General features: G+C 69.0%; 50 protein-coding genes and 1 rRNA gene (1 of these 51 running past the window's edge). 23 read left to right on the forward strand and 28 right to left on the reverse strand.

The window, feature by feature from the left end; genetic code table 11:
- The 4 genes from EV138_RS00005 to EV138_RS00020 all read right to left on the reverse strand — a co-directional run.
- Nucleotides 1-86, reverse strand: a 16S ribosomal RNA gene (locus EV138_RS00005); the annotation flags it as partial.
- Nucleotides 87-701: 615 nt separating this feature from the next.
- A complete protein-coding gene (locus EV138_RS00010) occupies nt 702-2603 on the reverse strand; it encodes an ABC transporter ATP-binding protein (RefSeq protein WP_238157857.1) in 1902 nt (633 codons plus the stop codon).
- Between the two features lie 81 nt (nt 2604-2684).
- The gene (locus tag EV138_RS00015) at nt 2685-3455 is read right to left on the reverse strand and encodes an enoyl-CoA hydratase/isomerase family protein (protein ID WP_238157858.1); all 771 of its coding nucleotides are present in this window, start codon (nt 3453-3455) and stop codon (nt 2685-2687) included.
- A gap of 86 nt (nt 3456-3541) precedes the next feature.
- A complete protein-coding gene (locus EV138_RS00020) occupies nt 3542-5140 on the reverse strand; it encodes an ABC-F family ATP-binding cassette domain-containing protein (protein WP_112236604.1) in 1599 nt (532 codons plus the stop codon).
- A gap of 209 nt (nt 5141-5349) precedes the next feature.
- On the opposite strand from EV138_RS00020, the gene ypfJ reads away from it, so the two are divergent.
- Nucleotides 5350-6261: a KPN_02809 family neutral zinc metallopeptidase gene (gene ypfJ / locus EV138_RS00025; protein ID WP_133976440.1), complete on the forward strand. Its 912-nt coding sequence runs from the start codon at nt 5350-5352 to the stop codon at nt 6259-6261.
- 89 nt (nt 6262-6350) lie between these two features.
- Here ypfJ and EV138_RS00030 read toward each other — a convergent pair whose 3' ends face one another.
- The 12 genes from EV138_RS00030 to EV138_RS00085 all read right to left on the reverse strand — a co-directional run bounded on the left by EV138_RS00030 (nt 6351) and on the right by EV138_RS00085 (nt 17839).
- The gene (locus EV138_RS00030; RefSeq protein ID WP_133976441.1) at nt 6351-9362 is read right to left on the reverse strand and encodes an AfsR/SARP family transcriptional regulator; all 3012 of its coding nucleotides are present in this window, start codon (nt 9360-9362) and stop codon (nt 6351-6353) included.
- A gap of 24 nt (nt 9363-9386) precedes the next feature.
- Nucleotides 9387-10316 (reverse strand): hypothetical protein, encoded by a 930-nt coding sequence (locus EV138_RS00035; RefSeq protein ID WP_133976442.1) that lies wholly within the window; start codon nt 10314-10316, stop codon nt 9387-9389.
- Between the two features lie 100 nt (nt 10317-10416).
- A complete protein-coding gene (locus EV138_RS00040; protein ID WP_238157859.1) occupies nt 10417-11052 on the reverse strand; it encodes a hypothetical protein in 636 nt (211 codons plus the stop codon).
- Nucleotides 11053-11114: 62 nt separating this feature from the next.
- Nucleotides 11115-11948, reverse strand: a complete 834-nt coding sequence (locus tag EV138_RS00045) for a TadE/TadG family type IV pilus assembly protein (RefSeq protein WP_133976444.1) — start codon at nt 11946-11948, stop codon at nt 11115-11117.
- A complete protein-coding gene (locus EV138_RS00050; protein ID WP_133976445.1) occupies nt 11938-12399 on the reverse strand; it encodes a TadE/TadG family type IV pilus assembly protein in 462 nt (153 codons plus the stop codon). Before EV138_RS00050 ends, EV138_RS00045 begins: the two co-directional genes overlap by 11 nt.
- A gap of 5 nt (nt 12400-12404) precedes the next feature.
- The gene (locus EV138_RS00055; RefSeq protein ID WP_112236611.1) at nt 12405-12821 is read right to left on the reverse strand and encodes a TadE/TadG family type IV pilus assembly protein; all 417 of its coding nucleotides are present in this window, start codon (nt 12819-12821) and stop codon (nt 12405-12407) included.
- A 5-nt stretch (nt 12822-12826) separates the two neighbouring features.
- Entirely contained in the window at nt 12827-13045 is a 219-nt protein-coding gene (locus tag EV138_RS00060; protein WP_133976446.1) for a hypothetical protein, read from the reverse strand.
- 96 nt (nt 13046-13141) lie between these two features.
- On the reverse strand, nt 13142-14062 hold the full coding sequence (locus EV138_RS00065; RefSeq protein WP_133976447.1) for a type II secretion system F family protein: 921 nt from the start codon (nt 14060-14062) through the stop codon (nt 13142-13144).
- On the reverse strand, nt 14059-14964 hold the full coding sequence (locus EV138_RS00070; protein WP_133976448.1) for a type II secretion system F family protein: 906 nt from the start codon (nt 14962-14964) through the stop codon (nt 14059-14061). Before EV138_RS00070 ends, EV138_RS00065 begins: the two co-directional genes overlap by 4 nt.
- Before the next feature lie 9 nt (nt 14965-14973).
- Nucleotides 14974-16284, reverse strand: coding sequence for a TadA family conjugal transfer-associated ATPase (locus tag EV138_RS00075; RefSeq protein WP_133976449.1), 1311 nt, complete (start codon nt 16282-16284; stop codon nt 14974-14976).
- Nucleotides 16281-17117 (reverse strand): CpaE/TadZ family protein, encoded by an 837-nt coding sequence (locus EV138_RS00080; protein ID WP_133976450.1) that lies wholly within the window; start codon nt 17115-17117, stop codon nt 16281-16283. Before EV138_RS00080 ends, EV138_RS00075 begins: the two co-directional genes overlap by 4 nt.
- The gene (locus EV138_RS00085) at nt 17117-17839 is read right to left on the reverse strand and encodes a hypothetical protein (protein ID WP_133976451.1); all 723 of its coding nucleotides are present in this window, start codon (nt 17837-17839) and stop codon (nt 17117-17119) included. The genes EV138_RS00080 and EV138_RS00085 overlap by 1 nt, the downstream gene beginning before the upstream one ends.
- Nucleotides 17840-18139: 300 nt before the next feature.
- Between EV138_RS00085 and EV138_RS00090 the strand changes: the two genes are divergently transcribed.
- From EV138_RS00090 to EV138_RS00100, 3 genes are read left to right on the forward strand one after another with little or no spacing between them, the layout of a single operon-like run.
- Nucleotides 18140-25138, forward strand: a complete 6999-nt coding sequence (locus tag EV138_RS00090; RefSeq protein ID WP_133976452.1) for a hypothetical protein — start codon at nt 18140-18142, stop codon at nt 25136-25138.
- Between the two features lie 10 nt (nt 25139-25148).
- The gene (locus EV138_RS00095) at nt 25149-25664 is read left to right on the forward strand and encodes a hypothetical protein (RefSeq protein WP_133976453.1); all 516 of its coding nucleotides are present in this window, start codon (nt 25149-25151) and stop codon (nt 25662-25664) included.
- Complete coding sequence (locus EV138_RS00100) at nt 25664-26215, forward strand: hypothetical protein (RefSeq protein ID WP_133976454.1); 552 nt, start codon at nt 25664-25666, stop codon at nt 26213-26215. The genes EV138_RS00095 and EV138_RS00100 overlap by 1 nt, the downstream gene beginning before the upstream one ends.
- A gap of 84 nt (nt 26216-26299) precedes the next feature.
- Here EV138_RS00100 and EV138_RS00105 read toward each other — a convergent pair whose 3' ends face one another.
- Together EV138_RS00105 and EV138_RS00110 are read right to left on the reverse strand one after the other, a co-directional pair.
- Nucleotides 26300-26836, reverse strand: a complete 537-nt coding sequence (locus EV138_RS00105) for an NfeD family protein (protein WP_133976455.1) — start codon at nt 26834-26836, stop codon at nt 26300-26302.
- A 110-nt stretch (nt 26837-26946) separates the two neighbouring features.
- A complete protein-coding gene (locus EV138_RS00110) occupies nt 26947-27729 on the reverse strand; it encodes an ABC transporter ATP-binding protein (RefSeq protein ID WP_133976456.1) in 783 nt (260 codons plus the stop codon).
- Nucleotides 27730-27817: 88 nt separating this feature from the next.
- Here EV138_RS00110 and EV138_RS00115 point away from each other — a divergent pair, with 88 nt between their 5' ends.
- The 3 genes from EV138_RS00115 to EV138_RS00125 are packed head-to-tail and all read left to right on the forward strand — an operon-like array spanning nt 27818 to nt 30760.
- Complete coding sequence (locus tag EV138_RS00115; RefSeq protein ID WP_202866580.1) at nt 27818-28552, forward strand: Rv1486c family protein; 735 nt, start codon at nt 27818-27820, stop codon at nt 28550-28552.
- Between the two features lie 27 nt (nt 28553-28579).
- On the forward strand, nt 28580-29800 hold the full coding sequence (gene serB / locus EV138_RS00120) for a phosphoserine phosphatase SerB (RefSeq protein ID WP_133976457.1): 1221 nt from the start codon (nt 28580-28582) through the stop codon (nt 29798-29800).
- 42 nt (nt 29801-29842) lie between these two features.
- Nucleotides 29843-30760: a GNAT family N-acetyltransferase gene (locus EV138_RS00125; RefSeq protein WP_133976458.1), complete on the forward strand. Its 918-nt coding sequence runs from the start codon at nt 29843-29845 to the stop codon at nt 30758-30760.
- A 42-nt stretch (nt 30761-30802) separates the two neighbouring features.
- Here EV138_RS00125 and EV138_RS00130 read toward each other — a convergent pair whose 3' ends face one another.
- On the reverse strand, nt 30803-32314 hold the full coding sequence (locus EV138_RS00130) for a hypothetical protein (protein ID WP_166678455.1): 1512 nt from the start codon (nt 32312-32314) through the stop codon (nt 30803-30805).
- A 265-nt stretch (nt 32315-32579) separates the two neighbouring features.
- Between EV138_RS00130 and EV138_RS00135 the strand changes: the two genes are divergently transcribed.
- Nucleotides 32580-33362: a hypothetical protein gene (locus EV138_RS00135; RefSeq protein ID WP_133976460.1), complete on the forward strand. Its 783-nt coding sequence runs from the start codon at nt 32580-32582 to the stop codon at nt 33360-33362.
- A 29-nt stretch (nt 33363-33391) separates the two neighbouring features.
- Here EV138_RS00135 and EV138_RS00140 read toward each other — a convergent pair whose 3' ends face one another.
- Nucleotides 33392-34150 (reverse strand): SCO4651 family lipoprotein, encoded by a 759-nt coding sequence (locus EV138_RS00140; RefSeq protein ID WP_133976461.1) that lies wholly within the window; start codon nt 34148-34150, stop codon nt 33392-33394.
- Nucleotides 34151-34251: 101 nt separating this feature from the next.
- On the opposite strand from EV138_RS00140, the gene EV138_RS00145 reads away from it, so the two are divergent.
- From EV138_RS00145 to EV138_RS00165, 5 genes are read left to right on the forward strand one after another with little or no spacing between them, the layout of a single operon-like run.
- Nucleotides 34252-35382, forward strand: a complete 1131-nt coding sequence (locus tag EV138_RS00145; RefSeq protein WP_133976462.1) for a cyanophycinase — start codon at nt 34252-34254, stop codon at nt 35380-35382.
- Nucleotides 35379-38255 carry a cyanophycin synthetase gene (gene cphA / locus EV138_RS00150; RefSeq protein WP_238157860.1) on the forward strand — a complete coding sequence of 959 codons (2877 nt, stop codon included), beginning with the start codon at nt 35379-35381 and terminating at the stop codon, nt 38253-38255. The genes EV138_RS00145 and cphA overlap by 4 nt, the downstream gene beginning before the upstream one ends.
- Nucleotides 38256-38288: 33 nt before the next feature.
- Nucleotides 38289-39416, forward strand: a complete 1128-nt coding sequence (locus EV138_RS00155) for a glycoside hydrolase family 99-like domain-containing protein (RefSeq protein WP_133976463.1) — start codon at nt 38289-38291, stop codon at nt 39414-39416.
- A 44-nt stretch (nt 39417-39460) separates the two neighbouring features.
- Nucleotides 39461-39994, forward strand: coding sequence for a copper chaperone PCu(A)C (locus tag EV138_RS00160; RefSeq protein ID WP_238157861.1), 534 nt, complete (start codon nt 39461-39463; stop codon nt 39992-39994).
- Nucleotides 39991-41187, forward strand: a complete 1197-nt coding sequence (locus EV138_RS00165) for a Dyp-type peroxidase (RefSeq protein WP_133976464.1) — start codon at nt 39991-39993, stop codon at nt 41185-41187. The genes EV138_RS00160 and EV138_RS00165 overlap by 4 nt, the downstream gene beginning before the upstream one ends.
- A gap of 1 nt (nt 41188) precedes the next feature.
- Here the strand turns inward: EV138_RS00165 and EV138_RS00170 are convergent, their stop codons facing one another.
- A complete protein-coding gene (locus tag EV138_RS00170; RefSeq protein ID WP_133976465.1) occupies nt 41189-41926 on the reverse strand; it encodes a polysaccharide deacetylase family protein in 738 nt (245 codons plus the stop codon).
- Nucleotides 41927-42069: 143 nt separating this feature from the next.
- Here EV138_RS00170 and EV138_RS00175 point away from each other — a divergent pair, with 143 nt between their 5' ends.
- The 3 genes from EV138_RS00175 to EV138_RS00185 all read left to right on the forward strand — a co-directional run bounded on the left by EV138_RS00175 (nt 42070) and on the right by EV138_RS00185 (nt 44431).
- Nucleotides 42070-42579 carry a SigE family RNA polymerase sigma factor gene (locus EV138_RS00175; protein ID WP_202866581.1) on the forward strand — a complete coding sequence of 170 codons (510 nt, stop codon included), beginning with the start codon at nt 42070-42072 and terminating at the stop codon, nt 42577-42579.
- Nucleotides 42576-43445, forward strand: coding sequence for a hypothetical protein (locus EV138_RS00180; RefSeq protein ID WP_133976467.1), 870 nt, complete (start codon nt 42576-42578; stop codon nt 43443-43445). The genes EV138_RS00175 and EV138_RS00180 overlap by 4 nt, the downstream gene beginning before the upstream one ends.
- A 125-nt stretch (nt 43446-43570) precedes the next feature.
- Entirely contained in the window at nt 43571-44431 is an 861-nt protein-coding gene (locus EV138_RS00185; RefSeq protein ID WP_166678456.1) for an ACT domain-containing protein, read from the forward strand.
- Here the strand turns inward: EV138_RS00185 and EV138_RS00190 are convergent.
- The 5 genes from EV138_RS00190 to EV138_RS00210 all read right to left on the reverse strand — a co-directional run bounded on the left by EV138_RS00190 (nt 44414) and on the right by EV138_RS00210 (nt 48772).
- Entirely contained in the window at nt 44414-45253 is an 840-nt protein-coding gene (locus tag EV138_RS00190) for a hypothetical protein (protein WP_133976468.1), read from the reverse strand. The genes EV138_RS00185 and EV138_RS00190 overlap by 18 nt on opposite strands.
- 34 nt (nt 45254-45287) lie before the next feature.
- Entirely contained in the window at nt 45288-46973 is a 1686-nt protein-coding gene (locus tag EV138_RS00195) for a Mur ligase family protein (RefSeq protein WP_133976469.1), read from the reverse strand.
- Between the two features lie 5 nt (nt 46974-46978).
- A complete protein-coding gene (fabI, locus tag EV138_RS00200) occupies nt 46979-47749 on the reverse strand; it encodes an enoyl-ACP reductase FabI (protein ID WP_238158384.1) in 771 nt (256 codons plus the stop codon).
- A gap of 31 nt (nt 47750-47780) precedes the next feature.
- Complete coding sequence (fabG, locus tag EV138_RS00205; protein WP_133976471.1) at nt 47781-48485, reverse strand: 3-oxoacyl-[acyl-carrier-protein] reductase; 705 nt, start codon at nt 48483-48485, stop codon at nt 47781-47783.
- Between the two features lie 74 nt (nt 48486-48559).
- Nucleotides 48560-48772, reverse strand: a complete 213-nt coding sequence (locus EV138_RS00210; RefSeq protein ID WP_112236635.1) for a dodecin — start codon at nt 48770-48772, stop codon at nt 48560-48562.
- A 74-nt stretch (nt 48773-48846) separates the two neighbouring features.
- On the opposite strand from EV138_RS00210, the gene EV138_RS00215 reads away from it, so the two are divergent.
- Nucleotides 48847-49218, forward strand: coding sequence for a DUF3099 domain-containing protein (locus EV138_RS00215; RefSeq protein ID WP_133976472.1), 372 nt, complete (start codon nt 48847-48849; stop codon nt 49216-49218).
- 175 nt (nt 49219-49393) lie between these two features.
- Nucleotides 49394-49597 (forward strand): hypothetical protein, encoded by a 204-nt coding sequence (locus tag EV138_RS00220; protein WP_112236637.1) that lies wholly within the window; start codon nt 49394-49396, stop codon nt 49595-49597.
- Between the two features lie 86 nt (nt 49598-49683).
- Here EV138_RS00220 and moaA read toward each other — a convergent pair whose 3' ends face one another.
- Nucleotides 49684-50700, reverse strand: a complete 1017-nt coding sequence (moaA, locus tag EV138_RS00225; RefSeq protein ID WP_133976473.1) for a GTP 3',8-cyclase MoaA — start codon at nt 50698-50700, stop codon at nt 49684-49686.
- Between the two features lie 59 nt (nt 50701-50759).
- Here moaA and EV138_RS37790 point away from each other — a divergent pair, with 59 nt between their 5' ends.
- From EV138_RS37790 to EV138_RS00240, 3 genes are all read left to right on the forward strand, one after another.
- Nucleotides 50760-51662 (forward strand): SURF1 family cytochrome oxidase biogenesis protein, encoded by a 903-nt coding sequence (locus EV138_RS37790; protein ID WP_238157862.1) that lies wholly within the window; start codon nt 50760-50762, stop codon nt 51660-51662.
- Nucleotides 51556-53385, forward strand: coding sequence for a glycoside hydrolase family 15 protein (locus EV138_RS00235; RefSeq protein ID WP_238158385.1), 1830 nt, complete (start codon nt 51556-51558; stop codon nt 53383-53385). The genes EV138_RS37790 and EV138_RS00235 overlap by 107 nt, the downstream gene beginning before the upstream one ends.
- 106 nt (nt 53386-53491) lie before the next feature.
- Nucleotides 53492-54256 (forward strand): SDR family oxidoreductase, encoded by a 765-nt coding sequence (locus EV138_RS00240; RefSeq protein ID WP_238158386.1) that lies wholly within the window; start codon nt 53492-53494, stop codon nt 54254-54256.
- Here the strand turns inward: EV138_RS00240 and ligD are convergent.
- Complete coding sequence (gene ligD / locus EV138_RS00245; RefSeq protein ID WP_133976476.1) at nt 54253-55353, reverse strand: non-homologous end-joining DNA ligase; 1101 nt, start codon at nt 55351-55353, stop codon at nt 54253-54255. The genes EV138_RS00240 and ligD overlap by 4 nt on opposite strands.
- 171 nt (nt 55354-55524) lie before the next feature.
- Here ligD and EV138_RS00250 point away from each other — a divergent pair, with 171 nt between their 5' ends.
- Entirely contained in the window at nt 55525-57120 is a 1596-nt protein-coding gene (locus EV138_RS00250) for a M4 family metallopeptidase (protein ID WP_133976477.1), read from the forward strand.
- Nucleotides 57121-57257: 137 nt separating this feature from the next.
- Nucleotides 57258-57671, forward strand: partial view of a DUF8508 domain-containing protein gene (locus tag EV138_RS00255; protein ID WP_133976478.1) — the 5' portion only. It continues 1992 nt past the right edge of the window; the window shows 414 of its 2406 coding nt (coding positions 1-414); it begins with the start codon at nt 57258-57260; the stop codon falls past the right edge of the window.

The following is a 57671-nucleotide window of genomic DNA, read 5'->3' on the forward strand; positions in this document are numbered from 1 at the left end:
CCCCCGAAGAGGCCTTACCGCTCGACTTGCATGTGTTAAGCACGCCGCCAGCGTTCGTCCTGAGCCAGGATCAAACTCTCCGTTGAAATCTATATACCAACCCACAAACACAAAGAATGCAGGAAGATAGACTACTTTGAGTGATCCTTTGAACATCAGAGACAATCAAACTGACTTGAATCAATATTTTCAAAGGAATCCGAACACGAACAACAGACAACCCCACACCCAAAACCTCAAAGAGGCCCGGGGCGGATCAGGATCATCCAATGCCGTGAAACGGGTTAATGCTAAATTTCGGCATTGACTTTCGGCACGCTGTTGAGTTCTCAAGAATCGGACGCACACCGCGCTCCACACTCTCGTGTTAAGCTCCGGGGCAACCCGCCAAACATTACTGTCCCGTCCGCAGCCAGTCAAATCGGCTACTTATCCGGTCCAGCCACTCCGCGACCCAGCCACCGAAACCCGCCACAGGCACGTTTCGGCTACCAAAACTTCAGGGAGTGTTCGAAGCGACCGGCCGCTTCCGCGTCCCGCACTCGCTCCAACAAGAAGAACATTAGTGTGATTCGGCCGGAAAACCAAATCGAGGTGGCCGGCCAGTGAAGCCACCGCAGTACCGGCCGTTCTCCGAGTGCTGGGCAAGCTTGAAGTCGGCGTAGCCGACGCCCAGGACGAGTGCGAACCGGGTCATTCCGCTAGACCCCTGCTGCTGAGCCTGACTCGGCGAATTGGGTGCGATAGAGCAGCGCGTACTCGCCGTCCAGGGCGAGCAGCTCCTCGTGGGTGCCGCGTTCGACGATGTTGCCGTGGTCAACCACCAGGATCTGGTCGGCGTTCCGCACGGTCGACAGCCGGTGGGCGATCACCAGCGACGTACGACCTTCCAGGGCCGTGTCGAGGGCTCTCTGCACCGCTACCTCGGACTCCGAGTCCAGGTGAGCTGTCGCCTCGTCCAGAACGACGATGTGCGGCGCTTTCAGCAACAGGCGAGCGATTGCCAGTCGTTGCCGCTCTCCCCCGGACAACCGGTGACCGCGATCGCCGACGACGGTCTCCAGCCCATCGGGCAAGGACGACACCAGGTCCCACACCTGCGCCGAGCGGAGCGCCTCGACCATCTCCTCGTCGGTGGCATCGGGTTTCGCGTACGCCAGATTCGCACGGATCGTGTCGTGGAACATGTGCGCGTCCTGCGTCACGTACCCGATCGCCTCGTGCAGCGACCGCAGAGTGACCTCTCGAACGTCGTGCCCACCCACCTGCACCGAGCCGCCGGTCACGTCGTACAAGCGGGCGACGAGGTTCGTGATGGTCGTCTTGCCGGCGCCGGAAGGACCGACCAGTGCGACCATCTGACCGGCCTCGACGGTGAAGCTGATGTCTTCCAGCACCTGCGAGGAGACCCGCTTGTCGAGGACCGCCACCGACTCCAGGCTGGCCAGCGAGACCTGCTCGGCCGTCGGGTAGGCGAAGGCGACGTGGTCGAAGGTGACCGTCGAAGCATCCTTGGGAAGCGCTCGCGCGTCCGGGGCGTCCTTGATCATCGGCTCGAGATCCAGTACTTCGAAAACGCGCTCGAACGAGACCAGCGCGGTCATCACGTCGACCCGCACATTCGACAGGGCGGTCAACGGACCGTAGAGCCGCCCGAGCAGAGCCACCAGGGCCAGCAGCGTCCCGACGGTCAGGGTCTGCCGAACGGCCAGGTTGCCACCCACGCCGTACACAAGTGCTGTCGCGAGTGCGGCGACCAGGGTGAGCGCGGTGAAGAACACGCGGCCCAGCATCGCGATCCGGATCCCCAGGTCGCGGACCCGGCCGGAACGTTCGCCGAACTCCCGGTTCTCGATCTCCGGCTGCCCGAACAGCGTGACCAGCAGGGCGCCACCGACGCTGAACCGCTCGGTCATCGCCGTCGACATCTCCGCGTTCAGCTGCATCTGTTCGCGGGTCATCGCCGCGAGCCGGCGGCCGAGATACCGCGCCGGGAGCAAGAAGACCGGGAGCAGCAAGATCGCCACCACCGTCAGCTGCCAACTCAGCGCCAGCATCGCGCCGACCACCAGGATCAGGCTGATCACATTGGAGACCACACCCGACAAAGTGGAGGTGAACGCCTGCTGCGCACCGATCACGTCGGTGTTGAGCCGGGACACCAGCGCGCCGGTCTGGGTGCGGGTGAAGAAGGCGACCGGCATCTGCTGGACGTGCGCGAACACCTTGGTCCGCAGGTCGTAGATCAGGCCCTCACCGATGCGCGCCGAGAACCACCGCTGCATCAACCCCAGGCCCGCTTCGACGAGTGCCAGCAATGCCACGACCAGGGCGAGCGCCGTCACCAGGCCCGCGTTCCCCTTGGTGATGCCGTCGTCCACGATCTTCTTGAACAACAGCGGCGAGGCGATCACCAGGAACGCCGAGAGCACGACCAGCACCAGGAAGACGCTGATGTGCAGGCGGAACGGCCTGGCGAAGCGCAGGATCCGCCGCAGCGTCCCCTTGGTCAGCTTCCGCTCCAGAACGGACACGTCCTGGCGCCGCCAGCTGCCCATGCCACCGCCGGGCATCCCGCCGCCCATCCGCATTCCTGAAGACATCCAGTCCCCTCCCGCACTCAGCTCGTCAACCTTGACAACACTTCAGGTCAGCGGATGCTTCCCGACCTCACAGACCGCCGGTCAGCCGAACGCCGCGATCAGCTCAGCGAGCCGCCGTGACTGTGCCTGTCGCTCCGCCTTCAACTGCTCCTCGTACGGACGATCGGCCGCGCCGAGCAGCAACGCCTTGGTCTCCCGGACAGCACCGACGAGCGGTGTCAGCACGGCATCCGTCAGGTCCTTCACCGTCGCCGCCAGATCATCGGCCGGTACGACGATGTTCGCCAGGCCGAGCTGATGTGCTTCGTCGGCCTCGACCCAGCGCGACGTCACGCAGATCTCCAGGGCTCGCGAATAGCCGACCAGCTGCACCAGCGGCTGGGTCCCACCCAGGTCGGGCACCAAGCCGAGCGCGGGCTCGCGCATGCTGAACTTCGCGTCCGGCGTGATCACCCGCAGATCGCAGGCCAGTGCCAACTGGAAGCCGGCGCCGACCGCGTGCCCCTGCACCGCCGCGATGGTGATGAGCTCCGGTCTCCGCAACCAGGAGAAGCCGGCCTGGAAATGCGCGATCAGCTCGTCCAGCTCCGCGGCAGGCTTCTTCCCCAGGGTGAGCAGCGGCTCCTGCCCGTCGACCGGCTCGCCCATCATCAGGTTGCGATCGAGGCCGGCCGAGAACGAAGGACCTTCCCCGGACACGACGACGACCCGCACCTCGTCCGGCAGCGAGGCACCGAAGTCCGACAGCGCGCTCCACATCGCCGGAGTCTGCGCGTTGCGCACCTCCGGCCGGTCCAGCACCACCCGGGCCACTGGCCCGTCCACCGTCAATCGCAGTCCGAGATCCGTCATGCCATGGAACATACGCGAACCACCCGCACTTTCCGTGCGGTCCTCGTCACCTGTGGAAAGACTGCTGTGGCGAACTCCCGGAGCCGTCAGGCGAGGGAGACCAGGTCGGCGTAGTCGTTGGTCCAGAGGTCTTCGACGCCGTCGGGAAGGAGCAGCACGCGTTCCGGTTCCAGGGCCTCGACCGCGCCCTCGTCGTGGGTGACCAGCACGATCGCGCCGGTGTACGACCGGATCGCGTTCAGCACCTCGGTCCGCGACGCCGGATCCAGGTTGTTGGTGGGCTCGTCGAGCAGCAGGACGTTCGCCGCGGAGACCACGAGAGTGGCCAACGCGAGCCGCGTCTTCTCGCCACCGGAGAGCACCCGGGCCGGCTTGTCCGCGTCGTCACCCGTGAACAGGAACGAGCCGAGCACACTGCGCGCCTGGGTCTCGTTCAGATCCGGGGCGGCCGTCTTCATGTTCTCCAGCACGGTCCGGTTGACGTCGAGCGTCTCGTGCTCCTGCGCGTAGTACCCGAGTTTGAGCCCGTGTCCGTCGATGACCTCGCCGGTGTCGGACTTCTCGATCCCGGACAGCACCCGTAGCAGCGTCGTCTTGCCCGCGCCGTTCAGCCCCAGTACGACGACGCGCGAGCCGCGGTCGATCGCCAGGTCGACGTCGGTGAAGATCTCCAGCGACCCGTACGACTTGGACAGCTCCTTGGCCATCAACGGCGTCTTGCCACACGGCGCCGGCGTCGGGAACGAGATCTTCGCGACGCGGTCCGACGCGCGCTCGTCCTCCAGCGACGCCATCAGCTTCTCGGCCCGCTTGAGCATGCCCTGCGCGGCCGTCGCCTTGGTCGCCTTGGCGCGCATCTTGTTCGCCTGGTCGATCAGCTGGGTGGCCTTCTTCTCCGCGTTCGCCCGCTCGCGCTTGCGGCGGCGTTCGTCGGTCTCGCGCTGGGTCAGGTACGCCTTCCAGCCGACGTTGTAGACGTCGATCTCGGCCCGGTTGGCGTCCAGGTGGAAGACCCGGGTAACGGTCTCCTCGAGCAGGTTCACGTCGTGGCTGATCATGATGACGCCGCCGGCATACCCCTTGAGGAAGTCCCGCAGCCACACGATCGAGTCGGCGTCCAGGTGGTTCGTCGGCTCGTCGAGCAGCAGCGTCTCGGCCTGCGCGAACAGGATCCGGGCCAGCTCGACCCGTCGCCGCTGACCACCGGACAACGTGCCGAGCGGCTGGCCCAGCACCCGGTCGGGCAGGCCCAGGTTCGCAGCGATCCGGGCGGCCTCCGACTCGGCGGCGTACCCACCGGCGGCGTGCAGGTCCGCCTCGGCCCGTTCGTACCGGCGCATGCCCTTCTCGCGGGTCTTGTCGTCCGCACTGGCCATCGCCTTCTCGGCATTGCGCAGCCGCCGGACGACCTCGTCCAGACCGCGGGCGGCCAGGATCCGGTCCCGGGCCAGTACTTCGAGGTCGCCGGTGCGCGGATCCTGCGGGAGATACCCGATCTCACCCGACGAGGTGACCGAACCGCTGGCCGGCAACCCCTCACCGGCCAGGATCTTCGTCAGTGTGGTCTTGCCGGCGCCGTTGCGCCCGACCAGACCGACCTTGTCGCCGGGACCGACCCGGAAGGAGGCAGGCGCGAGCAGTTGTCTGGCCCCGACACGCACCTCGAGGTTGGAGACAGTGATCATCGCGGGCAGGCGTCCTCAAGGTCGGGGATGTCGGAGAGGTAGCGGACGACAGCGCAGCGTCGCAAGACGGCACGGTCCCCCGCATCGAGGCTTGTGGCCTCAGCCGGAAGTGATGCTTCAGCCCCGATCTCCAGTGCGCGCATCGCAGTGCTCGCCTGGGACACCGGACAAGTGCCCCTCTTCCGACTCTGGCCTCTAGTGTATGTGCTGTGAAATTCAATCCAGACGCCGACTTGGACACCAGTGGTGTCGAGGACACCCGCGGCAGCGGAGGCGGTGGCGGCGGTCTGCTGCCGGGCGGGATGGGCATCCCGGTCGGGGGCGGTATCGGCGGCATCATCCTGCTCGTCGTCATCCTGCTGCTGAACGGCGGCCTGCCCGGCGGAGGGGGTGGCGGCAGCGACCAGCCGGTGACGCGCAACACGGCGCCCGGCAACCTGGATTCGTGCAAGAAGGGCACCGACCTGACGTCGAACCCCGAATGCCGGTTCGTCTTCTACCAGAACTCGATCGAGGGCTTCTGGGCCGCCGAACTGCCGCGCCGGGGCAAGAAGTACACCAGGGCCCCGCTGCGCGTCTTCGACGGCTCGGTGAACACCGGCTGCGGTCCCGCCACCAGCGCGGTCGGGCCGTTCTACTGCCCGCCGGACCAGCGCGTGTACCTCGACATCGGGTTCTTCCGGACGCTCGAGCAGGAGCTCGGCGCCAAGGGCGGCAACTTCGCCGAGGCGTACGTCGTGGCGCACGAGTACGGCCACCACATCCAGAACCTGTACGGCATCCTCGACCGGATCAAGTCCCGCGAGGGCCCGACCTCGGACTCGGTCCGTTCCGAACTGCAGGCCGACTGCCTGGCCGGCATCTGGACGCACCACGCGACCACCGCTGTGGACAAGGACGGCGACAAGCTGATCACCGGCCTGACCGAGGACGACATCAGCCGCGGACTCGACGCGGCCGCAGCCGTCGGCGACGACCGGATCCAGAAGCGCGCCCAGGGCCGCGTCTCCCCCGAGACCTTCAGCCACGGCACCGCCGAGCAGCGGATGAAGTGGTTCAAGACCGGCATGGACTCCGGCGACATGACCGCCTGCGACACCTGGTCCGCCAACCCGCTCTGATCCGCACGGAAGAACAAGATCGCGCGCGACAGCAAGAAGTTCGGCCCCGGGAGGATTCTCCCGGGGCCGAACTCTTCTGTACTACGGAACTACGCGACTGCTGCCGGGCGGCGGTAGCCCGGGAGGAGTTCGTCCACCAGTGCGTCGGTTTCGGCCTCGGCGCCGCGGGGGCCGCCGTGTTTGGCGAGGGCGGTGTACATCTGGGCGGCCACGTTCGTGACGTCGCTGGACGTACCGAAGTGGGCGGCCAGGCGCAGGGTCGCGCGCCACAGATCCTCGGAGGCCGGGGAGAAACTCAGCCCGGTCTGCAACGCCGTACGGGCCAGGTTGCCGTCGTTGTGGCGCAGGCTGGCCTCTGCCAGCTTGAGCGCCGCGTCGACGACCGCTTCGGCCATCCGCCGCTCGATCCCGGACGCCGCCAGCCACGAGTAGCGGCCGGCCGGCAGGTCGGCCCAGGACGGGCCGTGGACGAGGCTCAGCGCCGTCGACAGCGGTCCGCGCGGGTCGTCCATCAACGACGCCTGCTTGGCCAGCGTGCGGAACACGTCCCAATCGACCCGGACGATGCTGCGATTGAGCATCCAGCGGCCCGACTCGTCGGCGTACATCGCGTCCAGGCCGAGCCAGTTGCGGGTGTGCTCGAGAGCGGCGTCGCGCAGTTCCTCGCTGATGCCGCGCGGCCAGATCGCACCGGCCAGCACGTTCGGGTGGACGCCGTAGTCCTGGCTGGCCAGGAACGCCACGATCTCCGTCGACAGCTGCACGCGGCCGTCGTCGATGGGGCCGCGGGCATCGACCTCGACCGGCCCGAGCAGGTCGACCTCGACCGGCGCCGCCTGGCTCAGGTCCGAGGAGGAGAACTCGTACGCCGGCATGTCCTGCTCGATCCGGCGCTTGTCCAGCGCCTCCGACTCGGCCGTCTTGAACAGCGACACCAGGTCGGCGAACTGCGCCGGGTTGATGCTGTGGGCATCGACCTCCAGCCCCAGCAGCCGGCAGACCGCGTTGTTCTTCTCGTCCACCACGAACCGCCATGGCGAACCGAGCACATCACCGACGACGACCACCGCGACACAGCGCTTCGGGTCGGCCGCGAGCCGGGCCAGCCGCTGCTCCTCATCCGGCGAGGGCGGCGCCGACACGAAGATGATCTCGGCACCCCACAGCAGCGGATCGGGGTACGCCATCCTCGCGTCCGCCACCGAGTCGGCATCCCGTCGGCCGCACGCCTGCACCTGCGCGTCCGTACGGCGGGTCACCTCGTGCAGCGCGTCGTCCAGCTTGGTCCAGTAGCTCAGCCGGCTCGGAGCCAGTGTCGACAGGTCGTCGCCGAAGCCGACCATGCTGACATGCGCGCCTTCGGACCACAGGTTCGTGGCCAGCTCGGCGGCCACCGAACCGACGACGTCACGCGAAGCGTCGGTGACGCCGCCGAAGCTGACGATGCCGTTCGCGGTGTCCAGGTCGATGAGGACGGTCGAGCCGTCCGCGTTCTGGCCGAGCGTGACGAGCGTCGGGTACGGCGCGGGTGCGTCCACCGGACCCTGAGGGGCGTACGCACGTCGCAGCACCCACCTGGTGCCCTCGGCAATGACCTGCCACGGACCGGGCGGCGGCGCCTGGGTCTCCCCCGGTACCAGCACCAGCGTCAGCGCGCGGTCTGTGACCAGCGCGGCCACCACCTTCGGCATCGTCCGGTTGTCCTCGGCCATGGACGCACCGAGCATCCGCAGCGAGTTGTCGACGAACTCGGCAGTCGGTACGTCGGCCGCCAGCCGCAGGGCGACCTCGGTCTGGCGATGGCCGGCCGCCTTCGGACCAGGCCCTTGGGCCCAGCCCCGGCGGCGCTTGAGCGCCAGTGCGATCCCGGCCGCGAGCAGCGTCGCGCCGAAGCCGTAGATCCCTGCCTCGACCGGGTCGACGCCGTGGCTGCCCGCGGCGACCGGAACGACGTCGGGCACCTTGGTGCCGCCGGCAGCAGGGTCGCCCGGCTGTGCGTCCGCAGTACCGGGGGTGTGGGGCTGGACCGTGCCGACACCCGGCTGGTCCGGCTCGGCGTTCCTCGCGGTCGGATCGTTGACGGCACTACCGATCCCGATCGACGACGGCTTCTCGACGCCTTGCTCCTCGAACCAGCGACTGCCCTTGCCCGCCGCGTCCTCGTGCGAGGTGCGGCTCTCGATGGTGCCGCCGCCCTTGGGCTTGGCCTCGGTCGGCCTGGCCTGGGTCGGCTTGGCCTGGGTCGGCTTGGCCTCGGTGTGCTTGCCGGGCTGGTCGATCTGCACGCGGACCGTGTGCACGCCCGGACCCTTGGCGTCGGCCGGCAGGCGGACCTGCCAGCCCGGCATGATCAGGTCCGGGTTCGTCAGCCGCCGGCCGTCCGGCTGCAGCTTGGACTTGTTGAGGTCGTAGATCTCCTTGTACCGCCGGCCCTCACCCAGGTAGCGCTCGGCGATGTCCCACAGGCAGTCGTAGTTGCGACCCTGCGGCGGCCGGACCTCGGTGTACTTGACGACCTGCCCGGCCTGATGGTCGTTGTTCGTCCGTACGCCGGTGTGCGTCGTGCCGCTGAGGACCGTACTGCGGGCCTCGGTCTGCCGGAAGTTCGCGCCCTGGCTGTTGTCGCCGCCCTGGGTCACGCTGATCGACGACGGAGTCGTGCCGGAGGTCGTCACCGCGTTCGCGGCCGGGAGCGTGACGCTGGTGGCGCCCGCGATCAGCACCACACCGGCGATCAGCTTGCGCGCGAGGTTCTGCGAGCCGCCGCCGAGCGGGATCCGCGGCGACAACCCGTGGCCGCGGATCTCCGTGACGGCCTCGGCGATCAGGCAGATCACGAAATGCAGCCAGGCCACCCAGATGAAGAACGCGATGATGCCCAGCACGGTGTCGGTGCTCAACTGGTCGAACAGCAGATCCCGCGTCGGCATCTTGTCCGGCCACGGCGTCCCGAAGAACCGCAACAGCACATACGGCACCCCACCGACGATCGCCAGGATCGCGACCAGCGAGACCAGCCCTTTCAGCCGATCCGCCCCCGCACTCCCCGACCCCCGCTGCGGCAACCGAGCAGACCGCACCGGCTCACTCGTCTTCACCATCGTCGTCCCTCCATAACCCCACCGTCAGCCACCGATTGCCTGTACTTCCTGCACAGGAAGGCGCTGCACCGCGTGCACCTTGGCATGATCGACGTTCTTCCAATCCTGGTTGTTCCGCCAGTAGTCGACCTGCCAGGTGATCGTCAACTTGACCGTGTACATCCCGTCCGGCTGGCTGGCGCTCGAGCGCTTGTAGACGTGGCTGCACGGATTCACCTGGTGGAACGGATCCTTGGTTTCGTCGTAACCGTCCGAGCCGACCGGAAGGACGCCGCCGAGACAGGTGAACTTCCCCGTACCGTCGCCCGGGTCGATCTCTATCTGGCTGACCAGCGCGCGCATCGTGAGCCGCTCACCGGGGGCGTAGTTGGCGATGTCCAGATCCGTGCCGAAGTTTTTCAGGACATAGGAGGACTCCGGCGTGAGAGTGAAGTAGGCCGGGATGTTGACGCGGGGCGTGTAGGTCGGATTGACCTGCAGGACCGGGTCCGGATAGCTCTCGTCGAAGTACGTCCAGAACTTGTCCATGTACGTGCCCTTGCCCATGCACTGCTTGCGCTCCTCCTCCGAGACCGGCACGATCGCGCGCTCCAGGTGAGCGTTGACACCACCGAAGTTGGAGTTGAGGTCGTACTGAACGATGGTCAGCCGCAGGACCCACTGCTTGCCCTCGGGCGGGTCCGGAAGCTTGATGCCCTTCGGAACCTCGAAATCCCGGCACGGAACGAAGACCTGTCCCGGCTGGAGCCGGTCCTTCCACGGTGGCGGAGCGGGACCGTCGCTGACCTGCCCGTTGCTGCAGTAGGCGCCGAAGCCGACCGAGTTCGCGTACATGCTGCAGACTCGGTCGCCGGAGTGGACCGTGTCCGCCGTCGCGAGCGACGAGGGCATGGCGATCAGCAAACCGAGCACGGTGCTCAGGGCAATGAAACCGCGGGCGACCCTGTTTCGCATCCTCACTCCTGGTGGTTGTGCTGTCAGTAGGTTAGCGCCGAACGGGTGCATCTTGCCCGCCGAAGCCTGCTGACCGCCACTGAGTGACGGCCATTCCGATCTAGGCCGGATAGCGCACCTTCGAGCAGTCGATGCCCTTCGGCATCGGCTTGGCCATCTGATACATCGTCCAGCCGTCCCCGGTCCGCACCATGTCGATCGCCTGCGGTGCGCCGTGTGGGGCGGTGACAACCCATCGCTTCGTCTTCGGATTCCAGTACTGCGCGGTCTGCGAGCGGCACAGGCTGACCCGTACTACGCCGTTCGGCTGTGGCTTGGCACCCACCACGACGATGCTGGCCGGCGGGCGGAGTACCCAACCGTTGGACTTCGCCGTCTCCACATTGATGGCCGTGTCCGCGTAGAGGAAGGCGGGGAAGTTCGCCTTGATCAGCTCCGAATTCCCCTCTGCCATCGCCTGGAAGTACAGCGGGTACTTGGCCACGAGCCCTTGGACGGCAGGCGTCGACCCGTAGTTCCCGGTGACGATGGTCAGCTTGGCTTTCCGCGGCGGCGCAGCGGTTCGGGTGGGCGTACCGGGGTTCGACGGCTCGCTCGTTCTGGGGGCCGGACTGGACAACGTGACAGTCGGCTCGCTGTCGTCGCCCACGCCGACCGGCAGGGTGCCGTTGTTCTTCTCCGACCCGCCACACCCGGCGAGCAGCAGGATCGCGGTCACGACGCCTGCCAACCTCATCGCTGGACTTCGCACGAAAACAACTCCTCGTGGAGCGGGGACACGCTGATGGACCGGGCTCTTCATTCGGTACTCCGGACGGCCGGTGCGGCGGGGGCGCCACCACCCGGCGGTGCCGATGACGATCCGCTCTCGGTCGGCTTGGAGCTGGAAGCGGTGTCGGACGGGTTGGGACCGGACGGGTCGGGACTGTCGGTGGGCGTGATCGTCGGCTTGCAGGACGCCGGGAAGGGAAGCGGGATCGGTGGTGTCCACGGTGGGGTAGGTGAACCGATCGTCCAGCTCGGGCAGGGGAAGTCGATGGTAGGCGGGTTCGCGGACGTGATCGGGGCCCCAGGACCTTCGAGGCTGGTCTCGACGACGATCGGAGGGATGGTCGGGCTGTCGTCCGCCTTCTTCACGCCTTGTTCGGCATGTGCTTCGCCCTGGCCCTTCGCGGTCAGGTTCTTGATCCCGACCATGCCCAGGAAGCTCGTCTTGTTGTCGATCTGCACGTCGACCTTCAGGTGCTCGGCGTCCAGTTCGGTCGCGCCACAGCCGGTGACCGCCGGGTCGTTCGTCCTCACCTGGGCACAGAAGTTCGCTACCGCGGCACCGGCCTTGGAGACGTCGATCTTCGCCTCGGAGGAGTTGAAGTCGATGGTCGCCACCCCTGCGCGGGCGGCTTCTTGGGCGTAGCCGACTGCTCGGGATTTGGCGCCTAGTTGGCGGCCGCCGTCGATGACTAGGCCGGCGAGGGTGAAGATCATGACGGCGAGGATCGCCACCGCGGGGCTGAGGGCGCCGCGGTGGTTGCGGAGGGCATCGATCAGGCGGTTGGCGCGGGGGGCGTCGATGCGGAGGTAGGCGACCGTACGCCGCCACGCGCCACGGCCGGCCCCGGGGTCAGGGAGCATCGCGGACACCGCGGTAGGGGTCTAGGGAAGAGCTGAACTTCTTGGTGATCTTGGTGTCGCCGCCGATGCCGAGCAGGCCCAGGTCGCGGTAGTTGATGGTGCAGGTCACCTCGACCGACAGCGGGCTGCCGGCGGTGAAGGCGGTGGTGATCGAGCCCTCGGCGGAGGTTTTGCAGGACTCGACCGACTGACCCATCGTTCGGGAGACGGCGTCGTCGACGCGTTTCTGGGCGTCGGACAGGCTGCGGGCCTGGCTGGCGGCGCGGGCGCCGTCGCGGGCCGCGTTCTCCAGTTGCGAGGAGGTCTGGAAGTAGCGGCCGCAGGCGAGCAGGAACATGAACAGGATCAGCAGCAGCGGCGCCAGGATCACCATCTCCAGCGCCATCGTCCCCCGCTCCCGCCGCGACCTGCGCGCGGACAGCCGGCGTACCGCGCGGTTCCCCAGGGTCATCGGGCTCACTTGTCGTCGGCTTCGAATTGTTCGATCGGGCCGGTGGCCGTCTGGCTCACCTTCAGGGTCAGGCCGGGGACCAGCGAGACGGTCTCGCCGGTGACCGTGAACGACACCTGGCCCTCGGGGTTGTTGTACGACGGGGTCTTGACCTGGGCGTCGCCGAGGGAGTTACCGCCGAGCTGTTGTGCGTACGCCTCGATGTCGGAGCGGACCTTCTCGCCGATCGCCGCGGTGTAGAGCGGCGGCTGGACCAGGCGGAGCCGGGAGACGCCTTCCTGGGCAGCGTTCAGCGCGACCGACCGCCCGTACAGCCACAGGGCGGTCTGGATCGAGATGAAGATCAGCGCGAGGATCGACGGCGCGAGGATCGCCAGTTCCAGCGAACTCGCGCCGCGCTCCGAACGTCGTCGGGGCGGCAACGGGATCAGCCTTGCTGGATGTCTTTGGACCGCCGGTCGATCACGCCCTTGACGATCCCGCCGATCAGCAGCGCGGCGGTGACCAGGATCGCGGAGATGATCGCCCACTCCAGGGCGGAGGCGCCGAGCTCCGTCCGGCCTTGTCTGGCGCGGGCCCGCTGGCTGTCGGCTCGGGCCAGCGCGTAGCCGACCATCACGCGGACGAGCTGAATTTCCGTGTACATCAGGTTGCCTTCCCTGTTGAGACCGAACCCGGACCGGGGCTCAGTATGCCCTCTCCGACGGACAGAATCGCTGCTTGGATCCTTCGGGTACCCATCTCAGCTGCCCAGGATCGACGCGCCGGCGGGGTAGCCGAGGAACAGCATGAAGGCGGCACACATCACCAGCTGCGCCACCAGCATCGACTGCGACCGCTCCCCCGCCTTGCCCTCGACGTCCGCGAGTTCCTTGCGCCGCAGCGATGCCGCCCGCGACAGCAGCGAGGCGCGGATCTTGGCGCCCTCGTCACCGGCCAGCGCCAGCGCGGACGCGAGGTCGCGCAACTCCTCGACGCCGAGGTCCTCGCCGAGGCGCGCCATCGCGTCCCAGGGCGTGATGCCGATCAGCCGGGCGTTCGCCAGGGCCTGCCGGATCCGTGCCATCGCCCAGTGGTCGCCGATCGTCGAGGCGGTCATCAGAGCCTCGGGCAGACCGCGGCCACCGGCCAGGTTCATCGCGACCAGGTCGAGGAAGCTGCCGACCACGTGCCGGAAGTCGCGGCGTCGCTGCTCCGCCTCCTTGCGCAGCGTCAGGTCCGGCAGGAAGAACGCGAACGTCATCGCGGCCAGCGTCACAACCGCCGGCGACGCGCCCGGCGCGCCGAAGCCGACGTACGACGCCAGGAACAGGATGAACGGGATGAACACCAGCGCGCCGAGGGCGAAGAACACCTTGGTGGCAAGCATCGTCGCGAACGGCTGGTTCATCACCGCCAGATCGCGGCGGAGCCGGCCGAACGCCCAGCCGCGCGCGTTCGCCTCCTGCTCCAGCCGCCGGCCCAGCGTCTCCCGGGCCTTGTCGACACCACCGAGCACCCGCTCGCCGGCCGCGCTCGCGGTGGCCGCGCTCGTGTACCCGGCCCGGCCGGCGTCGATCCTGGCGATCGTGGACAGCACGTTCGCGGACGGCCGGATGAACATCCGGACCAGCAGGAACACGCCGAGCCCCGCCAGCGCACCCGTCAGATAAGCCCACATCATCCGCCCACCACCTCCATCCGGTCGTCGCCGGCTCTGGCGGCCCGCTTGTTGTCCGAGCGGATCAAGAACCGCTCGGGCACCTCGATCTTGGCCAGCCGCCGCAGCCAGACCAGGCCGACGGCGTACAGCAGGATGACCAGGAACAAGACGAACTGGCCGACGAAGCTGGTGTACGGCTGCACGTACGTCGGGTTGAACAGGACCAGCGTCGCCGCCACCAGCAGGGTGATCGCGACCACCACCTGCACGCTGCGCCGGGTCGACCTGCGCTCGGCGGCGACCTTCCGGCGTACGTCGAGTTCTTCGCGGGCCGAGTCGGCCAGGGCGCTGAGCACCTCGCGCAGACCCGGGCCGCGCAGCCGGGAGTTCAGGACCAGGGCGGCGACGATCAGGTCGGCCGACGGGTCGTCCAGGTCGTCCGCGAACCGCATCAATGCCGAGGGCAACGGTTCGCGGATCCGCAGCCGGTCGACCAGCAGGTTCAGCGCGGGCTTGATCGCCGGCGCGGCGTTCACCGCGGTCGCCGGGATCGCCTGCTCCAGCCCGACCGCGCCGGCGATCGTGTCGCGCAGCGCCTCGGTCCAGGTGGCCAGCGCTTCCAGCCGGTCGATCGCGCGGCGTTCCTCACCGGTGCCGCCGAAGAACCGGTCGGCCAGCGCGGCCAGCAGTCCCAGCGCCACCGCGAGCACGAGCCACTCGGTGACGACGAGAACGAGGAGGCCGACCGCGACGCCGGCGCCCAGACGGATCAACTGCTTGCGGTTGTCCACGCTGCTGCTCCGCCGGAACAACGACGGCGTCTCTTCCCGCGGCTCGGTACCGCGCAGCGCCACGATCAGCAGCAGGACCGCGCCGCCGACCACCGCGCCGCAGATCAGGGCCAGCAGAGTTCTGTCCGTCATCGGGTCACCTCACGCCCAGCGTCCGTGCACCATCGGCTGATAGCCGAAGTGCTCGAGTTCGTCCATACAGGCGATCGGCGCGTGCGCGGCCGCGCGGCCGTCCGGCCCGGGCGCGAACACCTCACCGGACAGCACCCGGCCGTCCCAGCCGGTCACTTCACGGATGCTCTCGACGAAGCGGCTCATCGTGCCACCGGTCTGGTAGTCGTTGTGCTTGCGGACGAACACCACGAAGTCGAGCGCGCCGGAGATCAGCATCTGGGTGGCTTCCATCGGCAGCCGCTCCTGCGACTGGATGGCGTAGGTGCTGATCCGGTTGAACACCTCCAGCGAGCTGTTCGAGTGGATCGTCGACAGCGAGCCGTCGTTGCCCTGGCTCATCGCGTTCAGCATGGTGACGATCTCGTCGCCGAGCACCTCACCGACGATCACCCGGCTGGGGTTCATCCGCAGCGAGCGGCGGACCAGATCCGCCATGCTGACCTCGCCGACACCCTCGGCGTTCGGCAGCCGCTCCTCGAACGCGACCACGTTCGGATGCAGGTCCTTGAACTCACCGAGGCCGAGTTCGAGCGAGCGCTCGACGGTGATCAGCCGCTCGTGCGGCGGGATCTCGTTCGCCAGCGCGCGCAGCAGGGTCGTCTTGCCGGAGTTGGTCGCGCCCGCGATCATCACGTTCTTGCGCGCGGCCACGGCGGCCCGCAGGAACGAGGCGATGTCCTCCGACATGGTGCCGTTGGCAACCAGGTCCTTGAGGAACACGCGACCCAGCCGGGCGCGCCGGATCGAGACCGCCGGCCGCGACGTCACGCCCATCACGGCCGACAACCGGGAACCGTCGGGCAGCCGCAGGTCCAGCTGCGGGTTCGCCGAGTCGAACGGGCGGCTGGTCAGGCCGGCGTGCGCGGCCAGCACCTGGATCAGCTCGACGAGCTCCTCGTCGCTCTCGGCCACCGGGCCGGGCCGTTCCTCCCGGCCGTCGCCGTACTGCACGAAGACCTGGTCGTACCCGTTGATGTCGATGTTCTCCACGTCGAGGTCGTCGATCAGCGGCTGCAACCGGCCGACACCGAACAGCGCCGAGTGGATCGCGCCGGCGATCTGCGCGTCGTCCTCCGGCGTGGGCGGGGTCCGCCCTTCGGCCAGCTCGTACCGCGCGTGGTCCTCGAGCACCTGCACGATCAGGGACCGCGCGTACTCGCGTTCGTCCTCGGCACTCATCGGCGGTACGCCGTTCACCTGGTCGCGGCGGCGCTGTTCGTTCAGCCGCTCCGCGACCTGGGTCCGCAGCTTGCGGACCAGTTCCTGGTCGGTGATCACCGCCCGTCCCTCCACTCGTCCGTGGCCGGGCCGTACCCGCTTTCTGACTGCGGGAAGGCGGCCTGGGCCATGTCGAAGTCGCGCTGGGTCGGCCGGGCGGCCACGGCGGCCATCTCGGCGGCGATGTCGGTGGCCGAGCGAATCAGCGGCGTACGGTCCAGGCGGCCGTGGCCGCGGCCGTCGAAGAACGCGGCGCCGACCGGGTCGTAGGCCAGGTGCCAGCGGTGCTGGATCGGCATGGACATCGCGTCCAGCACCGACCACACCTGCTTGACGCCGTCGCGCCGCTTCGGGTCGGCGACCACGATCACGCCGAGCTGGGCGTCGACGTGATGCACCAGCGACGCCAGCCGCTCGCGCAGATGCGCGACGGACGAGCCGGTCGCCGTACAGACCATCACGACCAGCCGGGCGGCCTGTACGACGGGAAGTTGCGGCGAGGCCGGCCCGATCCGGCCGCAGTCGGCCAGTACGTCGGCGCTGTGCATCTGGTTGAACGAGATCCCCAGCGGGGCCCACAGGCCACCCATGCCACCGATCTGCTCGGCGGACCGGACCCCGATCATCACGTCCAGCCCACCGTCCAGCTGCTGGCTGTGGGCGAGGATCACGTCGTCGCCGAGGCCCTTGCGGCCGGCCGCGGCGAGGCTGATCAGCCCGCGGTCGGAGTTCAGCGGCTGACCACCGGGAGCGGTCATCCGGATCGCGACGTCGCTTCCGGCCGGATCACACTCGGCCAGCAACACCGGCCGCGGCCACAGCGCGCCGAGCACGAGGCCGGCCGTCGTCACTCCCGGCGAGCCCTTGGCGCTCGCCAATGCGACCAGTGCCATCAACCGTCTCCGTCGGTCTGGGCGATCGACGGCTTGGTGGCCGGCGAGAGCTTCACCAGAACGAGGTTCTTGCCCGCGGCCGCGGCCGCCACGGCCGTGGAGTTCTCCATCGGCACCAGGACGGTCACGTTCAGCGTCGTGTTCGCGCCGGTCTTGGAATCGGCCACGGTGCCCGTGCTGTCGGTCACCAGGGCGGCGCCGACCAGGACCTGTGGTGCGCCCTCGGCGTTCGCCGACGGCACCCGGATGACCCTGACGATGTCGCCCTGGCTGACGTCGTCCGACGGTGCCCGTCCGCTGTCGAGGCTGACGCCGACCAGCGCGCCGCCTTCGGGGATCGGCTTGGTCGTGAGGTTCGCCTCGGTGAGGAACTGGCCCTTGTACACCCAGCTCGTCGTGTACTTCCCGAGCACCTTGTCGGCGTCGGCCCACAGCACCAGTTTCCCGGTCGCGCCGGCCAGGTCGCCGCGAGCCAGGTCCTTGGAGACCAATTTGTGCCCGGGAGCCAGCGCCTCGGCATCGATGGCGACGAAGTCCTGCCGGTGGCCGCTGCGGACCGCGATCAGCGCGGATCCGGCCGCGCCGAGCAGGATCAGGATCACCGCCAGGGCGGCCAGGGCGGGGCGGCGCTCACGGCCGCTGGGCAGTCGGGTCGAGCCGGAGACCGGTGCCTTGCCGCGGGCGCCGGCCGCCGAGGGACGCGAGGAGGACGAGAAACTCACGCGCCTACCGTAATGGCCACATGGTGCCAACGACGCCGTCAGGTCCGGCTCGTGGCAACCCTGTTACACCTCGCCCGCTCCGACCACCCGGTCGGCACGATCTCCCGGTCGGAGCAACCCCGCGGAGATCTCCGTTCGGCAACCAAGTGGTCCAGCGAGGTACCGGCCGGCGACGCAGGGTTGTAAATCGTTGACTGATCGCGAGAATTGACTGGCGGGCGGTTAACCCCGCCTTTGCTAACGTCCCGACTGACCGTGACGGCTGTCCGGCGAACCGGATCCGAACAGGGGGCCCGCCTGGTGACGACTCCTGCGATTCGCGCTGCCGCACCGGCCGACCGCGCACATGCGGCGCTCGGAACCGCGCTCGGCGTCGTCGCGCCCGAAGCGCTGCTGCTGCAGGACGGTGGCGTCCGGCTGACCGGCGATCGCGATGTCCTCGGCGCCGACGCGATGGGCCGGCTGGTCGAGCGGCTGACCGCCCGGGCCGCGGACCAGGCTTCCGACGACCGGATCCTGGCCGAGGCGACCGCGTTGCTGGGCGCTGAGATCACTCGCGCCCGCGGCGGCCGGTTCCCGGCCGATGGGTCCACCGCGGCACTCGATGCCCTGCTCGACGTACCGGATCTCGGTGCGGGGAGTCGGCAAGAGGCGGAGATCCTGCTGCGCGGCGTACTGGAAGGCAGTGCGGACACCTCGGATTCGGCGGCCGCACGCCTGGCGGAGCTGACTGCGAGGGAGCGCCGGCCGCTGCCTGCCGATGTGGTGGACGCAGCGTGGGATATCCACCGCGAGGCCCAGGTGCTGCAGCGGACCCAGCCCAGCGCAGTACGGCGTACCGGCAGCGGGCGGCATCGCAATACGGTCGGCCGTCGCCGCGTCGCGCTCGTGACGGCACCGGAGCAGCGCAAGACCGGATTGGTGGCGGGCGGCCGTCCTGCGGCTCAAGCAGATCTCACCGACGACGCAGTACTGCGCGCGCTCGCTCAGGTCCAGCCGGCTGACTTCGCGGGCAGTGTGACCGCCCCGCCGACGGCGCTCGACGTACCGAGGGTCGCGGTGTTCGAGACCGCCGCGCACGGCAAGCAGCACGTGCGGGTCGAGATCGCCGACCCCGGCTACGGCCGGGTCGCCGCGGCCGATGTCCGCTCGGGTAGCGCGGACAACCCCCACGTACTACGGGTCGGCGCGCGCGTCGACGATGCGCAGCTGGCCAGGATCTGGGTCAACCAGTTCAGCCGGATCCAGCAGCAGGTCGGCGTCGACCGGCCGCGCGGTTTCGCGGACCGGCTTCGGGCGCTGGTGAATCACGAGGGCCGCGACCGCCGGCTGGCCGGGCAGTACGACGAGTTCCGGCTGCTCACCAGGAACTGGCGAGAGGCTCGCGGTCAGGTCGCCTCGACCGGCCAGGTCAGCGGACCGCAGAGCGTCGAAGAGCTCGAGCGCGATCTGCGCGGTCTCGCGGCCACGATCGGCCGACGAGGCGGCACTCCCCCGGCGTTGCCGTGGACCTCGGGTGCGACCGTCGTCCCGGTGGTCGCCTCGGCCGGGATGACGACGCCCGCGGTCACCGCGGCGCCGAACACCCCGGCCCATCTCCGCGAGCGGGTCACCGTCGAGATCGCCACCCTCGACCGGTCGATCGACGATCTGACCGGACGCGTCGCGGCCAAGGAGGAAAGCGCTGCCGCCGCGCGAAAGGAAGGCGGCAAGAAGCGCGACGACGCCGGCGAGGAATCGGCGAAGAACGACCAGGGCGCCCCGGAGCGGGCCCGGAAGCTGCTGGTCGAGGCCTCGGCCGCCGACGGCAAGGCGAGACGCCACACGGAGCAGGCGGCCGTGCTCCGGTCCGCTCTCGGTGAGGCGACCGAGGCCAGGGCCGCCTATGTTGCACTGGGCAACGAGTTGGACGCGGTCGTCGCCGATCCGCGCAAGTCGATCGCCGACGTGCTCCCGTTGTCGCAGGCAGCGGCGGAGCAGACCGAGGCGTTCCAGCGCAGCCTGGCCAAGGCGGCACCCCGCAGGGATGTCTTGCACAGCGGGGCTCCCACCGGCCGGCTGCCGCATCTGACGGCGCTGACCGCGCACCTCAACCAGGTGCTCGAGGCAAACAACCTTCCGCACCGCTTCACCACCGAGATGCTGCACAGGACGTTGCGGGCCGAGTTCCGCCGGGTGATGTCGCCGGACGGCCTGGTGCTGCCGCTCGGTGGTGATCCGTCGGACGACGTCCGCGAGCTCGCCCAGGTGCGGTTGAAGTTGCAGCCAGGTGAACTGGCCGAGGTGATGGATCCCGAGGTGAAGCTGGCCGAGCTGATGGTCGGTCAGCTCGAGCAGGGCGGGCACGGCGTCTCGGCGACGGCGACCGGGACGTTCGGGCGCACCGGCGGGTTCAGCCTGAAGACGCTGATGGCGATGATGCCGGCCACCGACCCGGTCACGGCGGCGGCCAAGGTCGTTGCCCCCGGCTACGAGTTCGCCTTCGGCCGGAGCCGTTCGGTGACTACGGCCGCCACCGAGTACGCGCTCGGCGGAGCGGTCGAGGACAACCGGGGCGAATCGCAGCTGTTCGAAGGCGCGGCGGGCTGGGAGGTCGAAGTACGGACCTCGGCGGTCGGGCCGTGGTCTGCCGCCGGCCGGGTGGACACGTCCGGGCCGCGCGACTCGGGCTCCCTGAAGGTGTGGGTGTCGGCGGCGTACGTCGTGGATCCGCCGAAGGACACCACCACGATCGCTGAGCTGGGTGAGGCGCGTGACCCGGCGTTGCCGGAGCACGTCGCGACGGACGTCCGCGGGCTCGGCGACCTGGTGGACAAGACGATCCGCGGTACTCGTGAGCGGCTCAATGTGCTGGACCGGGTCGCGCACGACCAGATCCGCAACCTGCTCACCGAGGAGTTGCCGAGCAGGCTGGACGAGGCGACGAAGCCGGGCGGGATCGGCCGGTTGATCTACAGCGGCGGCGAGCCGGTCGCGTACGCGCAGGTCGAGACCGAGGTTGTCTGGGAGAAGGCCGAACTCGTCGGCGAGACCAGTACCGACCACTGGCAGGAACGGCTCCGGGTCGGCTTCTCCGGTGCCACCGGCAACGAAGGGTTCGCCGCGAACAGCTCGTCCTCGCTCACGCTGGGCTATGCGGGCGACGCGCTGTCGGACCTCGGATCGACGAACGTCGACTTCGGGCCGACGGTGAAGGCAGGCCGGAGTACGTCGCGCAGCGACAGCATGAGCGCCGGCGGTACTGCGATTCACCCGAGCGTGCAGCGTTACACCGGGCCGACGCAGGGCTACCGGATGACGCTCAAGCACAAGGTGACCGTGCACCAGATCGGCGGCAAGGGGAAGTTCACCGAGAAAGGCGAGGGCACCGCCCTGCTGCGGTTCCCGGAGAAGGACGCCTTCCGGTACGGGCTCCCGGTCGACAAGGCCGCGGTCGTGCGCGAACCCGACGGAAAGCCGCGGAAGGACAAGAAGGAGCGGATCCTGCTGCGCGGGGATCCCCAGCCGACCGAGGAAGAGCTGCAGCTTCCGGACTGGATCGGCGACGAGCCGGGTCGGATGCGAGGGGCCGGCCCCGCTCTGGTCCAGCACGTCACAGGTGCGGACAAAGCACTCGACGCGACTGCCCGTGCTCTGAGCCGGCAGGGGTTGCTGCCGCCGCTCGACGCCAAGGGTCGGCCGCGCCTCGACGCACTGCCCAAGGACCCGCTCCTGCGAGCAAGCCAGTTGCAGAACTACGAGCGGCTCCATCAGCACCTCTCTGCCCTGCGGTTGGAGACCGGCTACGACCAGGCGGCTCAGAGTGGCCTGCCGCTCGCCCTGGTGGAACACCGCGCCGGCCACGCCCCGCAGTACCGGACGTTCCGGATCGGCCTGCAGCAGAATTTCGGCAAGGCCACCTGTCTCGGGGTGACCGACGCCGAGGCCGTGGTGAACCTGGACATCGCGTCGCGGACATCCGGACGCTCGGGTGGGCGGTCCAAGCGGCTGCCGTGGGGAATCACCTTCGGTTTCAGCGACAATCCGGCCACCGGTCATGCGGGACAGACTCCGCAGGGCGGTCCCAGCTACGGACGGGCCTCGCTCGGTCGCTTCATGAACTGGGCGACCGGCGGCACTGTCAACCAGGTCGCCCTGGTGGAGAGCACAGCACCGGTCGCGGTCTTCGACGTACCGCACAAGCTCGTACTCACCGAGGTCACCGCGGCTGGTGACAGCGAGCCGCTGGCCGAGGTGGACGGCAGCGCCTCGGTGCTGCTGGACAGCGAATTGCTCAACCAGAAGGACGTCCCGGCCGCCACTCCGTTCCAGGGCCGGACCAGCGAGGCCGTCCTCGATCAGGCCAAACTTCTGCACCTGGACATCCGCGACCCGCTCAAGCGGATCCAGGCGGCCCTCCCGGCGGCCTCCCGACCCGACGGTCCCGGCTATCACCACCTTGCCGCGTTCCTCAACGCCAGGAATCTGATCGCCCACCCGGAGTGGAAGACCACGGAGTACCGGACCAGGATCGGGCTCAGCCCGGCGCCGAGCTCACTCCCCCAGGCGATCGCCCAGCAAGGGCTTCGCCCTCGGCGGGCGACGGTGTCCCTGACCGCAAAGGTGGAGAATCACACCTTCCTGCGCGCGACCCATCAGGTCTCCGGTGACATCAACCTGACGCTCGGCAGCTACAGCACGACCGACGGAAGCTCGACCGGGAACAACGCCGGCGTCTCCGGCGGCAGCGGGATGGCCGGTGCGGACGGCAGCGCCGTCGGTGGTTCGGCCGGCTGGAGCCGGAGCGGCAGCGAGTCGCGGTCCCGCAGCGAGACCCAGATCTGGGGCTGGGAGCGGCTGCGGATCGAGATCGGCCAGCACTACGTGTTCAAGGCCGACGTGAACTTCACCGCCAAGGTCGCCGACGGCGAGTCCGCCGAACCGCAGCAGATCAAGCTCGACGACGGCACCGTGCTGTTCACGTTGCCCGAGCGCGACGCCCTGCGGCTGTACGGGCGACGCGAACTCGACCTGCCGCTGCATCAGGTGGCGGATGCCGCCGAGCGGTTCCTCAAGGGCGACCTGACCATGGACCGCCGTACTGCGAGTGCCTTCGTCCGGCGCTACGAGTCGGAGAAGTCCGGCGTGACGGACGGGCTGGCCGCGACTCATACCCGAGCCCAACTGGCGACGAAGGTTCGTGAGCTGGCCGGTATGGGCAGCGCGGCGGCGGGCACTCCGCAGGCCGAGTTGGAGAACACCCTCGACACGGCCGACGAACTGGTCGCCAAGACGACCGAGGTCTCGCTACCGGAGCACTACAACTCCATGATGGGCGCGGCGCTGATCGAGAAGACCGAGTTCACCAACGAAGCGGGCACCAGCCTCGACGTCCACGCCGCCGTGAAGTCGGCCGTCGAGCAGGCCGCGCCCGGCCGCTTCGAGAAGGACCCGATCCTGTCCGAGAGCCTGTACGGCGATCTGGCCGGCAAGCGCTGGCAGGGTCACCTCGACGACATGCTCGACCCGCGCGGCTTCGTCAAGGAGTACCCGGTCAAGACCTCCGGGACCGGGCCACCCGAGGTACTGCGGCTCCGGGTCCGCGCGGTCTTCGCTGGGCCGGTGGTCGGCGACGGCACCGAGGAAAGCGCGATCAGCATCGTCCAGGGCTACGACTACGAAGAGTTCAGCCGCAGCCGGTCGCACAGCACCAGTCACTCCTTCAACGTCGGCGGCGCCGGCAACGAAGCCCTCGGTGGCAACGTCGGGGTGAGCACCGACCAGAGCCGGACGAGCTCGGCCTCCAGTGGCGAGCAGTCGACGATGTTGCAGCGGATGCTGCACGGCAAGACCAGCCGGGTCGAACGGCAGATGCACCTCCTGGTCGAGGTGGAACGGCTTCCGGTCGCCGGTGGTTCGACGAAGGGCATCCTGCGCCGCAACGCCGATCGGGCGGTGTCCGAGGACCGCGGTGGCTACGGTGCCGAACTGTTGTCCGGGGGCATGACCCAGTTGGTGCCGACCGCCGTGCTGAACAGCCCGCCCACTCCGAAGTCGACCCCGGAGCGGCAGGACCACCGCGAGGTCGTCCTGCCCGCGTCGTACTTCGTCGAGGGCACGCGCCCTTACCTGCAAGGCGAACCGGAGACGGACAAGCTGTTCGACACGATCGCCGAGCGGTTGGCCGCACGCGACATGCTGTCGGTCAACGGTGTCCGGATGCACCGCACGGAACTGGAGAACCAGCTGTCCGCATCGGTCCGGAGTGCCGCCTTCCACCGGATGGCCAGCGACGAGGGCCACCGGATGGTTCGGCTGCCCGTGCCGGGGCACGGCAACCAGGTGGTCGACGTCCGGGTCGCCGCGCGGGTGTCCGACGTACAGCTCGTCGGGAACCCGATCGAGGACGGCCAGCTCGGCGTCATCGACCGGATCCAGCGAACGGCCAAGACCTCCGCAACCGCCAACCAGTGGGTGCCCGCGAGCGGGGCCGGCGGTGGCGGCGCCGGGGCACTCGGCGTCTCGGCCGGGGTGTCCGTCGGCGAACAGGCGTCGTACACCGACTCCGACACCACCGGGAACCGCAACGAGCTGAGCAAGTACGAGAAGGGCACCCTGGTCACCGTGCGGGTGCGGGTCGATTACGACCTGACCTTCGAGCGTTCGAAGCTGACCCGAGGCGGCGACGAGAAGGTGAAGAAGTCCGACTCGATGAGCCAGGTCGCCACCGGCGAGGCCTACCTGACCATGTTCGAACAGCAGTACCTCGAGATGCGCGAGCGGATGGAGACGGGTGCCTCGCTGTCCGAAGCGTTGGAGGGACTCGATCCGCAGGTCGCGGGACGGCACCAGTTCGCTTTCGACCACACGGAGAACGAGGCCGGCCAACCGGAGTACCACCCGTATCAGCCGATGCTGGACGCGCTGGCCGAGGCGCGCAAGGACGGCACCACGGTTCAGCTGACGATCCAGCAGCAGGACGGACAGGTCCGGACCTATCAGGCCAAGCCGGACGGCACGATGCGTGGCCTGAACGACGGCGGCTTCGGGGCAGCGTTCGCGACCCTGCATCCGCGGCTGGCTCAACTGGCCGAAGGCCGGGTCGATCTGCAGCAACTGTTCAACACGGCGGAGCGGACGAAGCACTTCAGTGGCGCTGTCTCCGAAGCACTGCAGAAGAAGGGCATTCCGGCCGCAGCATTGACTGAGCTGGACCACTCGCTTGCTGCCCGCGCCGCCGCAAGCCGTACTGCGGGCGACGGTGCCCGGCGGCAGACGCAGGCCGCTCCCGCTGCCCACGGTGTGGAGATCTCGTCGTGAAAGGAACGATATGGCGTTCGCGGTAGCTCGTACGCCGGATGAGGCACTCCTGTACGCCGAGTTGGCGCCCTGCGAGGACTGCGGCGCGCTGGCGACCGAGTGGAAGCAAGGGCTGACCTCGGTCGATGGCGAGCTCGCGATCAGCTACCTGGCCGCTTGTCCGGGCTGTGGGGCGGGGCGCGAACTCCTGTTCGGCATGCCTGCGCAGGAGACAGCCCCAGGGCCATTCCCGACCTTCGGTGGCGAGGAGCCGTCCGAGATCTTCGACGCCGGTCAGTGGCTGGAGATCGCGGACAACGCGGCCCGCGACGTACCGATCGACGACGCTGCCGAGGCGGGCCGGCGGCTGGCGCTGGCGCGGGCGGCGGTCGACGAGGTGGTCAAGTTCATCCCGGCCGGCGAGCACGCAGTACCGGACGACGCGTTCTGGACCGAGCAGGGGTCGCGGCTACGAGCCGGCGAACCGGGTAGGTTCCGGCTGGAACGACTGCTCGTCGTTCGCGACAGCTATCGAGGAGATGCCTGATGCTTACCGCACGGACGCTGGCCGAGGCGCACATCTATGCGAGCGTGATGGCCGCGGCGGACGCACCGGATGCCACTGCCGCAGCCGCCGAGGAGACGCTGGCCGAGGGGGCCGATACCTGGACCCTGAACGTCCGTGGTTACGAGATCGAGGTCCCGTACGCCTCGGAGCAGGCGGCGCGGCAGGTCGGCGCCCGGTTCGGGCTGGGCGTGTCGCAACTGGTCGACGCGGGGCAATGGGTGCTGGTGGCAACGACGTACGCGCGGCGGGCGCTCGACCTCGATCTGGCCTACGACAACGGACCCGAGTCCGAGCGGCGCAGCATCGAGCTGAACTGGATGTTCGCGGCCGACGCGCTGACCGAGGCGGTCAAGTTCCTGCCCGAGGACGCCGAGGCGATCCCGGCCGAGGTGCTGTGGTCGGAGCTCGGCCGGCAGACCTACCGGCAGCAGCCCGAGCTGTTCCAGCGGGCGAAACTGGTCGACGACCTCGAGTACTACCGTGGCACGCTCGACGACTTCCGCGCCCTGCACGGCGGCCCGTCGGCCTGAGGCCCGCGGCCAGCCGCGGGGGCCATCGGTCAGCCGCGGGTCCGCCGTCAGCTGCGGGTCCGCGGTCAGCCGCGGGGTCCGCCGTCAGGTGCGGGGTGGCTCGGAGTCCTTGCCGGACGTCGGGTGCGGGTCCTGGTCGAGCTCCGGGTACTGGTGGCTGAACGGGTCGCCGACCGGATAGACGACGGCGGTGGCGCCGTCGATCGACATCACCTCGACGCGCGTGCCGGGCGGGAAGGTGGAGACCTCGTCGTACGGGCGGGCGGTCCACAGCTCGCCGTTGAGCTTGATCGAGCCGCCGCCGTCGGGGTGGATCTCCTTCACCACCACGCCGGTACGGCCGATGACGTGCGCCGAGCCGGTCTTCAGCTCGCCGCTGTGATGCAGTTTGCGGACCAGCAGCGGGCGGATCGCGGCCAGCATGGCGGCCGAGGTGATCAGGCCGATGACGATCTGCAGCCAGAGCAGATGCGGGAACAAGGCTCCTACGCCGGCCGCCGTGATCGCCCCCGCGGCGAGCATCAGCAAGGTGAAGTCGAGCGAGGCGAGCTCGGCCAGACCGAGTACGACGGCGATCCCGAGCCAGGCCGCCCACACGTTGTCCCGCAGCCAATCCATCATCTGCCAAGCCTATCCGTCATCGGGCCGTCGGGCAGGCCCGTCGAAGCTCCGACGCAGACCGGGCCGCCGCGGATTCGTCCCGGCGGCCTCGGCGGAGTGGCCCGGGTGAGCTAGAGGGCGCGGGCGAAGTAGCGGCCGTCGGTGTGGGTGAGGCTGAGGGCGAGGTCGAAGGTGTCGGACAGGTTCTGGTCGGTGAGCGCCTCGTCGATCGGGCCGGCCGCCACGATCCGGCCCTGCTTCAGCAGCAGCGCGTGGGTGAAACCGGGCGGGATCTCCTCGACGTGATGAGTGACGAGCACCATCGCCGGCGCGCCCTCGGCGGTCGCGATCGCGCTGAGCGAACGGACCAACTGTTCGCGACCCGTAAGGTCCAGACCCGCGGCCGGCTCGTCGAGCAGCATCAGTTCGGGATCGGTCATCAGTGCGCGGGCGATCTGCACCCGCTTGCGCTCGCCCTCCGACAAGGTGCCGAACGTGCGCTCGCTGAGGTGCCCGATGCCGAGCTCGGTGAGCAGCACCTTGGCGCGCTGGTGGTCCTGCTCGTCGTACTCCTCACGCCAGCGGCCGAGGACGGCGTACGAGGCGGAGACGACGACGTCGGAGACGCGCTCCGAGCGGGGCAGCCGATCAGCGAGGGCGGCGCTGGTGAGACCGATCCGGGGCCGCAGCTCGAACACGTCGACCGCGCCGAGTACTTCGCCGAGCAGCCCGACCACGCCCGTCGTGGGGTGCATCTGGGCCGCGAGGATCTGCAGCATCGTCGTCTTGCCGGCTCCGTTCGGGCCGATCACGACCCACCGGTCGGTCTCGTCGATGGACCAGTCGATACCGTCCAGCAGGACCGCATCACCTCGGACGATCGAGACGCCGGCCAGCTCCACCACAGCAGTCATGGCGCAAAACCTACGTGGTCGCCGCCGACGGCCGACGCCGACCCTGGTGGTGTCGTCGTCACCGCCGCCGGATGGGAGACTGGACGGCGTGCTCACCACTGCCGCCTCGATGCGTTTCACCGTCTGGACGAACGCGATGCTGACCGGTGCCTGCGACCCGGACACCGCGGCGCACAAGATCCTGGGCGAGGACGTGGGCCATCACGTGGCCGGCTTGGCCGCCCACCCCGCGCCGGCGACCTTGCCGGTCGCGCTCAATCTGCTCCGCGCGGCCGGCGCGACCCAGGCGCACCTGGCGCTGCCGATCCCCGGCGACCCGATCGGGCTCGCCGGGCCACCGCCGTTCAACGAAGCCGCGCTGGAGACGGGCGAGGCCGTCGTACTGACCGGGGCCGAGATCGGGCTCGTTCCGGCGTACGTCGGACCCGCGGTGCAGTGGACCGTGTTGCCCGCGGCCAGTCCCCCGCCGGCCGATTTCGGTGAGGCCGATCGCGGGTTGCGGGCAGCGCTGATCGAGGCGGCCGAGTCGCTGGCGGCGCTCGAAGTGGCGCGGTGGAAGCCCGAGGTCGCCGACGCGTTGATCGACATCCGCCGGATCGGATCGGGCAAAGGCGACGACCTGGCGCCTGGCTACGAGGCCCGGGCCGTCAAGACCGCTGCCACCGCCCGGCGTTGCCTGGCGATCGCCGACGCGGCTCTCGAGGACGACGGGGCGGCCGTCACCGGCGCCGAGGCCGATGCGCGTCGTCGTGCGTTGCTCGACCTGGCGGCCGCGGCCCGGCGGGCCCTCGTTGCGGCATGTGGACCGCCCACCTCCCGTTAACCGGGTTTGGGTAGCGTTCACCTCGTCATGACTGGACAGGCTGAGTACGACGCGCACCCCATCGACCGCCCAACCCTGCTGGTCACGCTGACCGGCACGGACCGCCCGGGCCTCACTTCCGCCGTACTGTCGATCCTGGCCGGTCGCGGCCTGGACGTGATCGACGCCGAACAGGTCGTACTGCGGGGCCGCCTCGTGCTCGGGGTCCTGCTGACCGCGCCACGCGATCACAAGGAACTCAAGAAGGACCTCAAGGCCCTCGCCGAGAACCTCGACGTCGAGATCGACGTGAAGAAGGGCTTCGGCGACAACGAGCCGCGGCGCAAGGGCCGGACCCAGGTGACCGTGATCGGCAGCCCGCTGACCGCCCAGGGCTTCGCCGCGATCGCCGGCCGGATCGCCGACACCGGCGCCAACATCGACCGGATCAGCCGGATGGCGCGCTACCCGGTGACGGCGATGGAGATCGCGGTCTCCGGTGCCGATCCGGACTCGCTGCGCGCGGTGCTGGCGCTCGAAGGGGTCAAGCAGGGGCTGGACGTCGCAGTACAGGCCGGTGGGCTGTACCGGCGGGCCAAGCGGCTGATCGTGATGGACGTCGACTCGACCCTGATCCAGGGCGAGGTGATCGAGATGCTCGCCGCTCATGCCGGCCGGCTGGAAGAGGTTGCCGCGGTCACCGAAAAGGCGATGCGGGGTGAGCTCGACTTCGCCGATTCGCTGCGGCACCGGGTGGCGACGCTCGAAGGACTGCCCGCGTCGGCGCTGGACGAGGTGTACCAGGCGATCGTGCTCGCGCCGGGCGCGCGGACGCTGGTGCGGACGCTGAAGCGGCTCGGGTACCAGTTCGCCATCGTCAGCGGCGGGTTCAGCCAGATCACCGACAAGCTGGCGGCCGACCTGGGCATCGACTTCGCCGCGGCCAACGAACTGGAGATCGTCGACGGCCACCTCACCGGGAAGGTGGTCGGCGACATCGTCGACCGGGCCGGGAAGGCGGCGGCATTGCGGCGGTTCGCGAAGTCCTCCGGTACGCCGTTGTCGCAGACCGTGGCGATCGGCGACGGGGCCAACGACCTCGACATGCTGGCGGCGGCCGGGCTCGGGATCGCGTTCAACGCCAAGCCGGTGGTCCGCGCGGCGGCTGACACCCACGTCAGCGTGCCCTATCTCGACACCATCCTGTATCTGCTCGGCATCAGCCGCGAAGAGGTCGAGGCCGCCGACGCGGCCAGCAACCCGGCCTGAACTCGTTTGCCCGCAGCGGTGCCGGGCGGCGAAGATCGGGGCATGCCTGTTCCTGTGGTGCTACCGGCCGGATTCAGCAGTCGAGCGGCGACCGACGCGGATGTCGAAGCGATCCACGAACTGGTCGCCGCGACCGAACGCGAACTTCACGGCGAGGCCGAGACCGCGCCCGACGGGATCAAGGCGGTGCTGTCCCGGCCGGGGTTCGACCCGGCGGTGGACTCGGTCGTCGTCCACGACGTCGACGGCCGGCTGGCGGCCTGGGCGTGGCTGAACCGGGGCAAGCGAGCACAGATCGATGTCGATCCGGGCCATCGCGGGCTCGGCATCGGCACGGCCCTGCTGGACTGGGCCGAGGCGCGCGCCGTGGAGGTCGGGACGACCGACTGGATCGCGCAGGCTGTCGACGACAAGGACCAGGCCGGCGTCGACCTGGTCCGCGCCCGCGGGTACGACGTACTGGCGGTGAACTGGCAGCTCGAGCTGCCGATGGACTCCGAGCCGGTGATCCCGGCGCTGCCCGAGGGGCTCACGGTCCGGCCCTTCGCTGCTGGTGACGCGGCGGCGGCCCATCTGCTGATCGAGGACGCCTTCGACGAGTGGCAGCCGCGGCGCAAGTCGTACGAGGAGTGGGCCGCGATGATGATCGAGCGCTCCAGCTTCGCCCCCGAGCGGTCGCCGTTGATCTTCGCCGGCGACGAACTGGTCGGTGCGGCGCTCTGCCTGGACCTCCCCGACACCGACGAGGGCTACATCGAGCAACTCGCCGTACGCCGTGACCACCGCGGCAAGGGCCTCGCCAGAACGCTCCTCGCCGTCGCCCGCCACGGCTTCTACCGCCGCGGCAAACGCAACCTCACCCTCTGGACCCACTCCGACACCGGCGCCCTCGCCATGTACGAACGCCTGGGCATGACCGTCCGCCGCAGCACCACGATGTACCGCGGCGGTCCGTTCTGAGATCCAGGATGCACAGCTGACGTGCCCGGCGTGATCAGTGCCTCAGAGTTGGGCGCTGGTGGTGATGTAGGTGGGTTGGTTCTTCCACCAGGTGGCGGCGGCGCGGGCCGCCAAGGGGGTGGTGGGGTCAGTCTTCAGGCGCTGAAGTGGGGTTTGGCTTCCGGTGACGCCGGCGCTGTAGGCGAGGCCGCGGAGGGCTGCGAGGCTGGTCGGGCTTTTGCTTCGGTGCCAGTCGGCCAGGTGTTTACTGATAGCGCTGTCCCACCAGGAGGCCGGTGGGACAGGGGTGAAGTGGCCGATGGCGTAGGCGGCGACCGAGACGGTCGGGCCGGGCAGGCCATCGGCCAGAACAATGCGTTCGATCAGGCTGCGCTCCGGACTGCCGCCCACCATACGGAGTGCGGACAGCAGAGTGCCGGACCGCTCAGGGTCGCCGGTGAGAGTCCGGCCGCGCCTGAGTTCCGACGACAGGGCTTGAGCGATCCCCGAGCGATAGGGACTGGCGGCGATCAGCATGGAGACCTCCAGCCGGGCTTCCTCGGACGGGTCGAACAGTAACTCCTCGACCAACTGCGGAAACACGTCATCGGTGAAGGTCTCCGGAGCGGTCGCCAGCGCCGCCGCGGCCGCATGCGCGACGCGCTGAGCCACCAGGGAAACAGGTCCCCGCAGGCTGTACTGCCGACCGGCGCAACCGATCGCGACCGGCCCGGTCAGGGTCCACAGCGCCTGCAGGATCTCGTCGGCCATCGACCCGAGTGGGCCACCGGCAGCAGCGATCTCACGGAGCGTCCGGGTGGCTCGACGGCGTTGATCCGGGTTGAGCTGCTTCAGGGTGGCGGCCTCGAACAGTGCGGACAAAGTGCCCCACAGCGCGCGATCATCGGTCGGATTCGTCAACTGCCGCAAGAGAACGGAGATCGAGTCGCGGTGATTGCTGTGCCCCAGCGCGGCCATGGTCGAGATCATCACCTGGTTGTCGCGATCGGCCGCGGCGACCGCGCAGGCGTCGATCAGCTCGCCCTGCGCCGCTGGGTGAGCCAGCAGCCGGTTCACCGCTTCGAACCGCTGTAGCCACGCCTGCCCACAGGCGACGAGCATCTCGGCGAGCAGGCGTTGCGCGATCTCCCGCCAGGCGCGGCCAGGCAGGTACGCCGCCGGTCTCGTCGCCAGCAGTTCGGTGAGGTCGTCCCAGTCGCAGCCGGTCATGACGGCCGGAGCGCAGACCCGATCGAGGTAGGCGTCCAGCCGTCGATCGAGAGTCCGGGGCTCGACCTGATGATCGCGGGCCAGCGCCGGAGCCGACTCGATCATCGGGCGGTTCGCCCGCAGCTCGTAGTCGAAGGCGGCCACGAGCCGGCCGGGGGCGAGCTCCAGCAACTCCTCGTACCGCCGGACGGCTGAATGCGGTATCGCCGAGCTGCCGGCTTCCCAGCGATAGATGGTCGACGGGTTGATCGATCGCGGATCGGGTCCGCTCGGCCAGGCGGCGGCGAACTTGGTCCGCACCGTGAACTCGTGCCGGCTGCCGAGCAAACGATTGACCCGCAGCAACCACGCGAGCCGATGGCGCAGTGTCAGTCTTCGCGTCGGCGCTGATCCTGCGGATCGGTCCGTCGGCATAGAGGCCCCCCTCGTGAACCAGCCCTAGGACTAGCACGTCCGGTGACTTTCTGCAACGGATTGTGCGCAGCGGACCGCCCACGCACAACCGCGCCGCCTGGTCCGTCGGCAGCAGCAAGCTGGGCTCGGGGGAGGCAAGGCAGGTCCCGCCGATGGCCTGCCTTGCCAACTGTTCACAAGCAGAGATGGGGTCGGAATGGATCTGGTGGTTGGCTTTCTCGTCGCCTGGGCGGCCGGAAAAGCACGGCGGGTGCTGAAGGTCGTCGACGGGTTGACCGACGATGCGCTGGACGCGGCGGGCGAACGGGTCTGGAAGGTGGTGGCGCCCAAGCTGGGTGTCGATCCGTCGATCCAGCGGCTCACCGCCGAGGCCCGCGATCTGGGCGACGCGACGGTGGGCACCCGCGCGGACGCAGTACGGGCCCTGCAAGCGGCAGCGGCTGCTGACCCGGGCTTCGAGGCACAACTGAAGGCCGCGTTGCCCGCGGTGCAGCACGCCCACAGCGGACCGTCGAATTCCGGTGTCATCGCGTCGGGTAACACAGTCGGCCGCGACATGAAGATCGACAACAGCAGCACGTTCGTCAACAAGGTCCGCCAGAACCCGTTCTACGCGATCCTCGCACTGGCCGCACTCGCGTTCGTGGTCTGGGGGCTCTCGTCAGCACTCGGCGGGCCGGCCAAGGCCGACGCGAGCACGGTCTTCGGCAACTGGACCGCCTCCGACGGTACGGGCAACAAGTCCTTCAGCTCGAACGGTCAATGTGACGGCGTCTTCTACGACAACGGCAAGCCGCTCGACATCGGTGGGCCGATGTCCTGCGCCCTGTCCGAGAAGCCGGACAGCAGCGGCTTCTACACCCTCCGAGTGACCCAGAGCATGAACAAAGCCACCTACAAACTGCGCTTCGACTCGACCGACCACGCCACGGTCTTCGACTCGGCCGGCCGAAAACTCTACGAACTCGAGCGGTTCTGATCGCCGTCACCAAGAGCACCGTGCAGGTGCTACTTGGCGACCTTGTCGATGGGCGGTGCGGCGATGACTACCGGGGTGCCGAAGTTGGTGAAGGTGGAGGTGCCGGTGTCTTCGCCGAGGGTGTAGTCGATCTTGCGGGGTAGCGAGTCGGCGTCGAGGAGGACCTTGGCGGTCAGTGTGGTGGTCTTGTTCTTCGCGAGGCTCTCGGCGGTGACGGAGTCGCCGAAGGCCTTCGCCTGGGCCGCCTTCTGCAGGTCGATGGTCAAGTTGTACTGCGTTGTCGCCACACCGTTCACCGCCGGTCCCGCCGCTGTTGTGAACTGGGTGGCGTAAGAAGAGCCCGCGAGGAACTGCTGCGGCTGGGCCTGCCAGGCGATCAGCTGGATCATCGCTCCGGTCAGAGCGTCGACGCCCGTCTTCTTGGCGTCGTGCTTGACCCACTGCGGGCCGTCCGAGATGCCCTTGCCCTGGCCGTAGAGCTGGCCACCGGCACCCAGCACGGTCATCCCGTCGGCGGTGACCACGAACTCCGGTGTGGAGCCGGTCAGCTTCACGTCAGCGGTCAGCGTGCTCGGATCCGCGCCGGCGGTCGTCGACACGACTCGGAAGGTGCCCTTCTTGAGGAGCGCCTCCTGGACCTTCTTGCCGAGGTCCGCCTGGGTGAGTGTGGTTGTCGCCGCAGCGGTCGAAGCCGCGGCTGCCTGGGTTCCGGGCGCCGGGGTGTTGCCGCACGCGGCCAGGACGACGACCGCACCGGTGACCGCCAGCGACATCATGATTCTCTTCACAGCGCGGATGATGACACGAGCAGGCGGTCATCGCGAGATTCTTTGCCACCTCTTGCAAGATGCAGGCCGGCCGAACGCCTCCGACCGCCTATTCTTCGGCTATGTCAGAACAGCAGGGTGGGGTGAATGGTGGCGGGCCGGGTGCCCTGTTCGCCATCGGTGGCGCCGAGGACAAGCTCAAGAAGCGCATGGTGCTGCAGGAGTTCGTCGAGGCGGCCGGTGGATCGAAGGCCCGGATCGTCGTCGTGCCGACGGCGTCCGCGCTCGGCCCGGACGTGGTCGACGTGTACTCCGCGCTGTTCGCCGCCCTCGGTGCGGCCAGTGTGGTCGGGGTCCGGCCGGAGAACCGCGAGGACGCCGACGACCCCGCCTTCATCGAGCCGGTGACCGAGGCGACCGGCATCTTCATGACCGGTGGCAACCAGTTGAAGCTGAGCGGTGTCGTCACCGGTACGGCGTTCGGCCGCGCGGTCACCGAAGCGCATGCCCGCGGCGCCGCCGTCGGCGGAACCTCGGCCGGCGCGAGCATCCTGGCCGAGCACATGATCGCCTTCGGCCGGTCCGGGGCAACCCCGCGACAGCGGATGAGCCAGCTCGCCGGTGGGCTCGGCCTGGTGCAGGGCGCGATCGTGGACCAGCACTTCGCCCAGCGCAACCGGTACGGGCGATTGCTGTCGCTGGTTGCCCAGTCCCCCGGCCTGCTCGGGATCGGGGTGGACGAGGACACGGCCGCCGTCGTACGAGGGTCTCACCTCGAGGTTGTCGGCCGTGGTGCCGTGACGATCTTCGACGGCAGCCGGATCACGTCGAACGCGCACTACGCGAAGCGGTCCGAAGCAATCCTGGCGTCCGGGGTCGTCCTGCACGTGCTTCCGGCCACGGCCACCTTCGACCTGAAGGCGCGCGCGCTGTTGTCGTACGGGCCGCAGCCGCCGGCCGAGGAGCTCGCCTCGATCGAGGCAGCGGAGGCCGACCTGCGAGCGCTGGCGAAGGAGATCGCCGCTGAGGGAGCGGGACCGGCGTACTACGCCGAGCGCAAGCGCCGGGCGGGCCGGCGTACGGCCAGGACGGCGAATGCCGGCGAAGCGGTTGGGGAACCGAAGGCGAAGAAGAGGGCTGGTACCTCGGCCGCGGCGGCCCGGTCCAGACCGGAGGCGACCGAGCCACTGAGCGCGGGCGCCGAACTCAGCACGCCAGACTCCGAGCCACAACCAGACAGTGGGACCGTATGACAGAGACCGCCCCCGACCAGCCCGACTCCACCACGACCGGCGCTGCGACGCCCAGCGCCGAGACGACCGGCACCGAGACCTTGGGTACGCCGAGCCCGGATCTGAAGCTCATCGAGACCCGCGTGTACCGCGGTCCGAACATCTGGAGCTACGACCCGGCCATTCATCTCGTCGTCGACCTGGGCTCGCTGGAGAACTTCCCGTCGAACACGATCGACGGCTTCACCGAACGACTGCTCGAGTACCTCCCGCGCCTCGACCAGCACCACTGCTCGCGCGGCCGGCGCGGCGGGTTCATCGAGCGCCTGCACGAGGGCACCTGGCTCGGCCACATCGCCGAGCACGTCTCGCTGCAGTTGCAGCAGGAGGCCGGCCACGACATGCGGCGCGGCAAGACCCGCCAGGTGCGCGGCGTACCGGGCCGCTACAACATCATCTACGCGTACGCCGACGAGGGCGTCGGCCTAGCGGCCGGCGAGCTCGCCATCCGGTTCGTGAACTACCTGGTCCAGCCGACGCCCGAGTTCGACTTCACCACCGAGTTGGAGAAGTTCATCCGGGCCGCCGAGCGGAGCGCGTTCGGGCCGTCGACCCAGGCGATCGTGGACGAGGCGGTGTCCCGGGACATCCCGTGGATCCGGCTGAACAAGGCGAGCCTCGTGCAGCTCGGCCAGGGCGTGCACGCGAAGCGGATCCGGGCCACGATGACGTCCGAGACCGGCTCGATCGCGGTGGACGTTGCCAGCGACAAGGACCTCACCACGAAGCTGCTCGCCTCGGCCGGTCTGCCGGTACCGCGGTCCGTGTCGGTCCGCGACGTCGAGGACGCCGTCTCGGCCGCGAACAAGATCGGTTACCCGGTCGTCTGCAAACCGCTCGACGGCAACCACGGTCGGGGTGTCTGCCTGGACCTGCAGAACGCGGACGCCGTCCGGGAGGCCTTCCCGATCGCGGCCGAGCAGTCGCGCCGCGGCTCGGTGATCGTGGAGAGTTTCGTCACCGGCAAGGACTACCGCTGCCTGATCATCAACGGGCGGATGGAGGCGATCGCCGAGCGGGTGCCCGCGCACGTCGTCGGCGACGGCGTCCACACGGTCGCCGAACTGGTCGACATCACCAACGCGGATCCGCGCCGGGGCGTCGGGCACGAGAAGATCCTGACCCGGATCACCGTCAACGCGGCCGCTCGCGAACTGGTCCGCTCGCAGGGCTTCGAGCTGGACGACGTACCGCCGGAAGACACGATGGTGAAGCTCACCCTCACCGGCAACATGTCCACCGGCGGCATCTCGATCGACCGCACCTTCGAGGCACACCCGGAGAACGTCGAGATCGCCGAGGAGGCGGCCCGGATGATCGGGCTCGACATCGCCGGGATCGACTTCATCTGCCCCGACATCACCCAGCCGGTGCGCGAGACCGGCGGCGCGATCTGCGAGGTGAACGCGGCACCCGGGTTCCGGATGCACACCAACCCGACGGTCGGCGATCCGCAGTACATCGCCAAGCCGGTCGTCGACATGCTGTTCCCGCCGGGCGCGACCAGCCGGATCCCGATCGTGGCGGTGACCGGGACCAACGGCAAGACGACCACCTCGCGGATGATCAGCCACGTCTTCAAGGGAATGGGCCGCAAGGTCGGGATGACGTCCACCGACGGCATCGTGATCGACGAGCGGCTGGTGATCCGGGCGGACGCGTCCGGGCCGAAGTCCGCCCGGATGGTGCTGCAGAACCCGCGGGTCGACTTCGCCGTGTTCGAGGTCGCGCGGGGCGGGATCCTGCGCGAAGGACTCGGGTACGAGCGCAACGACGTGGCCGTGGTGCTGAACATCCAGCCCGACCACCTCGGGATGCGCGGGATCGACACGCTGGAGCAACTGGCCGACGTGAAGGGCGTGCTGGTCGAGGCCGTACCCCGGAACGGGTTCGCGGTACTCAACGCCGACGACCCGCTGGTTCGCAAGATGCGCCGGAAGTGCTCGGGTGAGGTGGTCTGGTTCAGCATCGCCGAGCCGGGCAGCGAGGTCCGCGAGTACATCGAGGGACACTGCCGGCGGGGCGGGCGGGCCGTCGTCCTGGACCGTTCCGATCTGGGCGACATGATCATCATGAAGCACGGCCGGCGGTCGATGCAGCTGGCGTGGACCCACTTGCTGCCGGCAACCTTCGGCGGCCGGGCGATGATGAACGTGCAGAACGCGATGGCCGCCGCGGCGGCCGCCTTCGCCGCGGGTGCGCCCTTGCACGACATCCGGCAGGGGCTGCGGACGTTCAACACCTCGTACTACCTCTCCCCCGGCCGGCTGAACGAGATCGAGGTCGACGGCCGGACCGTGATCGTCGACTACTGCCACAACGCGCCCGCGATGCGGATGCTCGGCGACTTCGTGGACAAGCTCGGCGAGAGCCTGAACGCGTCGTCGGAGCTCGGCAGGCCGTCGCGGATCGGCGTGATCGCGACCGCGGGTGACCGGCGGGACGACGACATGCGGGAGCTCGGCGAGGTCGCGGCCCAGCACTTCGACGTCGTGATCGTCCGCGAGGACGCGAGGTTGCGCGGGCGTAAGCGCGGCGAGTCGGCCGAGCTGATCATCGAGGGCGTGCGCAGCGCGATGGAGAACGGGGCTCGCTGCCGCCAGGTCGAGACGGTGCTCGAGGAGCTGACCGCCGTACAGCATGCGTTGTCGCGGTCGAATCGCGGCGATCTGGTCGTGCTCTGCGTCGACCAGCACCAGTCCGTCCTGTCCGAGCTCGAATCGGTGTCGCATCTGGCCCAGGCCGGCGCACGCTCCGGTGACGAGGGCGGCGACCCGGACTTCGTTCAGCCGGATGCCGAAGCCGAGTCCGACGCCGAGCTGTCCGACGAGTAGGGCTCTCGTTCCGACAACGCCCCGGGGAGTGCCGTGCGGCCTACTGTCCTTGCCTACTACTTCCCCAACTGGCATCGCGATCCACGCAATGCCGACTGGTTCGGTGCGAACTGGACCGAGTGGGAGCTGGTCAAGGCGGCGACCGCACGCTTCCCTGGGCACCGGCAACCGCGGGTGCCTGCGCTCGGCTGTCGCGACGAGGCTGATCCCGCGGTCGCCGCGGCGGACATCGACCTCGCCGCGACGCACGGAGTCGACGGCTTCCTGTTCGATTACTACTGGTACGACGACGGGCCGTATCTGTCCGGAGCGCTGGACGACGGCTTCCTGCAGGCGCCCAACACCGACCGGCTGCGGTTCGCCTTGATGTGGGCGAACCATCAACTCGTCGACATCTTCCCCAGCCGGTCGGGCGGCGTACCCGACCTGCTGAAGAGTGGCGCGCTCGACCGATCGGCCTTCGAAGCGATGGTCCGGCACGTGATCGACCGGTACTTCTCGCGCTCGAACTATCTCGTCATCGACGGCAGACCGTGGTTCACGCTCTACGACATCGGCAACTTCATCGAAGGTCTGGGCGGTGTCGAGGCGGCTCGGCAGGCACTCGACTGGTTCCGCGAGCAGACCGTGCTCGCCGGCTTTCCCGGCCTCCACCTCGACGGGGTGCTGTGGAGCGCTCCGGTGCTGCCCGCCTCGGGCGCACCGTCCGCAGTGGCTGACGTGGTCGATCGACTCGGGTTCGACTCCGGTACGTCGTACGTCTGGCTGCATCACTTCGACGCGTCGACGGCCGGCTTTCCGAACGGATCGATCCAGGACCTGAGGGATTCCGCGTTCCGCGAGTACGACCGGTACGCCGAGCAGCTGGGCGTGGACTTCTACCCGAACGTCACCGTCGGATGGGATCCGTCGCCGCGGACCGGCCAGGAGCTGCCGTATCAGCAGCTGGGCTACCCCTGGACCTCGGTCTGGGACCAGGATCCGGCCGAGTTCGCCACCGGACTGCGGCGCGCGCTCGAGTACCTCGAGCGGCATCGTCCACGGCACTCGATCATCACGGTCAACGCCTGGAACGAATGGACCGAGGGCTCCTATTTGTTGCCTGACACAACTCATGGATCGGCTTACCTGCAAGCTGTCCGGGATGTGCTGCATTCGTAGCATCCGTCGGGAACTCGGTCACGGAACGCCTCGTTGGGGTGTACGTGAAGACGAAGTTGCTAATGGCATCTATTGCTGTTGTCCTGCCCCTGTTGGTGTCCTGCGGGTCCGGTGAGAAGAAGGCCGGGCCCGCTGTGCAGGATGCCGCGAAGACCACCGGGGTGATCGTGGCGGACGCCTGGGTGCGGGCGACGGCCGGGGCGAAGGACACCTCGATGACGGCCGCGTTCATGTCGCTGACCAATCCGGGAACGACGGACGTGAAGCTGACCTCGGCGACCTCTCCGGTCGCCGGGATCGTGCAGCTGCACGAGATGGCGATGAAGGACGGGAAGATGGTGATGCAGGAGAAGGCGGGCGGCATCACCGTGCCCGCCGGTTCGCACGCCCATCTCGCGCCGGGTGGTGAGCACGTGATGCTGATGGGGCTCAAGCAGGCGTTGAAGCCGGGTGACGAGTTGCCGCTCACGCTGAAGTTCTCCGACGGCTCGTCCCACGATCTGACCCTGCCGGTGAAGGCCTTCACCGAGGAGGAAGAGCACTACCACCCGACCCCGACTCCGACCAGCACGCCTTGACCGGTCGACCGTCGCGCCGGCAGCTCTTCGGGTACGCCGGTGCCGCCGCGGCCGGCGCCGCCGTCACGGGCGGGGTTGTCAGCCTCACCGAAGGCGCACCCAGTCACAGCCTGGAGGGCGACACGGGTGGGCGCGAGATTTCGCCGTACGGCGTGCATCAGCCGGCTGTCGCGGCAGCCTCGCCCAAGCATGCCGAGCTGGTCGCGCTCAACCTGCTCGACGGCGTCGACAAGGCGGCACTGGGGCGGTTGATGCGGTTGTGGACCAGCGACATCGTTGCCCTGACTTCTGGTCGACCGGCGCCCGGTGACACTGCTCCAGAGCTTGCCCTCGGCAACGTTTCGCTGACGGTGACGGCCGGCTTCGGTCCGCGGGTGTTCGCGCTGCCGGGGTTGACCGCGAGGCGGCCGCGCGGGCTCGACGAGTTGCCGGTGATGTCGCACGATCGCCTGCAGACCGCTTGGAGTGGCGGCGACCTGGTGCTGCTGATCGGCGCCGAGGATCCGGTGAGCGTGGTCCACACCGTACGGCGGATGGTCGCCGACGCCGCTCCCTTCGCACGGCCGGTCTGGCGGCAGACCGGGTTCTGGAACGGCACCGGCAGCGACGGCAAGCCGGTGACGGGCCGCAACCTGTTCGGCCAGGTCGACGGGAGCGGGAACCCGGCCCCGGGGACGCCCGAGTTCGAGCAGACGGTCTGGTCGGCGGAGCCCGATTGGTTCGCGGGCGGCACGACGCTCGTCGTACGGCGGATCAAGCTCGACCTGGACACCTGGGACGAGCTGACCAGGTCGGAACAGGAACGCGCGGTCGGGCGCAAGCTGTCGACCGGCGCACCCCTCACCGGCACCGCCGAGCACGACGAACTCGATCTCGAGAGGCGAGACGCCGACGGCCGCCTGGTGATCGCCGAGAACGCGCACGCCCGGCTGTCCCATCACTCCAGCAACGACGGCCGGCGGATCTTCCGCAAAGGACTGAACTACGTCCACGACACCGGGGGCAGCCGCGAGTCCGGACTGATCTTCCTCAGCTATCAGGCGGACATCGCCGGGCAGTTCCTCCCGTTGCTGGCGCGGCTCGACGCGGCCGACGCGCTCAACGAGTGGACGACCACGATCGGCTCGGCGGTGTTCGCCCTCCCACCCGGCTTCCAGCCCACCGGCTGGCTCGGCCAGGAGTTGCTCGGCTGAGTCAGCAGTCCAGCGCGGCGAAGGTGTATCCCTTCGCCGCCAGGATCGGCAGCACCTTCTCCAGAGCGGCGACGGTCTGACTCCGGTTGCCGCCCGCGTCGTGCATCAGGACGACGCTGCCCGAGTGGACGGTGGTCAGGACATTGGCGACGATCGCGTCGACGCCCGGCTTCGTCCAGTCGAGCGAATCCACGTCCCAGAGCACCGGCTTCATCCCGGCCGCCTTGATCTCGGCCTTCACCTGGGTGTTCTCCGCGCCGTACGGCGGGCGGAAGCACTTCGACGCGGGTCCGCCGGTGATCTCCCGGTGCCGCTTGACAGCGGAGACCTTGGTCAACTGCGGATGCGAGTACGAGTGGCTGCCGATCGCGTGGCCGGCGGCCAGGACGGCGTCGTGCAGTTCCGGGTGCCGGTCGGCCAGCTGACCGAGTTCGAAGAACGTCGCCTTCGCGTTGTTGCGGGCGAGAATGTCCAGGATCTGCGGTGTCCAGGCGGGATCGGGCCCGTCGTCGAAGGTGAAGTACACCACCTTCCCACCGGCCGCGGGATGCGTGGCCGGGGTCGACGGCGGCGGCGTCGGCTGCTGGGACGGCGACGGAGACGGGGCGGCCTTGACCTGCGGCCGGGCGGCAGCCTCCGACTCGATCATGTTGGCCGCGCCGATCGTGATGCCGACCGCGGCGGCGACCCCCACCACAGCCACCGTCCGTACGAAGACCCTGGCGAACTTGCTGGACATGCCCCATCCCCCGTGACTGACGAACCGTTCGTCAGCCCTTGAGACGTCGCCCGGCCCGGTTTTGTTGGACCGGAGCTGGATCCCGGTTCGTGTCACCCTGAGGTTTCGGCCGACGCGTTCTGGGGGGTGAGGAAGGGATGCCGATGACCAACGACGAGGATTTCGACGCGTTCGTGCGAGCGCGTTGGACCACGACCGCACGGCTCGCCTACGCGCTCACCCTGGACCACCAGAAGGCGGAGGACCTGGCGCAGGAGTCCTTCACCAAATTGTGGTTCCACTGGCGGAAGGTGCGCGGCGAGAGCCCCGAGGGGTATCTGAGGAAGATCGTGACCACCACGTTCCTGTCCGGCGCCCGGCGGCGCTGGTCGGCGGAGCGGCCGACCGAGGTGCCACCGGACACCGCGATCGGGTCCGGGACCGGACAGGTGGACGACCGGCTGGCGCTGCACGCCGCGATGAGCCGGCTCAGTCCCCGTCAGCGGGCGGCGGTCTACCTGCGGTACGCCGAAGATCTGCCCGAACGGACCGTCGCGACCCTGCTCGGGTGCTCGGTCGGTTCGGTCAAACAGCACACGCGAAGAGGGCTGGAAGCACTTCGCCTCGACACCACCGACCAGTTGGCCGATCTGGCCGGAAGGAACATCGCATGACCGACGACCTGCGGACCAACTTCGAAGTACTGACCGACGCACGCCCCGAGCCGCCTGACCCGGCCGCGCCCATCCGGCTCCGGATCAAGAGCCGCCGGCGCCGCCGCCGCGGTACCGCGGTGGTCCTGGTCACGGCTGCCGCCGTCGGCATCACGCTCGGCATCGGACCGGCGCTGCACGCACTCCAGCCCGACGCCACGGGCGGGATCGGGGTTGCCGAAGTCCCGACGCCGCCGCCGACCTCTCCTTCGAGCTCCGTCCCGAGCTCAGGCCCGAGTTCCGTCCCGACGCAGCCCGCGCACAACAAGGTGCTGCCGCCACCGTGGTCCGACAAGCAGTTCACCAAGGTGCCCGACTCGAACAGCTACCGTCCGGCGTATTTCGTGGCCCAGGGCGAGATCCCGACCGAGAAGTGGGCGATGATCTCGACTCAGGACAGCTGCCTGGTCTCCGTCGAAGGCAAGGCGAACAGCTTCGGCGGCCTCTACGACTGCTTCACCGACTGGACCAACGGTCAGAAGGTGTCCTACCGGACCACGCCCGCCTACCAGAAGGAGAAGGACTCCTACAAGATCAACTACACGATGGTGATCGGCGCGACCTCGATCGAGGCACGCACGGTCCGGATCAAGGCCGGTGGCAAGACCTACGTCACCGACGCCGTCGGTACGCCGACCAGCAACAAGATCCGCTTCTTCTCCGTCGTGATCCCCCAGCGAGACGCGAAGCTCACCTCGATCACCCCACTCGATGCCACCGGCCGGCCGGCTCCGGCACCGAGCGACCCGCCGACCGCCCTTCCGTGCAACAACTGCGGCACGACCACAGGGAACCCGAGCGCTCCAACCGGCTCCCCCTCGAACTGACGAAACACCTCCCGTACGGCGCATCCGCCGTACGGGAGGTGCACCACGTGATCCCGTACTACGGAGTGCGCTGCATTTCATCCACAGGCAATCACCAGGCAACAGCGCGCTGTCAGGCTGGTGGCATGGAACAACTCCGGAGATCGGTCACCGCCGGGATGGCGTGTGATGTCTGCGGACGGTTGCCCCATCCGCACCGTCTGCGCCTGACGTTGGCAAAGCTCGCCGCGATCCTGCCGGTCGAGTTCGTGCTGCACGCGGCTGTGCTCGCACTGCACCCGCCCTACCTGCTGACCGTCGCGTTGCTCGCGGTGACCACGACCGCCTTGGTGATCTGGATCGTCGAACCGTCCGCGATGCGCCTGCTCCGCCGCTGGCTCCACGCCCCCGGTCACCACCTCCGGAGGAGGACCAGAGCAGTACTCACGCAGGCACCGTCGTTGTGGCGTATCCGGGTGACGCTCGACGACCGGGCCGGCGAACTCGAGCGGCTCACCCGCCGGCTGGCCGACCTGGACGCCAACATCCTCGGACTGCACGTTCATCCGGTGGACGCCGGGGTCCGGGACGAACTGGTCGTGTCGACGCCAGAGGTGGTCGGTGCGGACGAACTGCTGGCCGGGATCGAAGCCGCCGGTGGGCGCGACGTCCATGTCTGGCCGACCACAGCGCTGGCCTTGGTCGACGGCCAGACCGAGGCGCTGACCCTGGCCGCCCGGGTCGTGGCCGATCCCGCCGAACTGTCGCACGCGGTGTCCGAACTCCTCGGCGCGCGCCTCGTGACCGATCAACTGGCGGTCGCCAAGGGCTTGCTACCGCAGGACGGGACGATGCTGAAGATCCCGTCGCCGTGGAGCGGGCTCTTCGTCTTCACCCGCCCCGGCGAGCCCTTCACCCCGGCGGAATCAGCCCGCGCGCACCGGCTGGCCCAGGTCGCCGAACTCGCCCGCGACCTCGAGGAGGAGCAGCTAGCGGCGGGCCAGTAGGCGGCGTTTGGGTTCGGTTCGGTCGATCCAGTCCAGGTCGTCGGACAGGACCGCGTCGTTGCCGCGTTCGTCGTACGGCGGGGGTGGTGGCGGAGGCGGCGGGAGGGCGCGGATCTTGAGCGCGACCATCGGGATCGCGAGCAGGAACGCCAGCGCGAGCCACGGCCAGTAGTCGTGCAGCAAGGGGGCGAACGCCTTGAAGAAAGCGTCCGTCGCCGTGTTCGCCACGTCGTCGGCCGGGCGGCCACTGGAGCCGACGATCGTCTTGATCCCGTCGACGACGGCGAACGACGTCACGTAGGTCGCTGCCAACGGCAACCATGCGTACGCCGAGGGCCAGCCTCGCCGCCAGCACGCGACGTACAGGAGACCCGCGAGACCGGCCGCGACCAGCAGACCGTTCAGTTGCCAGAGCCAATGCCAATCCGCGAGCTTCGCGGCCGGGCGGAGTGCATACCAGGCGACCGGCATCGCCAGGGCGAACGCCGCGAACACCGAGCTTCGGGTGCCCAGGGCACCGAAGAAGCCTCCGATGGCACTTGCCACCAGCAACGAGATCAGCAGATCCCTGCTGTGGAACGAGTTCCCGCTCAGCCACCAGGTGCCGACGGCAACCACCAGCACCAGCGGTACGGCGATGCGCACCCGCTGGACCAGCAGACCGGCCAGCACTCCCCCGGCGAATCCACCCAGCAGCAGCACGTCGAGGCGAGGCGTCACGAAAGCGGTCGCACCTTCGGGCAGCCCCGCCAGATAGGTGGGGCTGAAGCCGGCCACGAACCAGGCGATCACCGCCGCCGGTACAGACCACAAGTAGCGCATGACACCTCGATCCGCCCCGGGCGGAGGCTCGGGGTCAGTGCTGTGCTCGCTCGACCTTGCTCTTCAAGGTCTCCGGGTTATCGACCGTAGCCCCCTCGGACCGCAACCAGGCGTCAAGACTCGCCCGATCCTGCAGAGACATGATCGCGACCACGTCGCCGGCCTTCGCCTCGGCCACCAGCGCCTGGGCGGCCTCGAGCTCGGTCGGGTACGCCGGTACGTCGTCGACGCCGACCGAACTGGTGCCTTCGCGGAAGACGGCCTCCAGTTCCTCCGGCGGCCGGCCGCGCAGGTAGTCGCCCTTGTGCCCGATCACCACCCGGTCGGCGCCGCGGGCCCCGATCGCGCCCATCGCCGACACCATGTCGTCGGCCCGGTCGCCCGGCGAACCGAGCGCGAGCAGCAGCCGGCTGCCCGGTTCGCGCACGCCGTTCATGATCTCGAGCAGCGCCTCGAGGCCGGCCTCGTTGTGGGCCAGGTCGATGACGACGGTGAAGTCGCGCACGGAGTACATGTTCATCCGGCCCGGGTTGTTCTCGCCCGGCGTGAACGTGCTCAGGCCCTCGATCACTGCTGCTCGCGGCAGCCCGAGTCCGAGCGCCGCCGAGGCGGCCGCCAGGGCGTTCTCGACGTTGTAGTGGGACAGTCCGGACAGCGTCATCGGCACGTCCACGACCTTGAGCAACGGCTCGGCGTCGCGGGAGTTGTCGAGGACGGTGATGAACCCGTCGAGCACGGTGGTCGCCCGGCCGCCTTCGTCGAGCACCGTCCGGATCGACGGCGAGTCGGGGTCGCGGGAGAACACCCAGCACTTGGCCGGCGAGCCGAGCCGCATCCCGAACGTCCGCGGGTCGTCGCCGTTCACCACACACCAGCCGCGCGGCCGGGTGATCTTGGTGATGACCGCCTTCACCTCGGCGAGCTGATCGACGGTGTCGATACCGCCCAGGCCGAGGTGGTCGGCGGTGACGTTGGTGACCACCGAGACGTCGTTGTGCGCCACGCCGACGCCGCGACGCAGGATTCCGCCACGAGCCGTCTCGGTGACCGCCAGCTGCACACCTGGCTGGGAGAGCACCTGACCGGCGCCGCTCGGCCCGGAGAAGTCGCCGTACTTGACCAGCTCGCCGTCGAAGTACACGCCGTCCGTGCTCGACCAGCCGACGTGCAGCCCGGCCGCCCGGCCGATGTGCGCGATCATCCGCGAGGTCGTGGTCTTGCCGTTGGTGCCGGTGACCGCGACCACCGGGATCTTCGGCCGCAACGTCGGCGGCGGGTTGCCGGCCGGCTCGTTGCGGACCCGGTCACCGACCGTGGCGATCAGTTCGGGCAGTTCCTCGGCGCCGAAGGCGTCCACGACATCAACGATCGCCTGGCCGAGCGCCCGCGCGCGGCCCTCGTGCGCCCAGGGGAAGGCCACGACCAGCCGGTGCACATCGGACTCGGACCGCACCCGTACGCCGATCCGCCCGATCCCGGCCTCGCGGGCGATCCGCCGGACGATGTGCCCGACGACGCGGACCGCGAACCGCTGCCGGAAACCGGAGCCGATCCGGCCCGGCCGGGTGGCCCCGAGCCCGAGTGCCGACGCGTACGCCTTGGCCGCCGGAGCCGGCGCGTCGATCAGTGCGGTGAGGTCGAGCGTGAGCTTGACCGCCGCCCGGCTGAAGTAGAGGTTGGCCCCGTCCAGAACGCGGAGCTCGACCAGAGAACCGGACACGTGTATCAGGCACCCATCGCGTGGTAGCCGCCGTCGACGTGGATGATCTCGCCGGTGGTGGAGGGGAAGAAGTCACTGAGCAGGCCGACGATCGTCTTACCGGTCGGCTCCAGGTCGGACGGGTCCCAGCCCAGCGGGGCCCGGTCCAGCCACGGCTCCTCGAACTTCTCGAAGCCCGGGATCGCCTTCGCGGCCAGCGTCTTCAGCGGACCGGCCGAGACCAGGTTGCAGCGGATGCCCTGGGCACCGAGATCGCGGGCCAGGTAGCGCGAGGTCGACTCCAGCGCGGCCTTCGCCACGCCCATCCAGTCGTACCCCGGCCAGGCCACGGTCGCGTCGAAGGTCAGCCCGACGACGCTGCTCCCCCGGCTCATCAACGGCGCGCAGGCCACCGCCAGCGCCTTCAACGAGTACGCCGAGACGTGCACCGCGCGGGACACGTCGTCCCACGGACCCTCGAGGAACTTGCCGCCGAGGATCGTCTCGGGGTTGCCGTAGGCAATGGAGTGCACGACGCCGTCCAGGCCGTCGACGTGCTCGCGGATGGCGTCGGGCAGTGCGGCCAGGTGGTCCGCGTCGGTCACGTCCAGTTCGAGCACGGGCGGCTCGACCGGCAACCGCTTCGCGATCCGCTTGGTGATGCTCAGCGCACGGCCGAAGTTCGAGATCAGCACGGTCGCGCCTTGTTCCTGCGCCACCTTGGCCGTGGCGAAACCGATCGAGGAGTCGAGGGTGACTCCGGCGACCAGGATCCGCTTGCCGTCGAGGATGCCCACCGGCATGCCCTTTCTTCAGTGTTTGAGGGAGTCAGTGGCCCATGCCGATGCCGCCGTCGACCGGGATCACCGCGCCGGTGATGTAGCCGGCCTCGTCCGAGGAGATCCAGCGGACCGCGTTGGCGATCTCCTCGGTCAACCCGAACCGGCCGAGCGGGATCTGGCCCAGGTACTGCTTCTGGGTCTCTTCCGGCAGGACGGCGGTCATGTCGGTCTCGACGAAACCGGGCGCGACCACGTTGGTGGTGATCCCGCGGCTGCCGAGTTCGCGTGCCATCGAGCGTGCCATCCCGATCAGGCCGGACTTGCTGGCCGCGTAGTTCACCTGGCCGGGCGAGCCGAGCAGGCCGACCACCGAGGAGATGAACACGATCCGGCCCCGGCGCAGCCGCAGCATTCCCTTGGCCGCCCGCTTGGCGACCCGGAACGAGCCGGTGAGGTTGGTGGAGATGACCGAGTCCCAGTCGTCGTCGGTCATCCGCAGCAGCAGCGTGTCGCGGGTGATGCCGGCGTTCGCGACCAGTACCTCGACCGGGCCGTGCTCGGCCTGGATCGTCTCGAACAGCGCCTCGACCTGCTCGGCGTCGGTGATGTCGCACTTGACCGCGAGGAAACCGTCCGGCGGCGGACTGCTGTTGTAGGTCACGGCGACCTGGTCGCCCGCCTCTTTGAAGGCGGTCGCGATGGCCAGTCCGATGCCCCGGTTGCCACCGGTGACCAGTACCGATCTCGACACGTCTGAAGTCTCCTCACTCGGCTGAACGGCGTACTGCCGGACGAACGGTATCGCAGCCGTTCGCCGTACTGCGGTCAGGCGTCCTCGAGGCGGAAGCCGACCTTCAGACCGACCTGGTAGTGGTCGATCGCGTTGTCGACGATGTGGCCGCGGATCTGGGTCACCTCGAACCAGTCCAGGTGCCGCAGGGTCTCCCCGGCCCGGCTGATGGCGTTCGTGATCGCCGCGTCGATGCCCTCCTTGGACGTGCCGACGATCTCGGTCACTCGGTAGGTGCGATCGGTCATGTCAGTTCCCCTTCGCCGGGGTACGCATAGGTTCTTCGAGCCGGGCGTACCGTTGGTCCTGGTGAGGAGAATAGATGTCGCGACGTAGTGAACGGGCCGACGAAACGGTCATCTCGGTGACCAGTGCGCAACCGGGCCGTTCGGAGGACCTGGAGAGCCGGATCGCGCGGTACGCGTGGATGATGTCGATCCGCATCGTCTGCTTCGTGCTGGCGGTGCTGACGCCGTCCCCGTGGCGGTGGATCTTCCTGGTCGGCGCCGTCTTCCTGCCGTCGGTCGCGGTGGTGCTGGCGAACGCCCGCAAGACCACGAAGGTCGACGCCGCGGCGTCCTACGTACCACCGGCCAGACCCCAGATCGGCCCGGACTCTGCACACGATTCCAGGTCCTTCACCGGCCCCGAGGTGATCCCCGATCCGGGCCCCGATCGCGACACCGAAAAGTGATCTTCGCCGGGACTGGATTCTCAAGACTGATCCGTGTCAGAATCTGCGTGCTCTGAAGTTCATGGATGGAATTCAGGGACTTGATGCGGCGTCGGACGGCTCCCCCCGTGGCTGTCCGACGTCGCTTCATTTTCTCCACGCTATTGATAATTGAGCGATCAGGGACAATTGCCGGATGACCGAAGAAGTAGTGCCGTCCGGCTGCTCTGCAAGGGGATGCGGCCGGCCCGCCCTGTGGGCGTTGCGCTGGAACAACCCGAAGATCCACACGCCCGACCGGCGCAAGACCTGGCTGGCCTGCGAGGAACACAAGGACAGCCTGTCCGACTTCCTCGCACAGCGGTCATTCCTGCGCGAGGTGGAGCCATTCACCGGCTGAAAGCCGGCGTTACAGCAGAAAAAGTAAATTTCCCGTTCAGAACCGGCCGCGAAGTGGTGCAGGCCGGTTCTTCTGCGGCACCGACTTCAGCCGCCGATGGCCGACATCGGACGCGCCGGTTGCAGGAAGCTGGGGTCGGCGATGCCATGGCCGGGGAGTTTTCCACGCATCGCGGTTCGCCACCGGTCGGCGAGTTCCGCATCCGGGGCACCGGCGCGTAATGCGGTCCGAAGATCCGATTCTGTTCGTGCGAAGAGACAATCGCGGACCTGGCCGTCGGCCGTCAGCCGGACCCGGTCGCAGTCGCCGCAGAACGGCCGGGTCACCGACGCGATGATGCCGACGGTCGCCGGACCGCCCAGGACGGTGAACGACTCCGCCGGTGCGCTGCCCCGGGCGGCAGCGCCGACCGGCTCGAGACCGAACCGGTCACCCAGCATCCCGAGGATCTCCTCGGCGGTGACCATCGTGTCCCGGTTCCAGCCGTGCTGGGCGTCCAGCGGCATCTGCTCGATGAAGCGCAACTCGTAGTCGTGGTCGAGGCAGAACTGCAGCAGTTCGCCCGCCTGGTCGTCGTTCACCCCGCGCATTAGGACGGCGTTGACCTTCACCGGCGCCAGGCCGGCCCGCCGCGCCGCTTCCAGGCCGGCCAGCACGTCCTTGAGCCGGTCCCGCCGGGTCAACTGCTGGAAGGTGTCGGCGCGGACCGTGTCGAGGCTCACATTCACCCGGTCCAGCCCGGCTTCCTTCAGCGCCTCCGCCTGCCGGGCCAGCCCGATCCCGTTGGTCGTGATCGAGATCTGGGGACGCGGCAGCAGTTCCGCCGTACGGGAGACGATCCCGACCAGGCCCCGGCGCAGCAGCGGCTCGCCACCGGTGAAGCGGATCTCGTCGACGCCGAGCTGGGTGACGGCCACCGCTACGAGGCGAACGACCTCGTCGTCGGTGAGCAGCTCCGGCTTGGCGAGCCAGTCGAGACCTTCTTCGGGCATGCAGTACGTGCAGCGGAGATTGCAGCGGTCCGTCAGCGACACCCGCAGATCGGTGGCCACCCGGCCGTAGTTGTCGGCTAGGCCCAGTGGCGAAGTGCTCGGCCTGGTCATATCGACCAGGGTACGTGGGTGCGCGCAGCGCATTTCAGCCGATGGCTTAAGTTCGAACTGTGCCCAGTGCTCCACGCAGCGCCTCGAAGACCCTGCTGAACCCTCGGTGGATCGTCACCGCGCTCCTGGTGCTGCTCCTCGCGGGTGTCTGTGTGCAGCTCGGACGGTGGCAACTGCACCGGCTCGACGAGCGGAAATCCCGCAACGAGGTGACCAGGTCCAACCTGGCCGCTCCGCCGGCACCGATCGCGGACATCGTCGGCCCGGACCATGTGATCGGCCAGCAGCACGACTGGCGCACGGTCGTCGTCACCGGCCGGTACGAGGCCGCCAAGCAGGTGGTGATCCGCTACCGGAACCTCTCCGACCGGCCCGGCTTCGAGATCGTCACCCCGCTGAAACTGGACGACGGTACGGCGATCCTGGTCGACCGTGGCTTCCTCCCCCGTCAGGGCAGTGAACTCGCGCCCACGAGCATCCCGGCCGCTCCGAGCGGTGAGGTGACGGTCACGGGCCGCCTGCGCCGTAGTGAACACGGCGGCCACACCAGCGGCGGCGTACCCGTCGACGGCACCGCCCGGCTGATCAACGGGCCCGACTTCAGCAAGGCGCTGGGGCTTTCCCTGTACGACGGGTATGTGACCGTCGACAAACAGCAGCCCCCGTCCGACCCGGCGTTCGACACCTTCCCTGGGCCTGAGATCGACAACGGGCCACACTTCTTCTACGCGCTGCAGTGGTTCTTCTTCGCCCTGATGGCCATCGGCGGCTTGGTCTACTTCTCCAGACGGGACGTTCAGGATGACAAGTCAGCAGAAGCCGGATCCGGCCACCTCGAAGCCGAGGGCACCGAGGGTGGATCCGGGTCGGCAGGGACGGTCGCGGTCGGCGCTGCCGGACCGGAGGATCGAGGACTACGCGCTGATCGGGGACACCCAGACGGCGGCGCTGGTCTCGACTGACGGCTCGATCGACTGGCTCTGCTTCCCCCGCTTCGACTCCCCCGCCTGCTTCGCGGCGCTGCTCGGCACCGACGACAACGGCCACTGGCGGCTCCGGCCGCGCGACGCCGACGCCAAGGCCAGCCGGCACTACCGGGGCGCCACCCTGGTCCTGGAGACGGAGTGGTCCACGCCGACGGGATCGGTCCGCGTCCTCGACTTCATGCCGCCGCGGGACGAGGCGCCGGACGTCGTACGGATCGTCGAGGGTGTCAGCGGCACGGTGTCGATGCGGTCCGAGCTCCGGCTGCGGTTCGACTACGGGCACGTGGTGCCGTGGGTGCGGCAGGTCGACGGGCAGATCGTCGCGATCGCCGGTCCGGACGCGGTCTCGCTGCGCAGTGACGTCCACCAGTACGGGCGCGACTTCGCGACGTACGCCGATTTCGAACTCAAGGCGGGAGACCGGGCCTGGTTCGTGCTCACCTGGCACCCGTCGCACCACCCGGTGCCCACGGCAATCGACGCGCTGGACGCGCTGGAGCCGACCGAAACCTACTGGCGCGAGTGGATCGGCCGCGGCAAGGTTCCCGAGGAGACGTCCGACGAGGTGAGCAGGTCGCTGCTGACACTGAAGGCGCTCACCTACTCACCGTCCGGCGGGATGGTCGCGGCACCGACGACCTCGCTCCCGGAGGCACTGGGCGGCGAACGCAACTGGGACTACCGGTTCTGCTGGTTGCGGGACGCAACGATGACGCTGTCCGCGCTGCTCCGCTCGGGATTCACCGAGGAGGCGCAGGCCTGGCGCAACTGGTTGCTCCGGGCCATCGCCGGCTCCCCCGCCGACCTGCAGATCATGTACGGCGTGACCGGGCAGCGGCGACTGCCCGAGTTCGAGGCCGGCTGGCTGCCCGGGTTCGGTGGGTCGTCACCGGTGCGGATCGGCAACGCGGCCGCGGAGCAGTTGCAACTGGACGTGTTCGGCGAGGTGATGGACGTGCTCGCGCTGGCCCGGGAGACGCAGATCGGGCCGAGTGACGACGCGTGGTCCGTCCAGCGGAGCCTGATGCGCCACCTCACCGAGGTCTGGGAAGGGCCCGACGAAGGGATCTGGGAGGTGCGCGGCGGCCGCCAGCACTTCACCTACTCGAAGGTGATGGCCTGGGTGGCCTTCGACCGCGGCGCCCGGGCGGTCGAGCGGTACGGGATGGGCGGGCCGGCCAAGCAGTGGCGGGCCACCGCGGACGAGATCCACCGGCAGGTGTGCGAGGAGGCGTACGACAGCAAGCGGAACACGTTCACCCAGGCCTACGGGAGCAAGGCGCTGGACGCCGCCGTACTGCTCATCCCGCAGGTCGGGTTCCTGCCCGCCGACGACCCGCGCGTGGTCGGCACGGTCGAGGCGATCCAGCGCGAACTCACCGTCGACGGGTTCGTCCGCCGCTACCTGACCGAGCACGTCGACGACGGGCTGCAGGACGAGGAGGGCGCCTTCTTGATCTGCTCGTTCTGGCTGGCCGACTCGCTGGCGATGATCGGCCGGATCGGCGAGGCGCGCCGGCTGTACGAGAAGCTTGTTGCCTTGCGCAACGATGTCGGCCTGCTGGCGGAGGAGTACGACCCGGCCTCGAAGCGGATGCTGGGCAACTTCCCGCAGGCGTTCTCCCACCTCGGCCTGGTGAACACCGCCTTCCATTTGAACGAGACCGAGCACACGCCGCTCAGGCCCTCGGCGTACTGACGGGGCGGCTTCGCCGGGTGCGTCGGTGAGATCGCCGTCCGGTGAGTGAGATCGATGCCACGCGTGGCGGCGCGCGGATCAGCGAGACCTGGTGCGGTACGGCAGGATGGGGTTCGTGGACCTCGGACTTCGCGATCGCACCTACATCATCACCGGCGCCAGCGGTGGGCTCGGCTTCGCCACCGCGAAGGCCCTCGCGGCCGAAGGCGCCCGGCTGGTGATCTCCAGCCGCAACGAGGAGTCGATCGCCCGCGCGGCCGCCGAACTCGGCGACCAGGTGGTCGGCATCCCGGTCGACAACGCCGATCCGGAGAGCGCCGAGCGGCTGGCCGCGACCGCGATCGCCAAGTGGGGCGCACTGCACGGCGCGCTGATCAGCGTCGGCGGCCCGCGGCCCGGGACGGCGCTGGACACCGACGAGGCCGACTGGCGGGCAGCGTTCGACAGCGTCTTCCTCGGTGGTCTGCGAATCGCCCGCTCGGTCGCCCGCGCCGGAGCAGACGGTACGTCGATCGCCTTCGTGCTCTCCTCGTCGGTCAAGTCGCCGATCGCCGGACTCGCGATCTCCAACGGCCTGCGGCCCGGTCTCGCGATGGTCGCCAAGACGCTCGCCGACGAGCTCGGCCCCAACGGGGTCCGGGTGAACGGGCTGCTGCCCGGCCGGATCGCGACCGACCGGTTGAAGGAACTGGACGGGAAGGGTGGCGACCCCGAAGCCGCCCGCCGCGCCGCTGAGAAGACCATCCCGCTGCGTCGCTACGGCACCCCGGACGAGTTCGGCCGCGTCGCCGCGTTCGTCCTGTCCCCCGTCGCCTCCTATCTCACCGGCGCGATGATCCCGATCGACGGCGGCGCCCTCCGCACCCTCTAGTCCTCTTGCGGCTTGGCCTTCTCGATCCGGTTGCCGCTCTCGTCCCAGTGGCCCTCGACCTTCTTGGAGGGCTGGACCCGGGGCGGTTCGCCGGGCATCTTCGGGTAGTCCGGCGGATAGGGCATCTCGCCTTCGCCGTAGTCACGTTCGTGCTTGGCGGACAGTTCCAGCAGCGAGTCCAGCGAGAACGCCTTCTCGGCCACGGCCGCGTGCAGGTCGCCGACCTCGGCGAAGCGGGCCGGCATGGTGAGCACGTCGAAGTCGTCCGGGACGACCTGGTCGACCTCCTCCCAGCGCAGCGGCGCGGACACCCGGGCGCGCGCGTTCGGGCGGACGGAGTACGCCGAGGCGATCGTGCGGTCCCTGGCCATCTGGTTGTAGTCGATGAAGACGCGTTCGCCGCGCTCCTCCTTCCACCAGTTCACCGTCACCTGGTCGGGCAGCCGCCGGGACAGCTCCCGGCCGACCGCGATCACGGCTCGGCGCGCCTCGACGAAGGTCCAGCGCGGCTCGATCGGCACGTACACGTGCAGCCCGCGCCCGCCCGACGTCTTCGGGAACCCTTCCAGGCCGTGCTCAGCCAGCAGCTCACGCAGTACGGGGGCCACCGCGGCAGCGCTCTTGAAGTCCGTGCCCGGCTGCGGGTCGAGGTCGATGCGGAGCTGGTCGGGTGAGTCGAGCTCCGGCCGGCGGACCGGCCAGGGGTGGAAGGTCAGCGTGCCGAGGTTGACCGCCCAGGCGACCACGGCCAGCTCGGTCGGGCACACCTCGTCGGCGGGCCGGCCGCTGGGGAACTTGATGGTGGCGGTCTCGACCCAGTCGGGAGCGCCCTTGGCGACCCGCTTCTGGTAGAACGCGTCGCCCCTGTTGTCCATCCGGGTGGACAGCTTCGCCCCCTCGAACCAGCCACCGGGCCAGCGCTCGAGGGTGGTCGGCCGGTCCCGGAGCGCGCCCAGGATGCCGTCGCCGACCGAGATGAAGTAGTTCACGATGTCCAGCTTGGTCAGACCCCGGTCCGCGAAGTACGGCTTGTCCGGGTTGCTGACCCGGACCGTCCGTCCCGCGACCTCCAGCTCGATTGCCTTCGTCGCCGCCATGCCGGTGACGCTACCGCCCGGGTCGGACCAAACTGTGCGGGGCCGGCCCGCGAAAAGACGGAAAGGCAACTTTTCTCGACCTCTGGCCACCCTAGGTGACCGAGCGGTAACGTTCCTGCACCTCGTTCCTGGGGCGTGAGGCCCCCGGGACACTCTTGAAGGAGCGCGAGGATGAACAGATCCGCCCTGCTCGCCGCTGCCACCGCAGTGGCCACCGCAACCGCTCTGGGGCTCACGGGCGCCACTACGGCGTCCGGAGCTCCGAAGACCGCCCCCCTGCCGACGCCTGCCGCGGCGGTCGCCCGGGCCAAGGCCGCCATCACCCACAACCTGGGAACCCTTCGAGCCACCAGCGCCGACACGTTCGCCGTACGGGACGTCATCGTCGACTCCGACGGCTCCACTCACGTGCGGATGGACCGGAGCATCGGTGGGCTGCCGGTGCTCGGCGGCGACGTCGTGCTGCACCAGGCCAAGGACGGCTCCTGGAAGGGCGCCAGCCTGACCCTGGCCAAGCCCGCGAACGTCGGCCGGACGCCCAAGGTCAGCATCGCGACGGCGACCAGCAAGGCGCTCGGCAAGGGATACCAGACCGAGGGCAAGCCCACCCTGGTGATCGAGGCTCGCAAGGGCGCGCCCCGGCTCGCCTACCAGGTCACCACGGTCGGTACCCAGGCCGACGGTACGCCGAGCAACATCAGCACCACGATCGATGCTCTCACCGGCGCGAAGCTGATCAGTGAGCAGCACATCGAGACCGTGACCGGCGACGGCAAGAGCCTGTACTCCGGCACGGTGCCGCTCGACACCAGCGCGGTCACCGGCGGCTTCACCTTGACCGACACCGTTCGCGGCGGCGGAGTGACCCAGGACGCGCAGAACAAGACCGACTCGATCCTGTGTCAGTTGTTCGGCTTCGGCTGCCCGAAGGCGGTCAACTTCGTCGACGCCGACAACCACTGGGGCACCGGGCTGAACTCCGACCGCGCCTCGGCGGCGGTCGACGCGCACTACGGCGCGGCAACCACCTTCGACTACTACAAGAACGTGCACGGCCGGAACGGCATCTTCAACGACGGCAAGGGTGTCCCGAGCCGTGTCCACTACGGCACCAACTACGTGAACGCCTTCTGGGACGGCAAGAAGATGACGTACGGCGACGGCGACAACGTCGTCGCGGGACCGCTCGTCTCGATCGACGTGGCCGGCCACGAGATGTCCCACGGCGTCACCTCGGCGACCGCGAACCTGACCTACTCCGGTGAGTCCGGCGGCCTGAACGAGGCCACCAGCGACATCTTCGGCACGATGGTCGAGTTCTACTCCAACAACACCAGCGACCCCGGCGACTACTACATCGGCGAGGAGATCGTGAAGGACCGGCCGGCCCTTCGGTACATGGACAAGCCGAGCAAGGACGGGAACTCGCCGGACTGCTACTCCTCGGGCGTCGGCAACCTGGACGTGCACTACTCCTCCGGCATCGCCAACCACTTCGTCTACCTCGCCTCCGAGGGCAGTGGCGCCAAGACGATCGGCGGCCTGCCGCACAACTCGCCCACCTGCAACGGCTCGACGGTCGCCGGTATCGGGCACGACAAGGTCGGCAAGATCTGGTACCGCGCGCTGACGACGTACTTCACCACGGGGACCACCTACGCGCAGGCCCGGACCGCCACGCTGAACGCGGCGACCGACCTGTACGGCGCGAGCAGCCCCGAGCGCGCCGCCGTCGCGGCCGCCTGGTCCGCCGTCAGCGTCAACTGACCGCCTGACTTCGCCGGGTCCTGTCCCACTGGGGCGGACAGGACCCGGCGAAGGTTCCCCCCTGTGGTTGCACGCAGTTTCAGCTGTTCACCCGTTGGGCCTTGGCCCGGCCTGGTACGGGTGTGAGAATCCGGCTCATGTCTGCCCAGAACCGATCACGGCGCCGCCTGGGCGCCCTCGTGATCACTTCCAGTCTCATCGTGTCAGGAGCGGCCGTGATCGCGGCCGCGCCGGCACTCGCTGCCTCGTCCACCGTGGTGATCACCGAGGTGTACGGCGGCGGCGGCAACTCCGGCGCTCCCTACACGAACGACTTCGTCGAGCTGACCAACAACAGCAGCTCTCCGGTCGACCTGACCGGCTGGTCGATCCAGTACGCGTCCGCCACCGGCACTTCGTGGACCAACAAGATCGCACTCACCGGCAGCATCGCTCCCGGCGGCGTCTACCTCGCCCAGGGCGCCTCCGGTGGAGCCAACGGCCAGCCACTGCCGGCCCCTGACGCCACGGGCAGCGTGAACATGTCCGCCACCGCGGGCAAGGTCGCCCTG

Source organism: Kribbella voronezhensis (genome assembly GCF_004365175.1).
Lineage (GTDB): Bacteria > Actinomycetota > Actinomycetes > Propionibacteriales > Kribbellaceae > Kribbella > Kribbella voronezhensis.

Coding starts and splice junctions, on each gene's coding strand:
- EV138_RS00210 (WP_112236635.1), bottom strand. CDS start 48,772: ATGACCGATCGCACCTACCGAGTGACCGAGATCGTCGGCACGTCCAAG.
- EV138_RS00170 (WP_133976465.1), bottom strand. CDS start 41,926: ATGTCCAGCAAGTTCGCCAGGGTCTTCGTACGGACGGTGGCTGTGGTG.
- EV138_RS00045 (WP_133976444.1), bottom strand. CDS start 11,948: ATGCTCCCTGACCCCGGGGCCGGCCGTGGCGCGTGGCGGCGTACGGTC.
- EV138_RS00095 (WP_133976453.1), top strand. CDS start 25,149: ATGGCGTTCGCGGTAGCTCGTACGCCGGATGAGGCACTCCTGTACGCC.
- EV138_RS00125 (WP_133976458.1), top strand. CDS start 29,843: ATGCCTGTTCCTGTGGTGCTACCGGCCGGATTCAGCAGTCGAGCGGCG.
- EV138_RS00040 (WP_238157859.1), bottom strand. CDS start 11,052: ATGAGGTTGGCAGGCGTCGTGACCGCGATCCTGCTGCTCGCCGGGTGT.
- EV138_RS00035 (WP_133976442.1), bottom strand. CDS start 10,316: ATGCGAAACAGGGTCGCCCGCGGTTTCATTGCCCTGAGCACCGTGCTC.
- EV138_RS00185 (WP_166678456.1), top strand. CDS start 43,571: ATGGAACAACTCCGGAGATCGGTCACCGCCGGGATGGCGTGTGATGTC.
- EV138_RS00080 (WP_133976450.1), bottom strand. CDS start 17,117: ATGGCACTGGTCGCATTGGCGAGCGCCAAGGGCTCGCCGGGAGTGACG.
- EV138_RS00010 (WP_238157857.1), bottom strand. CDS start 2,603: ATGTCTTCAGGAATGCGGATGGGCGGCGGGATGCCCGGCGGTGGCATG.
- EV138_RS00105 (WP_133976455.1), bottom strand. CDS start 26,836: ATGATGGATTGGCTGCGGGACAACGTGTGGGCGGCCTGGCTCGGGATC.
- EV138_RS00050 (WP_133976445.1), bottom strand. CDS start 12,399: ATGACCCTGGGGAACCGCGCGGTACGCCGGCTGTCCGCGCGCAGGTCG.
- EV138_RS00110 (WP_133976456.1), bottom strand. CDS start 27,729: ATGACTGCTGTGGTGGAGCTGGCCGGCGTCTCGATCGTCCGAGGTGAT.
- ligD (WP_133976476.1), bottom strand. CDS start 55,353: ATGGCGGCGACGAAGGCAATCGAGCTGGAGGTCGCGGGACGGACGGTC.
- EV138_RS00180 (WP_133976467.1), top strand. CDS start 42,576: ATGACCGACGACCTGCGGACCAACTTCGAAGTACTGACCGACGCACGC.
- EV138_RS00175 (WP_202866581.1), top strand. CDS start 42,070: ATGACCAACGACGAGGATTTCGACGCGTTCGTGCGAGCGCGTTGGACC.
- EV138_RS00020 (WP_112236604.1), bottom strand. CDS start 5,140: ATGATCACTGTCTCCAACCTCGAGGTGCGTGTCGGGGCCAGACAACTG.
- EV138_RS00065 (WP_133976447.1), bottom strand. CDS start 14,062: ATGATGTGGGCTTATCTGACGGGTGCGCTGGCGGGGCTCGGCGTGTTC.
- EV138_RS00220 (WP_112236637.1), top strand. CDS start 49,394: ATGACCGAAGAAGTAGTGCCGTCCGGCTGCTCTGCAAGGGGATGCGGC.
- EV138_RS00135 (WP_133976460.1), top strand. CDS start 32,580: ATGGATCTGGTGGTTGGCTTTCTCGTCGCCTGGGCGGCCGGAAAAGCA.
- moaA (WP_133976473.1), bottom strand. CDS start 50,700: ATGACCAGGCCGAGCACTTCGCCACTGGGCCTAGCCGACAACTACGGC.
- EV138_RS00030 (WP_133976441.1), bottom strand. CDS start 9,362: ATGGTGAAGACGAGTGAGCCGGTGCGGTCTGCTCGGTTGCCGCAGCGG.
- EV138_RS00250 (WP_133976477.1), top strand. CDS start 55,525: ATGAACAGATCCGCCCTGCTCGCCGCTGCCACCGCAGTGGCCACCGCA.
- EV138_RS00215 (WP_133976472.1), top strand. CDS start 48,847: ATGTCGCGACGTAGTGAACGGGCCGACGAAACGGTCATCTCGGTGACC.
- EV138_RS00070 (WP_133976448.1), bottom strand. CDS start 14,964: ATGACGGACAGAACTCTGCTGGCCCTGATCTGCGGCGCGGTGGTCGGC.
- EV138_RS00015 (WP_238157858.1), bottom strand. CDS start 3,455: ATGACGGATCTCGGACTGCGATTGACGGTGGACGGGCCAGTGGCCCGG.
- EV138_RS00240 (WP_238158386.1), top strand. CDS start 53,492: ATGGGGTTCGTGGACCTCGGACTTCGCGATCGCACCTACATCATCACC.
- EV138_RS00145 (WP_133976462.1), top strand. CDS start 34,252: ATGTCAGAACAGCAGGGTGGGGTGAATGGTGGCGGGCCGGGTGCCCTG.
- EV138_RS00190 (WP_133976468.1), bottom strand. CDS start 45,253: ATGCGCTACTTGTGGTCTGTACCGGCGGCGGTGATCGCCTGGTTCGTG.
- cphA (WP_238157860.1), top strand. CDS start 35,379: ATGACAGAGACCGCCCCCGACCAGCCCGACTCCACCACGACCGGCGCT.
- EV138_RS00100 (WP_133976454.1), top strand. CDS start 25,664: ATGCTTACCGCACGGACGCTGGCCGAGGCGCACATCTATGCGAGCGTG.
- EV138_RS00060 (WP_133976446.1), bottom strand. CDS start 13,045: ATGTACACGGAAATTCAGCTCGTCCGCGTGATGGTCGGCTACGCGCTG.
- serB (WP_133976457.1), top strand. CDS start 28,580: ATGACTGGACAGGCTGAGTACGACGCGCACCCCATCGACCGCCCAACC.